The sequence below is a fragment of the Nonomuraea sp. SBT364 genome (assembly GCF_001083785.1).
Taxonomy (GTDB): Bacteria; Actinomycetota; Actinomycetes; order Streptosporangiales; family Streptosporangiaceae; genus Nonomuraea.
Genome location: NZ_LAVL01000010.1, coordinates 56,118 through 111,539 on the forward strand (window position 1 = coordinate 56,118; position 55,422 = coordinate 111,539).

Consider the following 55,422-nt stretch of genomic DNA (forward strand, 5'->3'; position numbering starts at 1 on the left):
AGCAGGAGATTCCACCAGTCACCTCTTAGTACTTCAGCAGGTTGGCGTCGTCGACCGACGCGGACCTGCGGGTTCGGAAGATCGTCACGATGATGGCCAGGCCGACCACGACCTCGGCCGCGGCCACCACCATCACGAAGAACGCGATGATCTGGCCTTCGAGGTTGCCCACCTGCCTGGCGAACGTGACGAACGCCAGGTTGCAGGCGTTGAGCATGAGCTCCACGCACATGAACACGACGATCGCGTTGCGCCTGATCAGCACGCCCATGGCGCCGATCGCGAACAGCAGGCCCGACAGGATGAGGTAATGCGTGGTCACTTGGACTCCTCCTCGGCCCGGTGCTTGATGGCCTCGGCGAGCTTGGGATCCTCGGGCAGGTGCCCATGCTCCACGTCGTAGCGGGCGATGTAGCGGTTGACCGAGGACTCGGCCACCGACCCGTCGGGCAGCAGCGCCGGCATGTCGATGGCGTTGCCGGTCGCGTACGTGCCCGGGCCGGGCAGCGGCGACGGGCGGTCGCCGAGGAAGCGGGCCTTGGACAGGTCCTTCTGCGTGGCCTTCTTGGTCGTCCGCTCGCGGTGCGCCAGCACCATCGCGGCGAGCGCGGCGGTGATGAGCAGCGCCGAGGTGATCTCGAAGGCGAAGACGTACTTGGTGAACAACAGCAGCGCGATCGAGCGGATGTATCCGCCCTGACCGGTCGCCATCGCCAGGCCCGTCTGCGGAGCGAAGATCGCGTTGCCCACGGCCAGGATGACCAGCGCGGCGAAGCCGACGCCCGCGATGATCGCCCAGAACCGCTGGCCCCGGAGTGTCTCGACCAGAGAGTCGGAGGAGTCGACGCCGACCAGCATGAGCACGAACAGGAACAGCATCATGACGGCGCCGGTGTAGACGATGATCTGCACCGCGGCCAGGAAGGGAGCGTCCTGCACGGCGTAGAGCACCGCGAGGCAGAGCATCACGGTGCCGAGCATCAGCGCCGAGTAGACGGCCTTCCGGTTGAAGACCATGCTGAGCGCCGCGCCGACGGATACGACGGCGAGCACCCAGAAAGTGATGGTCTCACCCATTGGTCCGTCCCAGCCGGTAGTAGTCCTCTTCGGTCTCGCCGAGCCGCATGGGGTGCGGCGGCTGCTCCATGCCCTGGGTGAGCGGCGCGAGGAGCATCTCCTTGGTGAAGATGAGGCTCTCGCGGCTGCTGTCGGCGAGCTCGTACTCGTTGGTCATGGTCAGCGCCCGGGTCGGGCACGCCTCGATGCACAGGCCGCACAGGATGCACCGCAGATAGTTGATCTGGTAGGTGCGCCCGTAGCGCTCGCCCGGCGAGAAGCGCTCCTCGTCGGTGTTGTCGGCGCCTTCCACGTAGATGGCGTCGGCGGGACACGCCCACGCGCACAGCTCGCAGCCGACGCACTTCTCCAGCCCGTCAGGCCAGCGGTTGAGCTGGTGCCGCCCGTGGAAGCGAGGGGCCGTCGGCCGCTTCTCCTCCGGGTAGTTGGTCGTGACGGGCTTTTTGAACATCGTGTGGAAGGTGACCCCGAAGCCCTTGACGGGGTTCAGCCAATCAGTTAGTCCCACTGGGAATCTCCTTGTGCTGCACCCCGTGGTAGTGCGGCAGATCGAGCGGCGGCACAGGGAAGCCGCCTGCCGTCGGCTCGTTGGACAGCTCCTCGAACTCGGCTTCGACCTCCGCCTTCCTGGCTTCCTTGCGCCGCTGGTTCACGGTGTCGAACCGCATCCAGATGGCCAGCGCCCCGACGACGATGATCACACCGAGCCCGGCGGAGACGTACACGTCGCCTTCGAAGGTGCCGTTGTTCACGAAGATGACGTTGCGAACGGCGGCGACGAGAAGGATCCACGCCAGGTTGACCGGGATCAGGACCTTCCAGCCGAGCGACATGAGCTGGTCGTACCGTACACGCGGCAGCGAAGCGCGCACCCAGACGATGAAGCAGAACGTCAGCACGAACTTGATGAAGAACCAGAGCACCGGCACCCAGCCCGTGTGCGCCCACTCCCACGACATCGGGAGCGGTGCCCGCCAGCCGCCCATGAACAGCGTCACGGCGATGCCCGAGGCGGTGAAGGTGTGCAGGTACTCGCCCATCATGATCAGGGCGAACTTCAGCGACGAGGAGTATTCCGTCTGGAACCCGCCGACCAGCTCGCCCTCACCCTCGGGCAGGTCGAACGGGATGCGGGCCGCCTCGCCGAACATGCAGACCACGTAGACCAGGAACGAGGGCAGCAGCAGCACCGCGTACCAGGTCTGCTGCTGCGCCGCGACGATCTCCGAGGTGGACAGCGTCCCGGCGAACAGGAAGATCGCCACGAACGACAGGCCCATGGCGATCTCGTACGAGACCACCTGCGCCGCCGACCGCAGACCGCCGAGCAGCGCGTACGGCGAGCGCGACGACCAGCCGGCGAGCACCACCCCGTAGACCGAGATGGCGCCCATGGCCAGCATGAACAGCACGGCCACGGGCAGGTCGACGAGCTGCAGCGGCGTCTGCACGCCGAACAGGTTGACCATCGGCCCGAACGGCACGATGGAGAAGGCCAGGAAGGCCGGGATCACCATGATGACCGGGGCCAGCAGGTAGAGCACCTTGTCCACGGTCCGCGGGAAGATGTCTTCCTTCAGGCCCATCTTGAGGCCGTCGGCCACCGACTGGAGCAGGCCGAACTTGCCCGCCCGGTTGGGGCCGTAGCGGTGCTGCATCCGGGAGATGAGCTTGCGCTCGAACCAGACGCCGAACAGGATGCCCAGCATCAGGAAGACGAACAGCATCACCGCCTTGATGATGATGATCCAGAGCGGGTCCTTGCCGAAGTTTTCCAGGGTCGGACTGGCCGCGAGAACGAAGGTCATGAGGCGCTCCCGATGGTGACGATGTCGCCGGCCACCGCGCCGAGGTCGCGCGTGACCGAGCAGCCGCCCGAGTTCGACGGCACCCAGACCACCCGGTCGGGCAGGTCGGCGATGCGGACGGGCAGCGTGACCGCGTTGGGCCCGGGACCTCCGACGACGACCTTGTCACCGTCGGCGACGCCGATCTCCGCGGCCGTGCTCGCCGAGAGCAGCGCCTCGGCGTCACGTGCGGTGCCCGCCAGGTACGGCTCGCCGTCCTGGAGGCGGCCGTCGTCGAGCAGCAGGTGCCAGGTCGCCAGCACGGCCCCGGCGGCGGCGGGGGTCGCGGGCGAGCCGGTGGCGACGGCCGGGGCCGCGACGCGGGTGCCGCGGTAGGAGCCGATGCCCGACAGCTCGCGGCGGGCCGCCTTGGCGTCCGGCAGGCCCAGGTGCACGTCCATCCGGTCGGCCAGGTCGCCGATCACGGCCAGGTCGCTGCGCAGGCCGGGCACCTTCAGCGGGGCCTCGAACGAGCGGCCCCTGCCCTCCCAGTTGACGAACGTGCCGCTCTTCTCCTGGACGGTGGCCACCGGCAGCACGACGTCGGCCCGGTCGGTGACGGCGCTGGCGCGCGTCTCCAGGCTGACGATGAACGGCGTGTTCTCCAGCGCCTCCAGCGCGAGCGCGGGGGCGGCCAGGTCGTAGGGGTCGACGCCGGCCACGACCAGCGCGTCGAGCTCCCCGTCGCGGGCGGCGGCGAGCATCGCGTCGGTGTCGCGGCCCGGCGTGGCGGGCAGCGAGGAGACGTTCCAGGCCCGGGCGATCTCCGCCCTGGCGCTCTCGTCGTCGACCGGGCGGCCGATCGGCAGCAGGTTGGGCAGCGCGCCCGCCTCGACGGCGCCGCGCTCACCGGCCCTGCGCGGGACCCAGGCGAGGCGGGCGCCGGAGGCGGCGCCGAGCCGGTCCAGCTCCGGCAGCGCGCCGGGCACCGTGGCCAGGCGCTCGCCGGCGAGCACGATCGTGCCCTCGGCCAGCGTCCCGACGAGCTCGCCGATCGCGTCGGCCTCCCCGCCCGGCGCGGTGCGGATGAGCGTGCCGCCCATCTTGGCCAGGCCGTTGGTGGCGAACGGGGCTATCGCGGTGACCTTGAGCCCGCGCTTCTGCCACGCCTTGCGCAGGCGCAGGAAGACGATCGGCGACTCCTCCTCGGGCTCGAACCCGACGAGCAGCACCGCGGGCGCGCTCTCCAGGTCGGCGTAGGAGACCTCGATCCCCTTGCCGGCGACCGCGTGCGCGAGGAAGCGGGCCTCCTCGGCGGAGTGCGGCCGGGCGCGGAAGTCGATGTCGTTGGAGCCGAGCGCGAGCCTGGCGAACTTGGCGTAGGCGTAGGCGTCCTCGACGGTGACCCGGCCGCCGACCAGCACACCGGCCTTGCCGCGGGCGGCGGCCAGGCCCTGGGCGGCGACGCTCAGCGCCTCCGGCCACGAGGCGGGCACGAGCACGCCCTCCTCGTCGCGGACCAGCGGCGTCCTGAGGCGGTCGGGCTGCGTGGCGTAGGAGAACGCCCAGCGGCCCTTGTCGCAGTTCCACTCCTCGTTGACCTGCGGGTCGTTGCCGGCCAGGCGGCGGGTGACACGGCCGCGCCGGTGGTCGGTGCGCAGGCTGCACCCGGAGGCGCAGTGCTCGCACGCGCTCGGCGTGGACACCAGGTCGAACGGGCGGGCCCGGAACCGGTAGGCGGCGCCGGTCAGCGCGCCCACCGGGCAGATCTGCACCGTGTTGCCCGAGAAGTAGGACTGGAACGGCTCGCCGTCGGCGACGCCCACCTGCTCCTTGGCCCCGCGCTCGAAGAACTCGATGAACGGGTCGCCGGCGATCTGGTCGGAGAAGCGGATGCAGCGCGCGCACTGCACGCAGCGCTCACGGTCGAGCAGCACCTGGGTGGACAGCGGCAGCGGCTTGGCGAACGTCCGCTTCTGCTCCTGGAACCGCGACTCGCCCTGGCCGTTGGACATGGCCTGGTTCTGCAGCGGGCACTCGCCGCCCTTGTCGCAGACCGGGCAGTCGAGCGGGTGGTTGAGGAGCAGGAACTCCATCGCCGCGCGCTGCGCCTTCTCGGCGACCGGCGAGGTGAGCTGGGTCTGCACGACCATGCCCTCGGCGACCTCGATCGCGCAGGACGGCTGCGGCTTGGGGAAGCCGCGGCCGTTGCCCGCGTCGGGGATGTCGACCAGGCACTGGCGGCAGTTGGCCGCCGGGTCGAGCAGCGGGTGGTCGCAGAACCTGGGGATCTGGATGCCCAGCAGCTCGGCCGCCCTGATGATCAGCGTGCCCTTGGGGACGCTGACCTGGAACCCGTCGATCGTGAGGGTCACCAGGGTGGTCTCAGTTTCTGTCACGGTCACTGGTCACCCCACAGAGTGGACTTCTTCGCGTCGAACGGGCAGCCGCCGACCTCGAAGTGCTTGAGGTACTCCTCGCGGAAGTACTTCACCGAGGAGTGGATCGGGCTGGTCGCGCCGTCGCCGAGAGCGCAGAACGAGCGGCCCAGGATGTTGTCGGCGATGTCGGTGATCGTCGACAGGTCCTCCTCGGTGCCCTGGCCCTTCTCCAGGCGCTTGAGCACCTGCTTGAGCCAGTAGGTGCCCTCACGGCACGGCGTGCACTTGCCGCACGACTCGTGGGCGTAGAACTCCGTCCAGCGCAGCACCGTGCGGACCACGCAGGTGGTCTCGTCGAAGATCTGCAGCGCTCGGGTGCCGAGCATGGAGCCCTTGGCGCCGACCGCCTCGAAGTCGAGCGGCACGTCGAGGTGCTCGTCGGTGAAGATCGGCGTGGACGAGCCGCCCGGGGTCCAGAACTTGATCCGGTGCCCGGCGCGGATGCCGCCCGCCATGTCGAGCAGCTCGTTCAGCGTGATGCCGAGCGGAGCCTCGTACTGGCCCGGCCTGGTGACGTGGCCGCTGAGCGAGAAGATGCCGAAGCCCTTGGACTTCTCGGTGCCCATCCCGGCGAACCAGTCGGCCCCGTTGGCGATGATCGAGGGAACACTGGCCACGGACTCGACGTTGTTCACGACAGTCGGCGAGGCGTACAGGCCCGCCACGGCCGGGAACGGAGGCTTGAGCCGCGGTTGACCCCTGAAGCCTTCCAGCGAGTCCAGCAGCGCCGTCTCCTCGCCACAGATGTAGGCCCCGGCGCCGCTGTGCACGACGAGCTCCAGGTCGTATCCGGTGCCGAAGATGTCCGTGCCGAGATAGCCCTTCTCGTACGCCTCACGCACGGCCGCCTGCAGCCGCCGGATGACGTGCAGCACCTCGCCGCGCACGTAGATGAAGGCGTGGTTGGCGCGGATCGCGAACGCCGTGATGATGACGCCCTCGACCAGCGAGTGCGGGTTGGCCATCATCAGCGGGATGTCCTTGCAGGTGCCCGGCTCCGACTCGTCGGCGTTGACGACGAGATAGTGCGGCTTGCCGTCGCCCTGCGGGATGAACCCCCACTTCATGCCGGTGGGGAAGCCGGCGCCGCCTCGGCCGCGCAGGCCCGAGTCCTTGACGGCCTGGATGACGGCGTCCGGGTCCATGCCCAGCGCCTTCTTGGCCGCCTCGTACGGCCCGTAGCCGTCGAGGGTGAAGGAGTCGGGGCGGTCCCAGTTGGCGGTCAGGACCGGTGTCAGGGTCGTGCTCATGCCTCGGGGGCCTTCCATCCGTTGGCCTTGGCCAGCTTGAGACCCTCCAGCGAGGGGCCGGCGGCCGAGGGGCCGTCTCCCGCCAGGTCGTCGGGCAGGCCGGAGAGCACCCGCGACGCCTCCTTGAACGTGCACAGCTTCTTCGGACCGCGGGTGGGCCGCACGTCCTTGCCGTCACGCAGGTCGTCGACGAGCTGCTTGGCCGATTCCGGCGTCTGGTTGTCGAAGAACTCCCAGTTGACCATCATGACCGGGGCGAAGTCGCAGGCCGCGTTGCACTCCAGGCGCTCCAGCGAGATCTTGCCGTCGCCGGTGGTCTCCTCGTGGCCGACGCCGACGTGCTCGGACAGCTCGTCCCAGATCTCGTCGCCGCCCATGACGGCGCAGAGCGCGTTGATGCAGACGCCGACGTGGTAGTCGCCGGCGGGCTTGCGCTTGTACATGGTGTAGAACGTCGAGACGCCGACGACCTCCGCCTTGCTCAGCCCCAGCATCTCCGCGCAGAACTCGTGACCGTCGTCCGAGACGTAGCCGTCCTCCGACTGCACCAGGTGCAGCAGCGGCAGCAGCGCCGACCGCGTCTTCGGGTAACGGCCGATGATCTCCTTGGCGTCGCGTTCGAGACGCTCGCGGACTTCCGGTGAGTAAGTCACCGGTCCACACCTCCCATGACGGGGTCGATAGAAGCCACCGCGGCGATCACGTCGGCGACCTGGCCGCCCTCCGCCATGGCGGGGAAGCCTTGCAGGTTGCAGAACGACGGCTCGCGGAAGTGGACGCGGTAGGGCCGGGTGCCGCCGTCGCTGACGACGTGCGCACCGAGCTCGCCCTTGGGCGACTCGATCGGCGCGTACGCCTGGCCGGCCGGCACCCGGAAGCCCTCGGTCACCAGCTTGAAGTGGTGGATCAAGGCTTCCATGGAGCTGCCCATGATGTGCGCGATGTGGTCGGGGGAGTTGCCGAAGCCGTCGGGGCCGAGCGCGAGCTGCGCGGGCCAGCCGATCTTCTTGTCCTCGATCATCACCGGGTCGCCCTTGAGCGGACCGGCGATCCGGTCCAGGGCCTGCTCGATGATCTTGAGGGACTCCTCCATCTCCTTCATGCGCACGAGATAGCGCGAGTAGACGTCGCAGCCGCGTTCGGTCGCCACGTCGAACTCGTAGGTCTCGTAGCCGCAGTAGGGCTGCGACTTGCGCAGGTCCCACGGCAGCCCGGAGGCCCGCAGGATGGGCCCGGTGATGCCGAGCGCCATGCAGCCGGTGAGGTCGAGGTAGGCGACGTCCCTGGTGCGGCGGACGTACACCGGGTTCTCGTCGAGAAGCTTGCGGATGTCCTTGATCCGCTTGGGCATCTCCTTGAGGAACTCGCCGACCTTGTCCACCGCGCCGGCGGGCAGGTCGACGCTGACGCCGCCCGGCCGCACGTAGGCGTGGTTCATCCGCAGACCCGTGATGTACTCGAACAGGTCCATGATCATTTCGCGGTCACGGTAGCCGAACAGGAACGGCGTGGTGGCGCCGAGCTCCATGCCGAACGTGCCCATCGCGACCAGGTGCGAGGCGATCCGGTTGAGCTCCATCATCATGACGCGGATGGCCTGCGCCCGGTCCGGGATCCGGTCCTCGACGCCGAGCAGCTTCTCCACGCTCAGGCAGTAGGCCGTCTCGTTGAAGATCGGCGACAGGTAGTCCATGCGAGTGACGAACGTGGTGCCCTGCGTCCACGTCCGGTACTCCATGTTCTTCTCGATGCCGGTGTGCAGGTAGCCGATGACGCCGCGCGCCTCGGTGACCGTCTCACCGTCGAGGGTCAGGACCAGGCGGAGCACGCCGTGCGTGGACGGGTGCTGCGGGCCCATGTTGACGACCAGGCGCTCGTCGGAGGAGTCGCGGACCCCCGTGACGACCTCGTCCCAGTCGGCGCCGGTGACCGAGTAGACCTTGCCCTCGGTCGCCTCGTCGTATGCGGTGCTCACGAGTAGGACCTCCTGTGGTCGGGCGAGGGGATGGTCGCCCCGCGGTACTCGACCGGGATGCCGCCCAGCGGGTAGTCCTTGCGCTGGGGGTGACCGTCCCAGTCGTCCGGCATCATGATCCGGGTCAGGCCCGGGTGGCCGTCGTAGACGATCCCGAAGAAGTCGTACGCCTCCCGCTCGTGCCAGTCGTGGCCCGGGAAGACGCCGACGGTCGAGGGGATGTGCGGGTCGCCGTCGGGGCAGCTCGTCTCGACGCGGACGCGCCGGTTGTGGGTGATCGAGCACAGGTGGATGACCGAGTGCAGCTCCTCGCCCGTCAGGTGCGGGTAGTGCACGCCGGAGACGCCCAGCGACAGTTCGAAGCGCAGCGCCGGGTCGTCGCGCAGCTTCTGGCAGACCTCGACCAGGCGCTCCCGCTTGACGTGCAGGGTCAGCTCGCCCCGGTCGACGACCACGCGCTCGATGGCGTCGTCGAGGTCGAGGGCGTCGACGAGCTCGTCGAAGTAGCCCCCGTACGGACGCGGCGTGGAGATCTGCGGCGCGCGGCGGACGACGAGCCCGCCGTAGCCGGAGGTGTCGCCGGTGTCGGCGGCGCCGAACATGCCGCGCCGGGCCACGGGCGCCTCGGGGGTCTTGGCGACCTCGGGCACCTCGGCGCCGGGGACCTCGGGCAGGTTGTCGGGGGAGGTCACTTGGCGGCCCCTTGGTCGATCAGCGGCAGCGTGCGCAGCGCCCTGAGCTCGAGCGCGTCGATCTGCTTGGCACGATGCGCGCCGAACTTCATGTTCTGGATCTTGTCGTGCAGCTTGACGATCGCGTCGATGAGCATCTCGGGCCGCGGCGGGCAGCCGGGCAGGTAGATGTCGACCGGCACGACGTGGTCCACGCCCTGCACGATGGCGTAGTTGTTGAACATGCCGCCGCTGGAGGCGCACACGCCCATGGCGATGACCCACTTGGGCTCGGCCATCTGGTCGTAGATCTGGCGCAGCACCGGGGCCATCTTCTGCGACACGCGCCCGGCGACGATCATCAGGTCGGCCTGCCGGGGAGACGCCGAAGCGCGCTCCATGCCGAAGCGCGCCAGGTCGTAGTGGGGGCCACCGGTGGCCATCAGCTCGATGGCGCAACAGGCGAGGCCGAAGGTGGCCGGCCATACGGAGTTCTTGCGCGCCCACCCCGCGGCCTGCTCGACCGTGCTGAGGATGAACCCGCTGGGGAGTTTCTCTTCAAGTCCCATTTTCAGTCCCAGTCCAGACCCTTGCGGCGCCACACGTACGCGTAGGCCACGAGCACGGTGACGATGAACAGCAGCATCTCGACGAGCGCGAACACCCCGAGACCGGAGGAGATCACGCTGCCCGCGTCGTTGTGGAGCGGAGCGAACGAGACCGCCCACGGGTACAGGAAGATGATCTCGATGTCGAAGACGATGAAGAGCATCGCCGTGATCATGTATTTGAGCGGGAACCGTCCGCCACCGACCGGCTGGGGCGTCGGCTCGATGCCGCATTCGTAGGCGTCAAGCTTGGCGCGGTTCCAGCGCTTGGGACCGGTGAAGGGGGCGATGGCGACCGACATGATCGCGAAGCCCCCCGCGAGAACGGCGAGCACCAGGATGGGCACGTAAAGGTCCATCGCTACGCCTCCTCCGGAGTCGCCGCGCGCGCGGGCGCGCAGCCTGATCTATGGGTGGGTGTGGGAATCATGCTCGTGGCGCGACCTTCGAGAGTGCGTTGATGATCTTGTCCGACGCATCGCCTCGCCGGTCGGTGAGATTACCAAGGAGTTTGAGCGCGAAGCGCATCAGCCTCGGGTGGGGAAGCCCGTGCCTGGTGCCGAAGCTCATCACACCCGGCTTCCCGATTGCCTCCACGAACAACCTGCCCAGCGTGAAATATCCGCCATAGGCGTCTTTCAACGTCTGAGGATACGTGCGCAGGACACGTTCTCGCTGCGCCGGCGTGGTGCCCTTGAGGGCCTTGGCGACGACCTCGGCGGCGATCTCACCGGTTTCCATGGCGTAGGCGATGCCCTCGCCGTTGAACGGGTTGATCGATCCGCCGGAGTCGCCGGCGAGCAGGAGGCCGCGCGTGTAGTGCGGCTGCCGGTTGAAGGCCATCGGGAGCGCGGCGCCGCGGATGGGCGCCGTCATGTTCTCCTCGGTGAAGCCCCACTCGGCGGGCATGGACCGGCACCACCGCTTGAGCAGGTCGCGGTAGTCGATGTTCTTGAAGTGGGCGCTGGTGTTGAGCAGCCCGAGCCCCACGTTGGCGGTGCCGTCGCCGACGCCGAACACCCAGCCGTAGCCGGGCAGCAGCGTCTGGTCGTCCCACAGCTCCAGCCACGTCTCCAGGTAGTCGTCGTCGTGGCGCGGGCTGGTGAAGTAGGTGCGCACGGCCACGCCCATCGGGCGGTCCTCGCGTTTGTGCAGCCCCATGCCGAGGGCCAGCCGGGTGCTGTTGCCGTCGGCCGCCACGACCAGCCGGCCGCGGTGGATCGCGCCGTCCTTGGTGGTGACGCCGACGATGTGACCGCTGCGGTCGTCGAGGACCGGCCCGGTGACGGTGACGCCCTCCATCAGGCGCGCGCCGGCCTTGACCGCGTGCGCGGCCAGGATCTGGTCGAAGTCCTGGCGGGTCCGTACGAGACCGAAGTCGGGGAAGCGCTCCAGCTTGGGCCAGTCGAGCTCGAAGCGCAGGCCGCCGCCGACGACGCGCAGGCCCTTGTTGCGCACCCAGCCGGGGGCGTCGACGTCGATGCCCATGTTGAGGAGCTGCTTGACGGCGCGCGGGGTCAGGCCGTCGCCGCAGACCTTCTCCCGGGGGAAGCGGGTCTTCTCCAGCACCAGCACGTCGAGGCCGGCCCGGGCCAGGTAGAAGGCGGTCGCGGATCCGGCGGGACCGGCGCCGACGACGATGACGTCAGCGTCAACTGCTGGCACGGTCACTGGACTGTCCTGTCCTACACACGCGAAGGCCTGGCCTCGGGGTGTCTCGCCTTCGTTCCTTTGTGAACCCCTTCACAAACTTGTCGGCCCGCAGTCTAACCCTTTTCCTGGACAAAGTGGCAGCCGGGGGGCCGTCAGAGCCTAGTAGATCACGTGGCCTTGAAGGCGCGGTGCATGGCCACGATCCCCAAGTCGAGGTTGCGCCAGGCCACCCGCCGCCAGCCCGCCTCCTGGATGGTGCGCGCCAGCGTCGGCTGGTCCGGCCAGTCGCGGATCGACTCGGCCAGATATTCATAGGAATCGTCGTTGGAGCCGAAAATCTTGGCCACCTTGGGCAGCAGCCGCATCAGATATTCGCGATAGATCATGTCGAAGGGCGCGAACGTCACATGCGAGAACTCAAGGATCACCAGCCGCCCTCCCGGTTTGGTCACCCGCAGCATCTCGCGCAGTGCCTCGCCGGTGTCGTGCACGTTGCGCAACGCCACCGAGATCGTCACCGCGTCGAACACGTCGTCGGCGAACGGCAGCCGCATCGCGTCGCCCGCGATGAACGGCACCCCCTCCCCCGTGAGCGCGTTACGGCCGCGCCGGCGCACCCCGGTCTGCAGCATGCCGAGCGAGAAGTCGGAGGCGATCGCCCGCGCGCCCAGCGTCGTGAAGGTGTCGGTGGAGGTGCCGGTGCCCGCGCCCAGGTCGAGCACGACCTCGCCGGGACCTGCGTCGACCGCCGCCGCGACGGCCTTGCGCCACACCCTGACCTGGCCCATCGAGATCACGTCGTTGACGAGGTCGTAGCGCCGGGCGGTGCGATCGAACATCGCGGCGACCTCGCCAGGCTGCTTGTCCAACTGAGCTCGCGTCATGGCGACCAGCCTAGGGCCATTCCCGACAATCAACGGAAAGTAGCGGCACGACTACATTCAGTCTGCTAAGAATTGGCAAATGCTTGCCCGAGTCGCCCTTGCGGCGATCATCGCAGCGGCCCCCACCGCGCACCCTCGCGTGGTCTCGGCCAACCCTGTCGACAACACCCCGCACGTCCTGGACGGCATCGTCAACGCCATCACGCTCGTGGGCGGCACCGTGGTGGTCGGCGGCTCGTTCTCGGCGGTCGCCGACGCGACCAGGACCACCACCTACCGGCGGGACAACCTGTTCGCCTACGACCTGCGGACCGGGCGCGTGCTGCCCCGCTTCTCCCCCGAGGTGGGCGGGACCGTGCACAGCCTGGCCGCCGGCGACGAGGGGACCGTCTACGTCGGCGGCGACTTCCACGAGGTCGACGGCCACCGCGCCAGGTCGCTGGCCCGGCTGCACCTCACCACCGGGCAGCCGGTGCGCTCGTTCCGCCCCGCCGTCTCCGGCGGCGCCGTCGCCACACTGGCCAGGCAGGGCGGGCACCTCTACGCCGGCGGCGACTTCACCCGGCCGCGCACCGCGCTGGCCCGGCTCGACCCCACGACCGGCCGGGCCGACCCCGCCTTCGACATCACGCCGGGAGATCCGCTCACCAGGAAGGTCAAGGTGCACGCCATCGCCGCCACGGCCGACCGGCTGGCCGTCGACGGCAACTTCACCACGCTCGGCGGGCAGTCCCGGCCGCAGATCGGGCTGATCGACATCGGCGGCCCCGAGGCCGGGGTCGCCCCGTGGCGGACCGACGCGTACACCGGCAAGTGCATGGACGCCTTTCCCTGGTACGTGCGCGGCCTGGACTTCGCGCCCGACGGGAGCTACTTCGTGGTCGTCACCACCGGCGGGCCCCGGCGCGGGCTGTGCGACAGCGCGGCCAGGTTCGAGACCTACCGCACCACCCAGGGCGCCAAGCCCACCTGGATCAACAGGACGGGCGGCGACTCGCTCTACGCGGTGTCGGTGACGGGCAGCGCGGTCTACGTGGGAGGGCATCTGCGCTGGCTGGACAATCCGCTGGGCCACGACTCGGCCGGGCGGGGGGCGGTGCCGCGCGAGGGCATCGGGGCCATTCATCCACGGACGGGAAAGGCGCTCAGTTGGAATCCGGGCCGCGAGCGCGGGATCGGCGTCAAGGCTTTTCAGGCGAACGACAGAGGACTACTAGTCGGTAGCGACACAACCCGACTCGGGCGGGAGTACCATGCCCGGATTGGCATGTTCCCTCTGCCCTAGTCGCCCTGCGGCTTGGCGCGGTCGATCCTGCCGCTGATGCGCGCGCTCATGGCGTCGCGCTGCTTGGACAGCAGGACGTAGCTGGCGAGGCCGCTCAGCGCGAACGCGGCGACGAGCAGGACCAGCATGTTTGACAGGCCTAGCAGCCAGAGCACACCGAAGGCGACGGCGAACAGGCCGATCCGGGACAACGTGTAAACGAGAACGGGATGCACGCGTTCGAGATTACTCGCCCCATGCTTCCGGTCGCTCTTCGCATCGGGCACGAGCGCTGCTACTGTGCCCAGTAAGGGTGTTTCGTAAAGAAACACCCACGAGAGCCCCAAAGAGGCTCTATCATATAACAATCGGGCAGTCAGCTGATAACAACCCGTGATCTTTGTAGAAAACCACGGATAAATCAGGCTTCGCTCGACACACTGGTTACCTGTCCGCCCGCTGGCAGGAAGCGGGATGCGAGGGGGAGAGATTGGTGGAGAGTAGCAGCGAGCGTCTGCTGACCCCAGGAGAGGTTGCCGCCCTCTTCCGGGTAGACCCAAAGACGGTTACGCGCTGGGCTGCGGCAGGCCGCATCAGCAGTATCCGCACCCCCGGAGGGCACCGGCGCTTCCGTGAATCGGAAGTGCACGCCCTTCTTCGAGGCGAGGACGTTCTGACGGCCGACAGGCCGGCCGGGGAGTCCCCGCGTGTTTGACGTACCGTCCAGTCGGTGATCCTGCCAGCCAGGATCACCGAGACGGCGTGCTCGCCGGCTCATCCGTACGGCGAGCGCGGGAAGGCGCCATCCGCCGACCGTGGCTGGCGCCTTGGCCGGCACCTGCTCCTCAGTCGCCGTCCTGGTCGGCCTTGAACGCCAGGAACTCCCGCTCCAGGTCGTCGTTCTCCTCCGCCCAGCGGCGCTGCCGCTCGGCCGCCTCCTCCTCGGTCAACGACTCCTGCAACCACTCGTCGTAACCGGGTTCGCCGGGCTCCACCTCGACATACGCGTTCCCGATCAGGCGCCCGTCTTCGCTGGCCAGGCTCTGCGGCACGCGCAGGGTCCCGTCAGCGAGCCGGATGACGTACATGGCCGATCACCTAGATTCCGTAGCGCCGGTTGAAGAACAGCATGACGTCGAGCGCCATCCGCGTGTTGCCGCCGAGCATGTCGACCAGCGCGGGACGCTGCCGCGAGGCGATGGCCGCGAACGCGTCGGCGAAGAACTCCTTGCGGCCCAGCCCTCCCCCCTGACGGTGGAACGACGACGCCAGCAGCGGCGTGACCCTCTCGAACAGTGCCACGAACTCCGGCGTGTCCGACACCCAGACGCCGAACACCGAATCGATGTCGTCGATCGCGTGCCCGACCTCGTGCATCATCACGTCCGGCGTGGGCGACGGCCGATCGCCCACCACGACCTTCCGATCCCCGTACGCCCCGGCGCACACGTCCCAGGTCGCCCGGCCCGACGGCAGCGGCGCGCCGCGCAGATACGCCATGTCGTCCAGGTCCGGCACGCCGCCCGGTCCGACGTAGATGCCCTCCAGCCCTTCGGCCAGCCGCTCCTTCAGCCGGTCGGGCAGCCTGGCGAGGCTCTCCACGGCCCGTACGAGATCCGCCGGCGGCGGCCCCTGCCGGGCGTCCCACTGGCGGTGCAGGATCGCCTCCAGCTTCCCGCAGTGGCGCAGCCCGTCGCCCATCGACGGCATGTCCGGCGGATTCGGCTGCGCCCTGACCCCGCCGCCGTCCAGCTCGAAGTCCTGCCACGTGTACCGCGGCCGCTCCACGACCGCGGCCTGCCCCCGCTCCCGCTGCCCCCGCCGCGTCTCCCGGACGGCACCCGTCACCTCGCTACGGTCGCCTTCCCAGGACCGTCGCCCGGCCTCGCCACGGCCGCCTTCCCAGAGGCGGCGGCCCGCGTCACCGCGGTCGCCCTCCCAAGGGCGGCGAGGGGTGCCGGGACGCCCGCTCTCCTGGCGGCTCTCCCGGGGGCGGTCGCGGCCGGGGCTCTCCGCCTCCCAGGGGGACCGGCCCACCTCACTGTGGCCCCGCCGAGAGGAACCCCGGTCGTTCGACCAGAAGGACCGATCCGCGTCCTTCGGAGCCTCGGTGCGCCGCGAAAAGAGGTACGACCCGCGCCGCCACCAGCGCCCTCGCCGATGGCGCCCCTTGTCGTTGGAAATGGCCATCGCACCCCTCACCGCCCCATGGCGCCGAATCGTGTTCCACCGTACGACGCTGATCTTCGCCAGTCATCCGAAATGCGACATCAGGTGGCACGAACACGCTGAGGATGGCTTACAGTTCGGGGCATGGCAGGTGTCATTGTCGGCCTGGCTCTGCTGGCCTTCTGGCTGTTCTCGTTGTTCGACGTCATCACCACCCCCGAGGAAGAGGTCAGGCACTCCCCCAAAGCCGTGTGGCTCATCGTCGTCGCCGTGCTCCCCCTCATCGGCGGCCTGTTCTGGATGATCCGCGGTCGCCCCCGTCCCATCCAGGAATCGTGGCCCGTGCCGCCCCGCTCCGGCGCCGGCATGCCCAAGGGCCCCGACGACGACCCCGATTTCCTCCGCGAACTCGACCGTCGCATGCGCGGCGAAGAGAAGTAACACCCCCACCGAAACGCCCGTAACCAACTTTCCGGGTAGATCTTTCCGGCGTACGGCTCCCGCCCAGGATGACGGTCCTCACCCCTTGGGCGGGCAACCTCTGGGCTCGTAACGGCGCCCCGCCACCACCCGGTCAGCGGCCGTCCCCCTGGAGGCCCCCGAAGCCGCGAGGCGCCCGAGACGGGCCTTCGCCCCGGCGACGCCCCGGAACGGGCGCGCCTCCTGTGCGTACGGCCCCATCGACCCGGACACGCCCTCCCAGAGCCCCCTCGCGGATGACGGCCGGGCATCCCTGGGAGGGGTTACACGTCGGCGTAGCTGTGGAGGCCGTCGATGAAGATGTTGACGCCGATCAGGTTGAACAGCAGGCACAGGAACGCCACCAGCTGCACGATGGTCGCCGCCCGGCCACGCCAGCCGGCCGTGACGCGGGCGTGCAGGTAGGCCGCGTAGCCGACCCAGGTGATGAACGACCAGACCTCCTTGGGGTCCCACCCCCAGTAGCGCCCCCAGGCCCGGTCGGCCCAGAGCGCGCCGGCGATGACGGCGAACGTCCACAGCGGGAACGCCAGGACGATGGCCCGGTGCGCCGCCTTCTCCAGGTCGGCCTTGCTGGGCAGCCGAGACAGCCCATCCCCCCGCACCAGGTAGAGCACCCCGGACGTCCCGGCGAGCACGAACAGCCCGGTGGCGAGGATGGCGGCGCTGACGTGGATGGCGATCCAGTAGGAGTTCAGTGCGGGCACGACGGGCCCGGCGGAGGTGTAGAACACCTTGACCGCGAGCCCGAGCCCGAGTGCGGCCGCCACCATGACGAAGCCGCCGAGGAAGCGGATGTTGTTGCGCAGCTGGGTGCCCAGGAAGGCGGTGACGGCGGCGAAGCAGATGGCGACGACGAACTCGTACATGTTGCCCCACGGCCACCGGTCCACCGCCAGCCCGCGGGTCACGATGGCGCCGAGGTTGGCCGCCCACCCGATCCAGGCGAGGACCAGCCCGGCGAGCCCGCCCAGGACGGCGAACCGGGGCGTCTCCGCGACCGGCGTGTCGGCGGGGGGCGCGTCCGGCGCCGAGGCGGGACCGCCGCCCACCGTCACGGGCGTCCGCGCGCGCCCCTTGGCGGACGCGTCGACGCGGGCGCGGCCGAAGGCCAGCTCAAGCGCGAACCCGACCATCGCGAACAGATACAGCAGTACGGCCGCGACCACGAACAGGTCGCTCAGCTCCGCGAGTGGTTCAGCGCTCATCCTTGTCTCCTGCTGCTAGAACCTTGACGATGTCGTCGAACTCCTCCGCGAACCCGGCCGCGGACCCCTCGGTGCGGGTCAGCCCGCCCACCTCGACGGATCCGTCCTTGACCCGCACCCACACCCGCCGGCGCCGGATGACCAGCGAGAACACGATCGAGATGGTGGCCATGGAGGCCGCCAGCAGCGCGGGCAGCCGGCCGGGGTCGTAGGCGATCTGGAGCGTCATCCACTCCTTGACCTCGACGAACTCCAGTTTGCCCGCCCCGCCGGGCAGGTCGATCGACTCCCCGGGGGCCAGCGGCTTGGGCACGTCCTTGCCCATGACCAGCGGCTTGAGCTTCTTCATCAGCTCGGGCGGCGCGAGCTCGTACACCGACCGCGGCTCCCCCGACCCCATGCCCAGGTCGCCGGAGAACGCCCCCAGGACCTCCACCCCGGGCTGGATGGCCCCGGGGAAGGCCGAGGCGTAGCTGCCGTCGGTCAGCGGCACGCTGGTCGGCAGGAACCGCATGAGGAAGCCGAGCGGCGACGGCTGCGCGTCGGGCACCTTGACCACGCATTCGGAGGTGAGCGTGGGCTTGTCGGCGATGAGGCACGGCACCGCCCCCTCGAAGGCGACCTGTCCCTTGCCGTCGGTGACGCGGAAGACGGGGGCGTAGCCGTGGCCGATGAGGTAGGTCTGGGTGCCGTCGACCTCAAGGGGCTCGTTGACCTTGAGCTCGTAGTCGCGCGGCGCCGCGCCGGGCGTGTCGGTGACCTTGAGGTAGGCGGAGTAGTCGAGCTCCTGCCCGCGCTTCTCACCTTCGACCTGGTAGGTGGCCCGGAAGTCGGTCAGGTCGAAGCTGAACGGCTCCAGCGACTCGGCCGACACCTGCGGGCCGGGGATGAACCGGTCGTAGGTGGCGACGGTGTTGGCGAACCCGTCGCCCTCGGCGATCAGCACGTTGCCCCGGTAGCCGTACAGGGAGCCGAAGCCGACGGCGACCAGCACGCCGAGCAGCGAGATGTGGAAGAGCAGGTTGCCGGTCTCGCGCAGGTAGCCCTTCTCGGCGGCGACCCAGCCGTCGCCGGTCTCGACGCGGAAGCGCAGCTTGCGCAGCCGCCTGGCGGCCTCGTCGGCCGTGAGGGCGCCGTCGAAGGCGGCCGAGTGGGGCAGCCTGGTCAGGTTGCGCGGCGCGGCCGGCGGCTTGCGGCGCAGCTCGCGCAGGTAGGTGGTGGTGCGCGGGATGATGCAGCCGATCAGCGAGGTGAACAGCAGCAGGTAGATGGCCGCGAACCAGACCGAGGTGAACACGTCGAAGAGCTGGAAGCGGTCGTACCACTCGGCCAGCCCGGGATCGTCCTGGTAGAAGCGCGCCACCTGGTCGGGCTCGACGCTGCGCTGCGGCACCAGCGAGCCGGGCACGCTGGCCAGCGCGAACAGGAAGAGCAGGATGAGCGCGGTCTTCATCGAGGTGAGGGTGCGCCAGGACCAGCGCAGCCAGCCGACCGGGCCCATGCCCGCGGGCTTGGACTCCCGCTCCTTCTCCAGCTCGCCGACGCTCATCAGATCACCGGCCGGAAGCTGCCGATCAGGCCCTGCATGGTCGCGATCATCTCTCCCCAGAGGCCGGTGACCAGCGCGAGGCCGACGGCCACCATCATGCCGCCACCGATCCTGGTGATGAGGCGGGAATGCTTGCGGATCGCCCGGAACGTGCGCAGCGCCTTGCTGTAGGCCAGGGCGGCGGCCACGAACGGCAGCCCGAGCCCCAGCGCGTAGGCCACGGCGAGCAGCGCGCCCCGCGAGGCGCTGCCCTCGTTGAGCCCGAGGGTGAGGACGACCGCCAGGGTGGGGCCGATGCACGGCGTCCAGCCCAGCCCGAAAACCACGCCGAGCAGCGGCGCCCCGGCCAGCCCCGCCGAGGGCATCCGGTGGATGCGCACGTCGCGCATCAGCCCGGGAATCACGCCGAGGAACGCCAGCCCGAGCAGGATCGTGAGCACGCCGAGCACCCGGGTGATGGTCTCCGCGTTGCCCAGCACGGCCTGGCCGAGCTGCCCGAACAGCGCCCCGCTGACCACGAACACGGCGGCGAAGCCCGCCACGAACAGCGTCGTGCCGAGCACCAGCCGCCCCCGCTTGGGGTCGGCGCTCATGCCGGTGACGTACGACAGGTAGCCCGGGACGAGCGGCAGCACGCACGGCGACAGGAACGACACCACTCCGGCCAGCACCGCGATCGGCACGGCCAGCAGCAGCGAGCCGGAGGCGACGACGTCATTCATCGCGCACCTTGGTCACGGTGTCCATCAAGTCGGTGTAGCGGACCGCGCCGAGCGCCCGGGCGGCGATCCGGCCCTGCTTGTCGATGATCAACGTGGACGGGATGGCCGCGGGCGGCACCGTGCCCTGGAAGGCCAGCGCGACCTTGCCCGGCTGGTCGAAGATGCTCGGGTAGCCGGTGTTCTCGGTGCGTTCGAAGGCGAGCGCGTCGGCCTTGCGGTCCTTGAAGTCGATGCCGAGGAACTCCACCCCGGTGCCCTTGGTCTTGGCCGCGACCTCTTTGAGCACGGGCGCCTCGGCCCGGCAGGGGCCGCACCAGGAGGCCCAGAAGTTCAGCACGACGACCTTGCCCTTGTGCGCGGCCAGGGAGGCGGTGCCGTCCTCCAGGGTCGGGCCCTGGACGGCGGGGGCCGGTTCGCGGTCGGCAGCGGCGAACACCTGCATCTTGCCGTCGCCCGCGACGAAGCGCGTGTCACCCGCCTGGGGCTGCCCGCCCTGGTTGCCCGCGCAGCCCGCGGCCAGGACGGCGATGAGGGCCAGTGAGATTGACGTCGCGCGCACGGGAGGATGATCTCCTTGTACTACAACCGGTAGAGCTTGCAACTCTACCGGCGCCGTCATGCGCCCGGGACGCTGGGTCCCTGGTACACCGACCCCGCGGGCTCGCTGTAGCCGACGCTGACGAGCCGGTTGCCGTCGAAGGTGAACGTGGTGAGGCTGGCCAGCGCGCACTGCCTGCGCCGCGGGTCGTGCCAGAGCCTGCGCCGGCCCTCGGCGGCCATCCGGATCGCCCAGATGGGCAACTGGTGGCTGACGAGCACCGCCTCGTGCCCGCGCGCCGCCTCCCGGGCGTCCTCGACCATCGACTTCATCCGCGCGACGATCACCGGGTAGGGCTCGCCCCAGGAAGGGCGCATCGGGTTCCAGAAGTAGCGGTAGTTGCGCGGGCTTCGCAGCAACTGCAGGCCGGGCCCGGAGATGCGGCCCTCCAGCAGGTTGCCCGCCTCCAGCAGCCGGTCGTCGCTGACGATGTCGAGGCCGAGCGTGGCGGCGACCGGTGCGGCGGTCTCCTGGGCGCGCTCCAGCGGCGAGCTGTAGAGGGCGACGATGTCGCGCCCGGCCACGGACTTGGCGACGGTCTTGGCCATCAGCTGGCCGGTCTCGGACAGGTGGTAACCAGGGAGCCTGCCGTAGAGGATGCCGCCCGGGTTGTGCACCTCACCGTGGCGCAAAAGGTGAACGACGGTGGTTTCAGCCATGGTGGGGCTCAGCTTAGCCGCTCGCGGAGCTTCCATCGCGGCCGGATAGAGTCTGGCCGGTCGGAAGGAGATCGCGTGGATCCCCGGGCGCTCGTCCTGGTCCTCGTCGCCGCGGTCGCCCACGCCTCGTGGAACCTGCTGAGCAAGCAGGCCGCCCGGACCGACAGCCTGGTCTTCGTCTGGCTGGTCGCCGCCGCGGCCGCGGTGATCTGGAGCCCGCTGTTCGCCGGCTACCTGCTGCTGGCCGCGCCCCGGCTGACGTGGGCGGACCTGGCCGTGATCGGCGTCAGCGCCTCGCTGCACCTGGGGTATTTCGTGCTGCTGCAGCGCGGGTACGGCTCGGGCGACCTGTCGGTGGTCTACCCGGTGGCGCGCGGCACCGGGCCGATGCTGGCCGGGCTGGTGGCGATCCTGTTCCTGGGCGAGCGGCCCACGGCCGCCGGGATCACCGGGATGGTGCTGGTCGGGGTGGGCGTGTTCCTGATGAGCGGCGGCAGCGGCAGGGGCGACTGGAAAGGGCTGGCGTTCGGGCTGGCCACCGGGCTGTTCATCGCGGCCTACACGGTGTGGGACTCACGGGTGGTGGGCGCGTTCGCGGTGGCGCCGATCATGCTCAACTACCTGGGCGAGGTGGGGCGCGCGCTGGCGCTCGCCCCGGCGGTGCTCGGCCGGAGGCGGCGCGCGCTCGTGCTGCCGGCCTGGCGTGCGCATCGGGGCGGCATCCTCGGCGCGGCGGCGCTGGCGTTCGTGTCGTACCAGCTGGTGCTGATCGCGTTCACCATGGCTCCGGTCAGCCTGGTGGCCCCGGCTCGGGAGATCAGCGTGCTCATCGCCGTCGTGCTGGGCGGCCGGCTGCTCGCCGAGGACGGCCTGCGTCACCGGCTGCTGGCCGCCGGAGTCATCGTCAGCGGCGTGGTCGCCATCGCGCTGTCGTGAGGGCTCAGGCGACCGCCCAGGCGTTCTCGTGCCGGCTGCTGGCTCGTACGAGGGCGTCGACGGTGGCGCGGATGGCGGGGCGGCGGGCGGCGTCGGTGCGCCAGAGGGCGTAGATACGGCGGCTCTGACCCGGGCGCAACGGAACGAACCGCACGTTGTCCGGCACCGGGTCGCGGCCCAGCCGGGGCACGATCGCGCAGCCCAGCCCGGCGGCCACCAGGGCCAGGTGGGTCGGGTACTCGTCGGCCATGCAGGCGATCTCCGGCTCGACCTCGGCGCTGCGCAACGTGAACACCAGCCAGTCGTGGCAGATGGTGCCGGGCGTGGAGCTGATCCAGCGCTCGCCCTGCAGCGCCGACAGCGGGATCTCCTTGCTGCCGGCCAGCGGGTGGTCGGCCGGGACCGCCACGTCGGCCACGTCGTCGAGCAGCGTCTTCCTGGACAGGCCCTCGGGGATGGCCATCGGCCGGTTGAGCCAGTCCTGGACGATGACCAGGTCGAGCTCGCCCCTGGCGACCTCGCGGACCACCCGCTCCGGCTCGCGCTCGTACAGGTGGAGCAACAGGTCGGGGTGGCGCTCGCGCAGCTCGGCGAGCGCGGCGGGCATCAGCCCGCGCGCGGCGGTCGGGAAGGCGCCCACGTTGAGCCGGCCCACGACCTGGCCGCGCAGCGCCTCGAAGTCGGCCTCGGCGGTCTCGACCAGGGCCAGGATGCGCTCGGCGTGCTCGGCGAGCAGCCCCGCGGCGTCGGTCAGCCGCACGCCCCGGCCGTTGCGCTCGACCAGCCGCGCCCCGGTCTCGCGCTCCAGCTTGGCGATCTGCTGCGACACGGCCGACGGGGTGACCATCAGGGCGTCGGCGGCGGCGCCGACCGAGCCGTAGACGTGCACGGCATGTAGAGCCTTGAGCCGGTTCAGGTCCAACATGTAAGCCAGTCTAAAGGGTTAAGCATAGAAAGTCTCGCTTGTCGTTGAACGTGTAGCGAAGGAAAATATATGCATGCGAATCCTTAAGTCGAAGAAGCAGACCCCCCAGTCCACCTCCTACCTCAAGGCCCTCGCCGAGCAGGCGCGCGAGCAGCGCATCCGCTACCGCAAGACCACGACCACGTGAAACCGGGCCACCTGGCCCTCGCCGTCGGCCTCGCGGCCGTCTGGGGAGTGAACTTCGTCGTCATGCAGACAGGGCTGGAGCACTTCCCGCCCCTGCTGTACGCGGGCCTCCGGTTCGCGCTCGCGGCGTTCCCCGCGCTCCTCCTGGTGGGGCGGCCGGGAGTCCCCTGGCGATGGGTCGGCGCGGTGGCTGTCACCATCGGAGTCGGCCAGTTCGGCCTGCTGCTCATCGGCATGCGCGCCGGGATGCCGGCCGGCCTGACCTCCCTGGTCCTGCAGGCGCAGGTCCTGTTCACCATCCTGTTCGCGGTGACGCTCCTCGGCGAGCGGCTCACCGCTCGGCGCGTCACCGGCCTGGCCGTCGCCTTCGGCGGCCTCGCCCTGGTCGCCGTCGACTTCGGCCTGTCCGGACCGGTGGGCGCGTTCGCCCTCTGCGTGGCCGCGGCCGCCGCCTGGGGCCTCGGCAACGTCGCCCAGCGCAGGGCCGCCCCGCCGGACTCGCTGCGCTTCATGGTCTGGGTGAGCGCCCTGTCGGCGCCCCCGCTCCTGCTTCTCTCCCTCCTGGTGGAGGGTGTGCCGTCACTCGCCGCCCCGGCCGAGGGCTGGCTGTCGCTGGCGTACGTGGCGTTCGTCTCGACACTGGGCGGCTTCGGCGTGTGGGGCTTCCTGCTGCGCCGCTACGACGCCTCGGTCGTGGCCCCGTACACGCTGCTCGTGCCGGTCTTCGGCATGTCGTCGGCCGCCCTCTTCACCGGCGAGCCGCTCTCCTGGCTCAAGGCGGTGGCGGCCGTCCTCATCGTGGCCGGTGTCCTCTACGCCAATCAGAGAACGGCGGCGGCGGCCTTCGCGGCGCCGGGCAGCGCCCCGGCGACCCGCTCCAGCGCCTCGTCGTCGTGCGCCGACGACAGGAACCAGGCCTCGTACGCCGACGGCGGCAGGTAGACGCCCTGGTCGAGCATGGCGTGGAAGAACGCCTTGTAGGCGGCCGTGCTCTGGGTCTGCGCGTCGGCGAAGTCGGTCACCTGGCGGTCGGTGAAGAAGATCGAGAACAGGTTGCCCGCCGTCTGCAGCCGGTGTGGCACCCCCGCCGCCGACAGCGCCTCCGTGGCCGCGTCCGCGACCACGGCCGCCGCCACGTCGACCTTCGCGTACGCCTGCGCGTCGAGCGTGCGCAGCGTGGTCAGACCGGCCGCGCAGGCCAGCGGATTGCCCGACAGCGTGCCCGCCTGGTAGACGGGCCCCTCCGGCGCCAGATGCGCCATGACCTCGGCCCGGCCGCCGAACGCCGCCGCCGGCAGCCCGCCGCCCATGACCTTGCCGAACGTCATCAGGTCGGCCTCCACCGGGTCCAGGCCGTACCAGCCGGAGGGCGAGACGCGGAAGCCGGTGAGCACCTCGTCGACGATCAGCAGCGCCCCGTTGGCCGTGCACAGCTCGCGCAGCCGGGTGTTGAAGCCGTCGAGCGGCGGCACGATGCCCATGTTGGCCGGGCACGCCTCGGTGATGACACAGGCGATCTCCGCGGCGGCGAACGCCTCCTCGACGGCCTTGACGTCGTTGTAGGGCAGCACGATCGTGTCGGCCGCCGACGCCCCGGTCACCCCGGGCGTGTCGGGCAGCCCGAACGTCACCACGCCGGACCCCGCCGAGGCCAGCAGCGCGTCGACGTGCCCGTGATAGCACCCGGCGAACTTGATCACCTTGGACCGCCCGGTGAACCCGCGGGCCAGCCGCACCGCGCTCATCGTCGCCTCGGTGCCCGAGCTGACCAGCCGCACCTTCTCCACCGGCGCGACCCTGCCGACGATCTCCTCGGCCAGCTCGACCTCGCCCGGCGTGGCCGTCCCGTACGAGAACCCGTGGGCGACCGCCTGCGACACGGCCTCCACCACGGCCGGATGCCGGTGCCCGAGGATCATCGGGCCCCACGAGCACACCAGGTCGACGTAGCGGTTGCCGTCGACGTCCGTGATGTACGGGCCCTGCCCCGAGGCCATGAAACGCGGCGTCCCCCCGACGGCTCCGAACGCGCGGACCGGCGAGTTGACACCCCCCGGCACGACGGCGCTGGCGCGGGCGAACAGGTCCTCGGAGTTGTGTGTACGGCTCACCCGACCAGGTTAGTCCCCTAGTCCGCCAGCCACTCCAGCAGGCGCAGCGGGTCGGGCAGCGGCCGGCCGTCCGGCGGGCGCAGCCACGAGACCGGCTGACCGGTGGGCAGGGTGGAGGGCGGAGCCAGCACGTAGCTGTCGCGGCAGTGCCAGCGCAGCCCCGGTGTGTCCTCGATGGTGGCCGGGTCGCAGTCGAGCTGGCACGACCACCACTCGTCCTCGTCGTCAGGGTTGCCGCGGGTGGCCACATAGAACAGGACCCGGTCGCCGTTGGCGGCGACCGGGCCCGAGTCCGCTCCGGCGTTGTCGATCCGGGTGAGGGCCGACAGGCCGGTGGCGAGGGGTACGTCGAAGACGTCGAACACCCGCCCCGTGGGCAGGATGACGTTGGCCTCGGGCTCACGCTGCCACCAGCGGGTCAGCTGGGTGGCGTCGGTGGTGGCCTGCAGGCTCCAGGCGGGGGAGATGGGGTGCGCGCCCGGGTCGGGACAGCCGACGCGGTCACAGGAGCACGCACGGGCGCCCCGGCGCAGCGGGAAGGCCCCCGGCACGCTCGGCCAGCCCAGTGCGGCGTAGCCCAGCACGGTGTCGATCCGCGTCGGCCTGGACCGTTTCCTGGTACGCCGAGCCAGAGGTACCCCCACCATGGTGTCTCCCGTCGTCGGTGCCTGAGGAGGCCCCGGCTCTCCGGGCTCAATAGCCACGCGGGACACACCAGCACTTGTTATGGCACTCTAACGCACAGGTCTCAGGACTCGGCGGGAAACCCCCTGTTAGAGGCGGCGCGCCACCTCGGTCGCCCAGTAGGTGAGGATCAGGTCGGCGCCCGCGCGCTTGATGGAGACCAGCGACTCCATGATCATGCGCTCCCGGTCGACCCACCCGTTGGCGGCGGCGGCCTCGATCATCGCGTACTCGCCGCTCACCTGGTAGGCGGCCACGGGCACGTCCACCTCGTCGCGGACGCGCCTGATGACGTCGAGGTAGGCCAGCGCGGGCTTGACCATGACGGCGTCGGCGCCTTCGGCCAGGTCGAGCCGGACCTCGCGCAGCGCCTCCTCCAGCGGCCCGGCCGGGTCCTGCTGGTGGGTGCTGCGGTCGCCGAACTGCGGCGCGCACTCGGCGGCGTCGCGGAAGGGCCCGTAGAAGGCGGAGGCGTACTTGACGGAGTAGGCGAGGATCGGCACGGCGGAGAACCCCTCGGCGTCGAGCGCCGCCCGGATCACGCCCACCTGGCCGTCCATCATCCCGCTCGGCGCCACGACCTGGGAGCCGGCCCTGGCCTGCGCGACCGCGATCGAGGCGTAACGCTCCAGCGTGAGGTCGTTGTCCACGTCACCGGAGGCGGTGAGGATGCCGCAGTGCCCGTTGTCGGTGAACTCGTCCAGGCAGGTGTCGGCCATCACCACGATGGCGTCGCCCACCTCGGAGCTCACCTCGCGCAGCGCCACCTGCAGGATGCCGTCGGGGTCGTCGGCGGCCGAGCCGCGCGCGTCCTTGACGGCCGGGATGCCGAACAGGATGAGGCCGCCGACCCCGGCCTCGGCGGCCTCGTGGGCGGCCTTGCGCAGCGAGTCGCGGGTGTGCTGGAGGACACCGGGCATCGAGGCGACCGGGTTCGGCTCGGTGATGCCCTCCTTGACGAACAGCGGCAGGATCAGGTCGGCCGGGTGCAGCCGGGTGCCGGACACCATCCGGCGCAGCGCGGCCGAGCGGCGCAGGCGCCGCGGCCGGGCGACGGGGAACTCGGCACTCACTTGGCTCTCCTCCTGGCTCCTCGGCGGTTCTGCGACGGCCTGCGCGGCGTGTCACCGGCGGCCAGCGCGGCCTGGCGCTGCTTGGCGCCGTACTCGGCGAGCGCGGACGCCAGCGCCGACGCGGACGCCCTGTCGGCCATCACGTCGACGCGCAGCCCGAACTCCTCGGCCGTCTTGGCGGTCTGCGGCCCGATGACGGCGATCACGGTGACGTTGTGCGGCTTGCCCGCGATGCCCACCAGGTTGCGCACCGTCGAGGACGAGGTGAACAGCACCGCGTCGAACCCGCCGCCCTTGATGGCCTCGCGGATCGGCGCGGGCGGCGGAGCGGCCCGCACGGTGCGGTAGGCGGTGACGTCGTCGCACTCCCAGCCCAGCTCGGTCAGCCCGGCCACGAGCGTGTCGGTGGAGATGTCGGCGCGCGGCAGCAGCACCCGGTTGATCGGGTCGAGCATCGAGTCGTAGGGCGGCCACTCGGCCACCAGGCCCTCCGACGACTGCTCGTCCGAGGGCAGGAGGTCCGGCTTGACGCCGAACTCGACCAGCGCCCGCGCGGTGGCGTCGCCCACGGCGGCCACCTTGAGCCCGGCGAACGCACGCGCGTCGAGGCCGTACTCCTCGAACTTCTCGCGCACCGCCTTGACCGCGTTGGCGCTGGTGAAGGCCACCCACTCGTAGCGGCCGGTGACCAGGCCCTTGATGGCGCGGTCCATCTGCTGCGGGGTGCGCGGCGGCTCGACCGAGATGGTCGGCACCTCCTCCGGCACCGCGCCGTAGGAGGTGAGCTGCTCCGACAGGCTCTTGGACTGCTCCTTGGTGCGCGGCACCAGCACCCGCCAGCCGAACAGCGGCTTGGTCTCGAACCACGACAGCTTGTCGCGCAGCCCCACGGCCTCGCCGACGACGATCAGCGCGGGCTCGGTGAAGCCGGCGTGCTTGAGGTCTGCGTGCAGCCTGCCGAGCGTGGAGACCACCGTGTACTGCTCGGTGGTGGTGCCGCCGCTGCTGACCGCCACCGGGGTGCCGTCGGGCTTGCCGCCGGCGATCAGCGCCTTGCCGATCGCGACGGCCTCGGTGATGCCGTTGTAGATCACCAGCGTGCCGGGACAGGCCGCGTGGGAGGACCAGTCCTGGTCCTGGGCGGCGTCGACGACCCGGAACTCGGGCACCGACGACGCCGGCGGGATGCCCGCGTAGCCGAGGACGGCGGTCGCGGGCGGCACACCGGGCACGATCTCGAAGTCCACCTCCGCCGCGGCGCACGCCGCGGCCTCCTCGGTGATCGAGGAGAACAGCATCGGGTCGCCCTCGCAGAGCCGCACCACGAGCCGGCCGGACTGGGCGTGCTTGACGAGGTCGTTCGCGGCGACTTCCACACCGGGACGGCAGTGCTTCAGCAGCGGGCCGTGCAGGTCCTCGTCGAGGATCACGACGTCGGCCTTGCCCAGCAGCTCGGCGCCGCGGAGCGTGAGAAGGTTCGGGTCGCCGGGCCCGGCGCCCACGAACGCGACGAAACCGGAGGTCGGGCTATCGGAGCTCAATGGGAATGCTCCCCCATCAATCTGTCGGCCCCTTCGTGAAGCATCTCGGCCGCTAGCCGGCGGCCCAGATCTTCCGCCTCCGAAGGAGAGCCGGCGGTGGACTTGCGTACCGCGAGGGCGCCGTCGATGGCGACGACCGCGGCGGTCAGGTTCAGAGTGTGCCCGTCATCGAGCGCGAACGCACCCACGGGCGCCGAGCAGCCGGCCTCCAGCGCGGCCAGCACGGACCGCTCGGCGGCCACGGCGGAGCGGGTCCGCGGGTCGTCGAGCTGCCCCAGGAAGGCGACCAGGTCGTCGCGGTCGGCCAGGCACTCCACGGCCAGCGAGCCCTGACCGGGGGCCGGGAGCAGCTCCTCGACCTCGAAGATCTGGGCGATCTCGGCGGTCCGGCCGATCCTGGTGAGGCCGGCCGAGGCCAGCACGACGGCGTCGAGCTCGCCCGAGGTGACCTTGCCGATCCGGGTGTCGGCGTTGCCGCGGATGGCCACGTACTCCAGATCGGGGCGCATGGCCCGGAGCATGGCGACGCGGCGCGGCGAGCCGGTGCCGACCTTGGCGCCGGCCGGGAGTTCGGCGAAGGCCCGCCGGCCGACCAGCGCGTCGCGGTGGTCGTGACGGGTGGGTAGCGCGGCCAGCGCGATGCGCGGGTCGGGCTTGGTGGGCAGGTCCTTCAGCGAGTGGACGGCGAAGTCGACCTCGCCCTCGATCAGCTTGTCGCGCAGCGCGCTGACGAACACGCCGGTGCCGCCGAGCGTGGCCAGGTGTGCCTTGCTCACGTCGCCGAACGTGGTGACGCCGACCAGCTCGATCGCCCGGCCGGTGCGCTCGGTGTAGGAGTCGGCGACCATCTGGGACTGGGTGGTCGCCATCAGGCTGCGTCTCGTGCCGAGCCGCAGCGGCTCCGTGCGCGGAGTCACAGCTCCACCTCCCTCACGGCCTCGGGCATCTTCGGATCCAGGTCGAACAGCTCGCGCAGCGCCTCGGCATAATGATCGCCTCCGGGCGAGGTGGCGAGCCGCTTGACACGCACGGTGGGCTCGTGAAGCAGTTTGTCAACGACCCGTTGCACGGTGAGCGTCACCTCGTCCTTGATTCTGCCGTCCAGCTCCGGCACCCGCATCATCAGGCGCCCCAGCTCGGACTCGACCACGCCGGCGGCCTTGCTGCGCAGCGCCACCACGGTGGGGGTCACCCTGGCGGCCCGTTCGGCGTCCAGGTAGGCCGTCAGCTCCTCGGCGACGAGCGCGCGCACGGACCTGACCGCGTCGCCCTCCTGCGAGCCGATGCCGGACTCGCGGATCGCCTCCAGGTCGACCAGCGTCACGCCGGGGACGGCGCGCACGGCCGGGTCGATGTCGTGCGGCAGCGCCAGGTCCAGCAGGAACGCGCCGCGCGTCACCATGTCCGCGGTGATCACGTGCTTGCCGGCGCCGGTGCAGGTGATCACCAGGTCGGCCTCGGCCAGTTCGCGGGAGACCGCCGCGAACTCCACCGCCCGGCCGCCGACGGTCTCGGCCAGCCGCGCGCCGCGCGAGAACGTACGGTTGGCGATCACGATGTCGGTGACTCCGGCGCGCGCCAGCGTGGCGGCGGCCAGCGAGCTCATCGAGCCCGCGCCGACCACCAGGGCGCGCAGGCCGGTCAGCTCGCCCGCCAGCGCCAGACCGGCCGTCACCAGGGAGGCGCCCGCCTGGTCGATGCCGGTGTCGGTGTGGGCGCGCTTGCCCACGCGCAGCGCCTGCTGGGCCAGCTCGTTGAGGGTCGCGCCGACCGTGCCCTGCTTCTGCGCCAGCTTGAGCGCCCGCCGGACCTGGCCGAGGATCTGGCCCTCGCCCACGACCATCGAGTCGAGGCCGCACACCAGCGAGAACAGATGCTCGACGGCCCGCTCCTCGTAGTGCACGTAGAGGTGCGGGGTCAGCTCGTCGACGGGCACGCCCGAGTGGAGGCTGAGCAGCCCGGTGACGGCGTTGACGGCGGCGTGGAAGCGGTCGACGGCGACGTAGACCTCGACCCGGTTGCAGGTCGAGACCACGAAGGCCTCGGCGACGCAGGCGTCCTGCTGGACGTCGTGCAGGAGCTTCACGAGCGCGTCGCCCGTCACCGAGACGCGCTCCAGCAGGGCCACCGGAGCCGTCCGGTGGCTGAGTCCGATCGCCAGAACACTCATTGACTGTCCACTGCCATGAGTGGCCCCCCAGCTTTGCGTTGCTCATGGAACGCAAGGATCTGCAGTTCGATGGATAGGTCGACTTTACGGACATCGACGCCGTCCGGAACGGTGAGCACGACCGGGGCGAAGTTGAGGATGCTGGTCACCCCGGCGGCCACCACACGATCGCATACTTCCTGTGCCGCCGCCGCCGGTGTCGCCAGAACCACGATCGAGACTCCACGCCGTTCGATCACGGCTTCCAGTTCGTCGATGTGCTCCACATTCAACCCCGCTATGTCGTCGCCCACGACTTCGGGGTCGGCGTCGAAGACGGCCGCGATGCGGAATCCCCGGGACACGAAACCGCCGTAACCGGCGAGCGCGCGGCCCAGGTTACCGACTCCGACGATGGCCACGGCCCAGTCCTGGGTGAGACCGAGCTCACGGGAGATCTGGTAGACGAGGTACTCGACGTCGTAGCCGACGCCGCGGGTGCCGTAGGAGCCCAGGTGTGACAGGTCCTTGCGAAGTTTGGCCGAGTTGACGCCGGCGGCCACGGCGAGATCCTCGGAGCTCACGGTCGCCACCCCGCGCTCGGCCATCCCGTGCAACGCCCGCAGGTAGAGCGGCAGCCGGGCGACGGTTGCCTCGGGGATGCCGCGATCACGGGGGTGGGACGGGCTCTTCACGTGCCGGAGCTCCAGGGGAAAGGCGGCCGTGGGCCGCGTGAGTGGAATGGAACCGTCTTTCAGGTTAATCCTTTTGTGAACCGATGCACAAAGTCACCTTCCAGGGAGCGCTACCTTGGAGGCCATGCACCGCATCACGCTGCTCGGGAAGCCCGGCTGCCACCTGTGTGACGACGCGCGCGAGATCATCGCCCGCGTGGCGGGCGAGCTGGGCGTGCCGTGGGAGGAAGTGAGCATCGACTCCTCCGACGAGCTGCGCGAACGCTACTGGGAGATGATCCCGGTCACGTTGATCGACGGGGAGCAGCACGACTTCTGGCGCGTGTCCGAGGACCGCCTGCGTGCGGCCCTGGCGGGTTAGAACATCGCGGTCGGCAGCGGCACGACCTTGGCCGCCTGGACGTTGAGCTCGATGATGTTGGTGGCCAGCACCATGGACTGCCGGTCGCTGATGAACCTCTCGACGTGCGGCTGCCGCTGGTGGTCGCGGTAGGCCACCTCGTCGCGGTAGAGCTCGTAGACGATGCGCTGCAGCGGCGCCGACTTCACCGCGTGGCAGGCGTAGACGAGCGTGTCGGGCTCGCCCCGGCGCACCGCCTCGACGGTCTGCTCGGCGAGCCGGTCGAAGGCCGCGCCCGAGCCGTCCATGAGCGTGAAGACGGTGAGCATGCCGTAGATGTTCGGCGACAGCTTGGCCGATCCGACGGCGGCCTGCGGGGCCGAGTGCGGGGTCGGCTGCGGGCCGGGCTGGGCGGCCTGGCGGCGGCCGCGCGGCGAGAACAGCTCGGCGCCCGGGTAGACGGCGCCGGTGGCCGGCATCGAGCCGGTGGACGGCATCGAGAGGTCGGGCCGCTCGCCGGTGACGGGCATGCCGTAGTCGGGCCGCTCGCCGTTCATGATGTAACCGGTCGACGGGCCCGCGTCGGGCGGCGGTGACATGCGGGCGGCGTAGTCGACCTCGTCGTTGGCCCGGTATTCGGCGACCAGGTCGCCCAGCCCGGACTTGCGCGGCCGGGCCGGCTCGGCGATCGGCTCCGGCGCCTCCCGATGGCCCACCGGCTCCTGCCGGTGCCCGGCCACCGGCCGGTCGTCGCGGCGTCCCGCCGCCCGCTCCTCGCGCCTGCTCGCCGCCGGCACGGGCTCGTCCTCGTCGTCGTCCTCGTACGGGGCGAGCGGGCGGAGCACGGCGTACCAGATGGCCGCCGCGGCGACGATGAGCAGCACGACGGTGAAGACGGCGGGCACCTTGAACTGCATCGCGCCCATGAGCGCCAGCCCCGACGGCGCGATGACGAGCGTGGCGTGCAGGTTGTCGGTGTCGTACTCGTCGCCGTTGCGCCAGCGCAGCGCGGCCACCACCACGGCCACCAGCATGATCAGCCCGGCGATGGCGTGCACGCCGGTCAGCAGCGACGACGGGATGAGCGCCCAGTGCGCGGACGCGGGGGGCAGCGACTTGCCCATCTCCTCGCTGACGAGCGGGTCGACGAGCATGATGACCGTGGCGACGATCGTGTAGGCGATGCCGAACAGCCAGCCGAGGAACTTCGGCGGCACCTTCTCCGACAGGAGCTGGATCAGCCCGATCGCCAGCCAGAGCGGCGCCAGCAGTGATCCGGCGATCTGGACGAGCTTGAACGTGAGGGCGCCGAACCCCATGAGGTGGCCGAACCCGGCCACGCCCAGCGCGAGGCAGAGCGCCGGGGCTGCAACGGTCCAGGCGATCAGCCAGCCCTCGGGCTCCTCACGCAATCGGGTGACCAGGGCGCCGGTGGCGATCCCTGCCAGAAGCGCTCCGGCGAAGGCGATGACAGCAACGAGGATCTCCATGGTGACTCCAATGCTGCCGGACTACGCCTCTCAACCGGTAGCCGAAGAGGGAACGGGTCGGTCCACACCGTATCTGCCGATTGCGGGGATTCTTACCAGCGGGAAGCGGATTGTGGAATTTCCGGTTGATTTCTAGAGTGTTCGAGCACGCCGCACCCCTTCGCCCTAGGGATACCGGATGCCTGACTCGTGGCCGTTCGCCGGGCTGCTCGCGCCAGCAGTCGCTGGCCCCGCCCCGGCGACCGAGCCTGCCGTGCGCGAAGAGCTCTCCGACGACCTGCGCACCCTCGTCCTGCACGCCAAGACCGGCGACTCGGACGCCTTTGGCACGCTCTACGACCGCTACGTGGATCTGGTCTATCGCTACATCTACTTCCGGGTCGGCTCCCATCCGCTGGCCGAGGATCTGACCAGCGAGACCTTCCTGCGGGCGCTGCGGCGCATCGCGGACTTCACCTGGCAGGGCCGCGACTTCGGCGCCTGGCTGGTGACCATCGCCAGAAACCTGGTGACCGACCACTTCAAGTCCGGACGCTACCGACTGGAGGTCCCGACCGGCGAGATACTCGACGTCCCGCTCGACGGGTCGCACATCCCCGAGAACGCCGTGGTCACGGCCATCATCAACGACCGGGTGCTACACGCCGTCCGGGACCTCAACCCCGAACAGCAGGAGTGCGTCGTCCTGCGATTCCTGCACGGCCTGTCGCTCGCGGAAACCGCGCTGATCATGGGGAAGAAGAGTGGAGCGATCAAAGCGCTGCAGTTCCGTGCCATCCGGGCGCTGGCCAGGGCGCTCAAACACGACCTTGCGTAACCTCCCGCCACGGAACGTCGTTAGGCAGGTATCACCACAGGACCGAGCCGCGGGGGCGTCAGGGGGCCGCCATGAGTAGGGCGCGCAGATCGCAGGAGCGTGTGCTGGAGCACCTCACCGAGCTGTCCGGACGCCCGCTGGGCGGCGGCCCGGACCCGGCCTTCCGTGAGCGCCTGCGCGACGAGCTCGCCGCCGCCCGCGCCGCCGTCGCCGCGCCGGCCCGCTCCCCGCACCGCGCCGGGAGCCGTTCCGGCAACCGGGCCCGCGGCGGCAACCGGGCCGCCAACCGCCCCTCGCACCGCAGAACGCGCGCCCGGCGGCGCTCGCCCGCCTCCGCGCTGGTCTCGTTCGGGCTCGTGACCGCGATGATGCTGTCCGCCGTCGTGACGTACCAGTCGGTGCCCGGCGACGCCCTCTACCCGCTCAAGCGGGCCGCGGAGAGCACGCTGGTCCGTCTCAGCACCGACGACGTCGTACGGGGCGAGCGCGAGCTGGTGTCGGCCAAGACACGCGCCGAGGAGGTCGCCCAGCTCCTCGGCTCGTCCGAGGGCGGCCCCCTGGTCGGCAAGACGCTGAAGGACATGGAGCGGTCGACCCGGGCGGGCATCAGCAGGCTCCGCCGCGCCGAGCCGCGCTCTCCGAAGATCGACAAGTTCGCCGAGGACCAGCGGAACATGGTCGGGCCGATGCTGGAGCGGCTCGACGGCCCGCAGCAGGACCAGGCGGTCGGCTACCTGGACTACATCGAGGGGCTCGTCGCGCCTAGGTAAGCTGAGGCCCATGTGGCGCCTAATCCGACGACGACACGAGGTCGAGGCGGAGATCGCCGGTGAGGCCGCGGCGGCGGCCGCCGTCGTGGTGCCTCCGGCCGAGCCCGACCTCCAGGCGGCGGCCTTCTTCGACGTCGACAACACGATGATGCGCGGCGCGTCCATCTACCACTTCGCCAGAGGGCTGGCGACGCGGGGCATGTTCAACACCTCCGACCTGTTCAAGTTCGCCGTCGGGCAGGCCGTCTTCCGGATGCGCGGCAACGAGAACCCCGAGCACATCGCGGTCGCCCGCGAGACCGCGCTGGCTTTCGTGGCCGGGGCCAAGGTCGACGACGTCGTCCGGCTCGGCGAGGAGATCTACGACGAGGTCATGGCCGACCGCATCTGGGGCGGCACCAGGGCGCTCGCGCAGAGCCACCTCGACCAGGGGCAGCGCGTGTGGCTGGTGACCGCCACGCCGATCGAGCTGGCCCGGGTGATCGCCCAGCGGCTGGGCCTGACCGGCGCGCTCGGCACCGTGGCGGAGACCAGCGAGGGCGTCTACACCGGCCGCCTGGTCGGCGACCTGCTGCACGGCCCGGCCAAGGCCGAGGCGGTGCGCGCGCTGGCCCGCCGCGAAGGGCTCGACCTGACCCGGTGCACCGCCTACAGCGACTCCGCCAACGACCTGCCGATGCTGTCGCTGGTCGGCCAGGCGGTGGCCATCAACCCCGACAGCGAGCTGCGCGAGCACGCCAGGAAGCACGACTGGCCGATCAAGGACTTCCGCACCGGCCGCAAGGCCACCATGACGGCCCTGCCGATCGCCGCCGGCGTCGGCGCCGTCGCGGGAGGCGTGGCCGCCGGGCTCGCCCTGCGCCGGCACTACCGCGCCTCCCGCTGATCCGCCTACCGGAGCTGGGCGAACAGCCGGTCGGCCGTCGGCTGGACCCATTGCACCCGGGTCGGGTCGTCCGGGTGGGGGCGCCACGGGACCGTGACGATGGACACCTCGGTGTCCCGCACCACGACGGCCAGCTCGATCATCGTCTCCACGTCCAGCTCCGCGTCCGTCCTGATCGTCCGGGCCGCCGTGGTCAGGAACTCCCGAAGCTTGACGGGGTCGGTCAGCTCGCTCTTCGCCTTCCTCAGCATCGCCATCACGACTCCGTGCTGGCGCTTGATGCGCGCGATGTCGGAGCCGTCGCCGACGCGGCGCAGCCGCATGTAGCCCATCGCCTGCTCACCCGTGAGCACCTGCCGCCCCGCCGGCAGCCGCAGCTTGGCGGCCTGGTCGTCCACCGCCGCCGGCAGCTTGACCTCGACGCCGCCGAGCGCGTCCACCAGGGCGGCGAACCCGGCGAAGTCCACCTCGACGGTGTGGTCGACGCGCACCTCGGTCAGGCTCTCGACGGTCTTGACCGCGCAGGCCATCCCGCCGGTGTCGTAGGCCGAGTTGATCAGCGCCCGCCGCGCCGGCTCGCCGCCGCACCGCGGGATCTTGACCATCGAGTCGCGGGGGATGCTGACGGCCTTGACGTTCTTGTGGTCGGCGGACAGGTGCACGAGCATCATCGTGTCGGTGCGCGCCCCGTTGCGGAAGCGCTCGCTGCCCGCCTGGCTGTCGGTGCCGACCAGCAGCACGTTGAGCGCGCCGGTCACCTTCGCCGGGCGCGGCTCCGCCGGGACGCCGACGCCCGCCGTGTCGACCCCGCCGACCAGCAGCGCCGGCACGGCCACCGCGAGCGCGGTGGTCACGGCCACCAGCCCCGCCATCATCCAGCCGAGCCTGCGGCGCCCCGGCCCGCTCGCCCCGGCCCGCAGCAGCCGCTCGCGCTGCCGGACCAGCGTGGGGGGCGGCTCGTGCTCCAGTTGCCTGCCGAAGTCGCGCAGCGTCTTCAGGTCGTCCATCGTCACTCCTCCCCCAGCAGCGGATTGGTGTCGCCGAGCGCCGCGCGGACCTTCCGCCTGCCCCTGTTGAGGCGGGAGCGCACGGTGCCGATCGGGATGCCGAGCGCCCGCGCGGCCTCCTCGTACGTCAGGTCGCCCCAGGCGATGAGCAGCAGCACGTCGCGGTCCTTGGCGGGCAGCGCGGCCAGCGCGCTGGCGAGGCCGGGACCGGCCGCCTGCGCGCTCACGCCGGCGGCCACCCGGTCGGCGGGCGACTCCACGTCCCGGTCGGCGGCGACGCGCTGCAGGGCCCGGTAGCGGGCGGCCTCGGTGCGGTGGTGGCGGGAGATGAGCTTGGTGAGAATGCCGAAGAGCCACGGCCTGGCGTCGGGAAAGCTCAGGTCGTAGCTCTTGCGGCGGGAGAAGGCCACCAGGAACGTCTCACCGACGATGTCCTCGGCGGGCTCGGGGCCGAGACGCCGGGAGACGTACCGGTAGAGCATGGCGGAGTAGCGGTCGAACAGATCGGCGAACGCCTCGGGTTCCGTCCAGGAAGCGTTGATCAGCTCGGCGTCCGCACCCCTGACGGCGGCGGGTTGTGTGATCATCTCCGCCCTTCTGCGCGGGAATCGGTCGAAGATATCTCGCCACAACCCGCCGCCAGGGTTCACGCGGCCGGGATCACAGCTCCTTGAGGAAGCCGCCGTCGACGGCGAAGTCGGCGCCCGTGGTGCTGGCGGAGCGCGGCGAGGCCAGCAGCGCCACCGCGTCGGCGACCTCCTGCGGGTGCACCAGGCGGCCGGTGACCAGGCGCATCATCTCGGGCGCCGCCTTGGTGATCACGCTGCCCTTGTCGGCGCCGACGAACCCGGCGATGACGTCGGCGGCGCCGCCGTCCTTGGTCCACCAGTCGGTCAGCACCGGGCCGGGCGAGACGGTGTTCACCCGGACGCCCTGCGGCCCGTACTCCTCCGAGAGCGCCTTGCTCACGTGGTTCATGGCCGACTTGGCGGCGCCGTAGTCGACGTTCATCGCGCCGGGCTGCCGGGCGGAGCCGGAGGAGACGTTGACGATGGCGCCGCCGCCGCGCTCCAGCATGACCGGCAGCGCGGCGCGGATCATGCGGACGGCCGCGAACAGGTTGAACTCGAACATCGCCAGCCAGTCGCCGTCGTCCGGCGTCAGGAAGCCGACGCGCGGCAGCGACACGCCGGGCGGCGGCCCGCCGGCGTTGTTGACCAGGATGTCCACGCCGCCGAACTGCTCGACGGCCCGCGCCACGACCTCGGCGGGAGCGGCCGGGTCCATCAGGTCGACGGGAACGTGCACGGCGTTGCCGGGCAGCGCGTCGCCGCGGGTGCGGGAGACGGCCACGACGTGCGCCCCCTCCTCGGCCAGGGTGTGGGCCACGGCCAGGCCGATGCCCTTGGTGGCGCCCGTGACGACGGCGACGCGGCCGGAAAGCTGCAGATCCATGAGAGGTCCCTTCGGTGTTCTCTATCGGGGGTAAGAACACCGGCCGGGCCGGAACGGTTGCGCTCTCTACGGCGACTTCTACAGCAACGGCGGGAACGCGTGTCCGCGGCGCAGCCTGAGCTGGTCGAGCAGCTGCTGGATGACCTCGCGGACGTGGTCGGTCAGGTTGAAGACGAGCATCGGATCGTCGGCCGCGCCCGGCTCGTACTCGTCGGTGCGGATCGGCTCGCCGAACTCGATCATCCACTTGGACGGCAGCGGCACCAGCCCGAGCGGCCCGAGCAGCGGGAAGAACGGCGTGATCGGCAGGTAGGGCAGCCCGAGCAGCCGGGCCAGGGAGGGCAGATCGCCGATCTTCGGGTAGATCTCCTCGGAGCCCACGATCGCGGTCGGCACGATCGGCACCCCGGCGCGGATCGCCGAGGCGACGAAGCCGCCGCGGCCGAAGCGCTGCAGCTTGTAGCGCTCGGAGAACGGCTTGCCGACGCCCTTGAAGCCCTCGGGGAACACCCCGACCAGCTCGCCCTTGCGCAGCAGCCGGTCGGCGTCCTCGCGGCAGGCCAGCGTGTGCCCGGTCTTGCGCGACAAGTGGCCGAGCAGCGGGAGCTGGTAGACCAGGTCGGCGCCGAGCAGCCGCAGCGCCCGGCCCGCCTCGTCGTGCAGCGCCACCTGCATCATCAGCGCGTCGACCGGCAGCGTGCCGGCATGGTTGGCGACGACGAGGGCGCCGCCTTCGTCGGGGATGTGCTTCAGCTCGGCGGTCTCGACGCGGAACCAGTGGTGGTAGACCGGCCGGAGCAGCTCCAGCAGCACCTTGTCGGTGAGCTCGGCGTCGTAGCCGAACTCGTCCACCTCGTAGTCGCCGGTGAGCCGTCTGCGCAGGAAGGCCAGCAGCTCGGCGGCGGGGTCACCGCTCACGTGCGCCCACCTCCGAGCGGCCGCAGCCCGCGCGAGCGCAGGAAGTCGTCGAACGCCGCCCCGGTGCTGAACTTGGGCTTCCAGCCCAGCTCGGCCTCCAGGTCGCCGATGTCGACGGCCCGCCCGTGGCTCATCAGCCGCAGTTGCTCGGGCGAGTAGTCGACCAGCCCGGCCCGGCGCACCGCGGTGCCCAGGAGCCGGAAGGCGGGCGACGGCAGGGGCAGCGAGAGCCGCCCGGCCCGGCGCACGCACTGCGACAGCAGCAACACGCCCGCCCCGGCCACGTTGTACGTGCCGGGGTGATCTTCGGTCGCCATCCGGCGCAGCACCTCGACCGCGTCGTCCTCGTGGACGAACTGCAGCCGCGGGTCGAAGCCGAACACGGTCGGCAGCACCGGCTGGGTGAAGTAGCGGGTGAGCGGCGAGTCGACGCCCGACCCCATGAAGTTGGCGAAGCGCAGCAGCGAAACGGTGACGTCGGGACGGCGGCGCGCGAAACCCCGCACGTAACCCTCGACCTCGACCGCGTCCTTCGCATAACCGTGGCTGGGGCCGTCGGGCGGCTCCAGGTCCTCGGTGAAGACCGCCGGGTCCCTGGGAGAGGAACCGTAGACGGCCGTGGTGGAGCGGACGACCACGCGGCGCACCGTCGCCGACCGCTGGCAGGCGCCGAGCAACTGCATGGTGCCTATGACGTTGTGCTCTTTCATGGCCGCCCGGCCGGTGCTCCGCGAGGGAGCGCTCACCAGGCTCATGTGCACAACGGTGTCGATGTCGGCGGCCGCGATCACCTGAGCGATGTCGGGGCTGCGCAGATCGACCCGGACGAACTCGGTCCGGCCGAGTGTGACGCCGCCGCCTCGGGTCAGCGAGGGGGGCGGCACGGTGTCCACTCCGATGACGCGGCTGATGTCCGGGTCCGCCGCGAGAACACTCGCCACCCGGGCGCCGATGTGGCGCGAGACCCCGGTGACGAGCACGGTGTGGGTCATCAGCGCCTCGCAGCTGCGTCGTCTACTTCTTGTTACGCCGCTGGATGCGCGTCTTTTTGAGCAGCTTGCGGTGCTTCTTCTTGGCCATCCGCTTGCGGCGCTTCTTGATCACAGAGCCCACGGGACCCCCAGGTACTGATAGCAAGTCTGAATCGATGTGCGAGCGCACACCGGGTGACAGACTACCGGCGATCGGCGGTGGATCGCCCCTCGGGGGTGAGGGCCCGGCCCCGCAACCGGCGACCGGGCCTCTCCCGCGACCGTATTCACGGCACGCCCGGCGCGCCGCTACGCCTGTCTCACCCTGCTTCGATGTAGGCTTCGCGAAGATAATCGTGCACCGCCTGCTCGGGCACTCTGAACGAGCGGCCGACCCGGATGGCCGGCAACTCCCCTGAGTGCACCAGCCGGTAGACGGTCATCTTCGACACTCGCATGACCGTGGCCACCTCGGCCACCGTCAGGAACTTCACCTCGCTGAGAGGTCTTTCGCCTGCAGCCATCGGACGCCTCTTCCGCACGTGTTTCCGGGTTATCCCCACTGGTGCCATTGCTCACGCACGTGTACTGCCGTCAGCGTAAGTCGGGACTCCGAGCACGCAAACCCCCTAGTTTCTCAGTTCCCGAAGCCGTCTGTCAGCCGAACCCGTAAAGTCGCTGGCCAGCCATCGCACCGAGCACCTCAATCGGACTTGGAACTGTCCAATTTGTCACCTATAAGAGTCGCCCAGGCCTCATCAAAAGTTGGCAAAGGGACGGCGAGCCTCTGGGAATGCAGGCGCGAAAAGACGGTATGGGGATGACCGTTTTCGACTCATAGGGCTCGTGAGACTCGAGTGACGAGACGTTCGGTCAACGGCGCGTAGTAGCGCGGTAGCACATTGTCGTCAAGCGGCACCACCACATCGATCTTGCCCTCGGCCTCTCCGGCGAAGAGCCCGGGATCGTTGCTGTCGGCGAAAGCCACAGTAGGCACTCCCGCCTCTCCCGCTGCCCCTGCCCACCCGTGGTCGGCGATAACCAGGTCGGGCCGATCCTCGCCGAGCTCGGCCAGCATGTGCTCCATCGGCGCGGCGTCGTGGGTGTGCACGAAGGCGCCCTTGTCGTCGAGCATCGCCACGTCGCCCAGATAGCGGATGCGGCGCGGCCGCCCGAACCCGGACCCGGAGTACGTCCAGCCCTCGGCGGGCGCCAGCAGCACGGCGCCGCGCTCGGCGGCGAGCCTGGCCAGCGGCAGGTGCACGGCGAGCAGCCCGGTCGGATGCCCGGTGGCGAACAGCACCCGGGGGCTCTCCTGCGAGAGCGTCGCGGCGATGCGGTCGGCCATGGCGTCGAGGGCGTCGATGGTCCGCTCGGGGTCGATCGTGTCCTGGCCCCAGCGGTGCCCGGGGTCCGCGACCACGCCCGCGGCCTTGGCCATCAGGGCGAGCACGTCGCGGTACGTCCACGGCTGTTCGAGGGTCAGCCCCAGCATGTAATAGGGGTCGCGGTTGGCGAGCGAGCTGTAGTGATCGAGGTTGTTCTCGCGCGGGGTCGCGACGTCGCCGGCGATGCGGCTCTTGATCAGGTGCTCGCGGAGTTCGTCGCGGGTCAGCACTGCGTGTCCTTAAGGCATCGGGTCGAGGCCGTGCAGGGGGAAAACCGCGTGCCGGGTCGCCATGACCGCACGGTCGATGGGGTCCGCTGGGTCATAACCATGGGCGATATCCTGAAATTCCGGGTTTCGGCCGTCTGTCATGGTGAGCGGGGCCGTCTCCCCCGTACGTTCCCGCACGAACCGTTGCCAGGCCTCACCGGTCGGGGTGGAGGGGGCGAGCGGGTGGCCGGACAGCTCCGCGATCAGGTGCGTCCAGGCCCGGGGCACCACCTGGACCAGCTCGTAGCCGCCGCCGCCGGTGGCGATCCAGCGGCCGCCGGCCGTCTCGTGCGCCAGCCGGTGCAGCGCCTCGTAGGCGGTCCGCTGGCCGTCGAGGCTGAGCATCAGGTGGGCGAGCGGGTCGAGGGCGTGGCTGTCGCAGCCGTGCTGGGTCACCAGGATCTCCGGCCGGAACTCGCGCAGCAGCGGCGGCACCACCGCGTGGAAGGCCCGCAGCCAGCCGGAGTCGCCGCACCCGGCGGGCAGCGCCACGTTGACCGAGGTGCCCCCGGCACCGGTCTCGCCCGGCCCGCCGGTGCCGGGGAACAGCGTGAGCGGGCTCTCGTGCAGGCTGATCGTCAGCACCCGGGGATCGTCGTAGAAGGCCGCCTGCACCCCGTCGCCGTGGTGCACGTCGACGTCCACGTACGCGACCCGCCGCGCGCCCTGCCGCAGCAGCCAGGCGATCGCCAGCGCCGGGTCGTTGTAGACGCAGAAGCCGCTGGCCGCCCCCGGCATCGCGTGGTGCAGCCCGCCGGCGACGTTGACCGCGTGCTCCGCGGCGCCCTCCCAGACGGCGCGGGCGGCGGCCAGCGAGGCGCCCGCGATCAGCGCCGAGGCCTCGTGCACGCCCGCGAACGCCGGGTTGTCGGTGGTGCCGAGCCCGATGGACAGATCGGGCGCCCCGGCCACGGAGACCCGCCTGACCGCCTCGACGTAACCCGGATCGTGCACCAGCGCCAGCTCGTCGTCCGTGGCAGGCTCGCAGCCGGCCACCTCCACCTTGTCGAGCACCCCGAGCGACCTGGCCAGCTCCATGGTGAGCGCCACCCGGACGGGAGCCAGTGGATGACCCGGGCCGAAGTCGTAGGAGGTGAGGGCGTCGTCCCAGATGACCCGTGCCGACTGGCTCATGCATGCTCCCGTTTCCCGCGCCTTGAGGTGACGTTACCGCAGCGTCAACGGCAGCCGTCCAGCCGGATCGCCCAGCCGTGCGGAGGTTTCGTGACGTAATCTCCATCACATGCGCTTGATGCGACCCGTTCAGGCCGCATGGCGATTCTCCCGGCGCCCGCGGGTCTTCGACATCACCCTCGTGCTCCTGCTCGTCGTGGTCGCGCTGATCGGCGCGACGGCCAACCTGACCCAGGGCCGGGCTGTCTTCTTCTCCGTCATCCTGCTGGCGAGCGCGCTGCCGCTGCTGATGCGGCGCAGCCGCCCGCTGCTCGTGGCCGCGCTGGTGCTGACCGTGGATCTCACCGGGGCGATCAGCCGCCTGGGGCCGTCCGGCAGCGTGGTCACGATGATCGCCTTCTACGGCGTGGGACGCTACGCCGGCGGGCGGACGGCCGCCGGCGCGACCGCCGTGGGCGCGATCCTGTACGGGACCGCGCTGGAGGTCTCGGCCCGGATGGATCCCGGCCCCGACGCCCTGGGGCTCTGGCTGGCGGGCGCGTACGTCGTGGCCATCCCGGCGGCGCTGGGGCAGCTCGTACGCGTCCGGGCGGAGCTGAGGGAGCGCGCGCAGCAGGAGGCGGCCGACAGCGCGGTGCGGGCCGAGCGGCGGCGGATCGCCCGCGAGCTGCACGACGTCGTCTCCCACCACCTGAGCGTCATCAACGCCCTGGTGGGCGGCGCCCGGGCCACGCTGCCGCCGGGCCAGGAGGTGACCCGCGAGGCGCTGTCCGGCGCCGAGCAGAGCGCCCGCCAGGCGCTGTCGGAGATGCGCCAGCTCCTCGACGTGCTGCGGGCCGACGACGGCGGCGGCGCCGACGCCGCGACCGGGGTGGGCGCCGCCCGGCTGCCCGCGCTGGTCGAGGAGGTCAGGACCGCCGGGCTGCCCGCCAGCCTGATCGTGACCGGCGAGCCCGTCCCGCTGCCCACGACCGTCGACCACGCCGTCTACCGGATCGTCCAGGAGGCGCTGACCAACACCCGCAAGCACGCGGAGGGCGCGCGGGCCAGCATCCGGCTGGTCTACGATCCAACGGCGATCGAGGTCGAGGTGCTCGACGACGGCACACCCAAGCACCCGGTGGCGGCGGGGTTCGGGCTCGGCGGCATGGCCGAGCGGGTAGCCCTGTGCGGAGGGCAGTTATGGACGGGTCCCCGACTGGGCGGCGGTTTCCGCGTGCACGCGCGCATCCCCCTGGAGAAAAAGTGATCTCGGTGTTGCTGGTGGACGACCACGCGCTGGTGCGCAAGGGCTTCCGGCTGATGCTCGACGCGCAGCCCGACCTGACGGTGGTGGGCGAGGCCGCCGACGGGGACGAGGCGGTGGACCTCGCCGCCCGGCTCAGGCCCGACGTGGTGCTGATGGACCTGCACATGCCGGGCCTCGACGGCGTACGCGCCACCGAGCGGATCACCGGCCGTCTGCCGGGCGTGCGGGTGCTCGCGCTGAGCACGTTCGACCTGGACGAGAACGTGGTGGCCGCGTTGCGGGCGGGCGCCGACGGGTTCCTGCCGAAGGACGTCTCCCCCGAGGAGCTGGTCGAGGGCGTACGGGTCGTGTACCGGGGGGAGGCGGCCGTGGCCCCCCGGCTGCTCACCCGCCTGATCGGCACCTACGTGCGGGCGCCACGGCGGCAGCGGCACGCGCCGCCCCTGCACCGGGCCGGGCTGGCCGGGCTGACCGACCGGGAGCGGGAGATCCTGGTGCTGATCGCGCGCGGGCACTCCAACGCGGAGATCGCCGCCGAGCTGGGCGTCTCGCCCTCGACCGTGAAGAACCACGTGACGAGCGTGTTCGCCAAGATCGGCGCCAGGGACCGGGCGCAGGCCGTGATCGCCGCCTACGAGGCGGGCCTGATCAACCCAGGAGAGTAGGACCACGGTACTACCGGGCCGCCGGCGAACGGTCCCGCAGCAGGAAGAGAATCGGCGCTCCGCCGATCATCCTGAACATATGACCGCGATTCGGGCAACAAACCTGAGCAAACAGTACGGGAAGACCGCGGCCGTGACCGACCTGTCGTTCGACGTCGAGCCCGGCCAGGTGACCGGGTTCCTCGGCCCGAACGGCGCCGGCAAGTCGACCACCATGCGCATGATCCTCGGCCTGGACCACCCCACCGGGGGCCGCGTCGTCGTGGACGGCAAGCCGTACGCGGAGCTGAAGCACCCGCTGCGCAAGGTGGGCGCGCTGCTGGACGCCAAGGCGGTGCACGGCGGGCGCAGCGCCCGCAACCACCTGCTGGCGATCGCGCAGAGCAACGCGATCCCGGCGAGCCGGGCCGAGGAGGTGCTGGAGCTCGTCGGTCTGAGCCAGGTGGCCAAGCGGCGTGTCGGCGGCTTCTCGCTCGGCATGTCGCAGCGCCTCGGCATCGCCGCCGCGCTGCTCGGCGATCCGGAGATCCTGCTGTTCGACGAGCCGGTCAACGGGCTCGACCCGGACGGCATCCTGTGGATCCGCACGCTGATGCGCAAGCTGGCCGCCGACGGGCGCGCGGTGTTCGTCTCCAGCCATCTGATGAGCGAGATGGCCCAGACCGCCGACCACCTGGTCGTGATCGGCAAGGGGCGGCTGATCGCCGACACGAGCGTGCAGGAGTTCATCGGCCGCAGCTCCCAGGGGTACGTGCGCGTACGATCGCCGCGCCTGGCCGAGGTCGCCGAGCTGATCAAGGGCGGCGAGCTGCACCCCGACCACCTGCGGGTGACCGGGATGGAGCCGCTGGAGATCGGCACCGCGACCGCGCGGGCCGGACTGCCGCTGGAGGAGCTGACGTTCGTGCGGCCTTCGCTGGAGGCCGCGTACATGGAGCTGACCAAGGACAGCCTGGAGTTCACGTCATGATGGACATCGTCCGGTCCGAATGGACCAAGATCCGCTCGGTTCGCTCCACGGTGTGGACCCTGGCCTGCACCGGGCTGCTGATGATCGGGTTCAGCGTGCTGCTCGGCGTGTCGATCGTGAACTCGCAGGGCAACCCGCCCATGGGGCTGGAGGCCGCGAGGGTCAGCCTGTCGGGCACGCTGTTCGCGCAGCTCGCGGTCGCCACGTTCGGGGTGCTGGTGATTTCCGGCGAGTATCGGACGGGCTCCATCAGGGGCTCGTTCATGGCCGTGCCGCAGCGGCTGCGGCTGCTGACGGCCAAGGTCCTGGTGTTCACCGTGGTGACGGCGATCGTCTCGACGGTCTCCAGCGTGGCGGCGTTCCTGGTCGGCGGGCAGTTCATCATCGGGACGACGACGCTGGGCGATCCGGGCGTCTCGCAGGCGGTGTTCGGCACCGCGCTCTATCTGACGGCGAGCGGGCTGTTCGGGCTGGCCCTGGGCGCGCTGGTCCGGCACACGCCGGGCGCGGTCGTGTCGGTGATGGCGCTGATCCTGGTGCTGCCGCAGCTCACGTCCATGCTGCCGGGCGCCTGGGGCAGCGCCGTGCACCACCACTTCACCTCGAACGCGGGGCTGCAGGTGGTCGCGGCGAACCCGAGCAACCCGCTGGGCCCGTGGTCCGGCTACGGCGTCTATCTCGCCTGGGTGGCCGTCACGCTGGTCGCGGCGGCCGTGCTGATGCGGCGCCGGGACGCGTAGCGGGCGTCGCGGCCTGCGCCATCAGCCGGCGGCGAGCTCGCGGCCCCGGTCGCGGGCGGCCTCGATGGCGGCCAGGAAGGCGGCGCGCACGCTGTGCCGCTCCAGCTCCGCGATGGCGGAGATGGTGGTGCCGCCCGGCGAGGTGACGGCCTCGCGCAGGATCACCGGGTGCTCGCCCGAGTCGCGCAGCATGACCGCCGCCCCGACGATCGACTGGGTGACCATGTCGAGCGCGGCGGCGCGCGGCATGCCGAGCAGGATGCCCGCGTCGACCATGGCCTCGACCAGGTAGAAGAAGTAGGCGGGCCCGCTGCCCGACAGCGCGGTGGCGGCGTCCTGCTGCGACTCGGGGATGCGCAGCACCTTGCCGACCGGCCTCAGCAGGTCTTCGGTCAGCTTGAGGTGCTCCTCGCCGGCGTGCGAGCCCGCCGAGATCACGCTCATCGCCTCGTCGAAGCGGATCGGCGTGTTGGACATGACCCTGACCACCGGCACCTCGACGCCGAGCCGCTGCTCGACGAAGGCGGTGGTGATGCCGGCCGCCGCGGTGATCACCAGCCGGTCGGCGGGCACGTAGGGGGCGATCTCGGCCAGCAGCGCCGCCATGTCCTGCGGCTTGACCGCGAGGATCAGCGTGTCGGCGGACTTGGCGGCCTCGGTGTTGGAGACCGTGCGGACCCCGTAGGTCTCGCGCAGCGCCTGGGCGCGCTCGGCGCGGCGCACGGTGGCCAGCACGTCGGCGGGCTTGAACCCCGCCCGCAGCAGCCCGGACAGCAGCGCCTCGCCCATCTTGCCGGTGCCGAGAATCGCAATCATGCCCGCAGCCTACCGGCGGCTATCGGCGTGACAGCAGCGTGCGCGCGAAGAACGCGGGGCGCTCGGCCAGGCGGCGCATCAGGTAGGGATACCAGCCGGCGCCGTAGGGCACGTGGACGCGCACCCGCGCGCCCTGCCCGGCCAGGCGTCGCTGCTCGTCGGGGCGGACCCCGTACAGCATCTGGTATTCGAAGCCGGTGGGTTCGAGCCCTTCGAGCACGGCCAGCGCGGCGGTGACGCGCAGCAGCCGGGGGTCGTGGGTGGCGATCATCGGGTAGCCGGAGCCGGACATCAGCACCCGCAGGCAGCGCGCGAACGCGCGGTCGACCTCGGCGGGCCCGTTGGCGGCCGTGCGGGGGCCCTTGCACAGCCGTACGCGGGCGCCGTCGAGCCGGGCGCAGCGCTCGGCCGCGTCGGGCAGGCCGGCGCGCACCACGACGCCCACGGACGGGTGTTCCTTGCGGAGGGTGGCGTGGATGGAGTGCAGGGCGGTGGCCGTGTCGCGCCCGTCGGCGTCGAGGGTGAGCGTGAGGCCCCGGGCGGCGGCGGACTCGCAGAGGGTCGCGGCGTTGTCGAGCGCGAGCTGCTCCGACAGGCGCAGCCCGAGCTCGGTCAGCTCCACGGACACGTCGGCGTCGGCGGGCAGGCGCTCGACGAGCTCCTGGTAGGCCAGGACGGCGCCCTCGGCCTCGGCCCGGTCGCGGACCTCCGGGACGAGCCTGCCGACGGTGACGAGCAGCCCCCTGCGGGTCAGCTCCTCGACGGCGTCGCCGACGTCGTCGGCGACGTAGCGCCTGACCATGGTGCCGGTAAGCGGCGAGGCGGACACGACGCGCTCGGCGCGGTCGCTCCGGGAAGCGGCGAGTAGGGCCTGACGAAGCACGCCATCACCCTAACTTCGCGCGCGCTGAACCGGTGGCCGATCCCATCCGTCGTAGAGGTATGCGCACTGTGACGACGACTCTGGTGGCCGGATGCCTGTTGCTCGCGACCGGCTGCGGCACGGCCGCCGCCCCGCGGGAGCGGCCGCTGTCCAAGGCGCCCGACGCGCCGGTCTCGAGCACCGCGGTGACCACGACCACGCCGCCCGCCACCAAGCCCAAGCCGGTCAAGCCCACGGGCGACGCGATCAACACGCGCAAGGTCCGCTGGACGAAGGCCAAGCCCGTCTCCAAAGGCCGCAAGGTGCAGCTCACCTGGTGGTCGGGCGTGGAGCCGTGCACGGTCCTGGACCGGGTCAAGGTCAAGGAGACGAAGAAGCGGGTCACGATCACGCTGTACGAGGGCGCCTCGCCCAAGGCGAAGAACGTCTCCTGCATCATGATCGCCGTGGAGAAGACGACCACGGTGAAGCTCAAGTCCCCCATGGGCCAGCGAAAGATCATCGACGGTTCTAAATCCTGACATGTCCACATCCGGACAACCCCAGTGACATCTGATCGATTTGTTGCGATACATCGATCAAGGCACCTAAGGCGTGGGGGCGCCGCGGTGATGGTGTGCGTTACTGGGGGGACCCGTGAGCCGGCTCGTTCGTGCCCTGCTGCCCGTCATACTGATGATCACCGGTTTGATCGGGCTGGCCGCCCCGCCCGCGCAGGCCCTCCCCGAGCGCTTCGAGAAGCAGACGATCTTCAGCGGCCTGGTCAGCCCCACCAACGTCGAGTTCGCCTCCGACGGGCGGGTGTTCGTGGCCGAGAAGGGCGGCTACATCAAGGTCTTCGACTCGCTCGCCGACACCACCGCCACGATCTACGCCGACCTGCGCACCAAGGTGCACGACTTCTGGGACCGCGGCCTGCTCGGCATGGCCTTGCACCCGGACTTCCCGCAGGACCCCCGCGTGTACGTGCTCTACTCCTACGACGCCGAGCCCGGCGGCGCCGCGCCGCGCTGGGGCCAGGTGAACGACGACTACGACGAGTGCCCGTCGCCGCCCGGCCCGACCGAGGACGGCTGCCGCATCACCGGCCGCCTGTCGGTCGTCTCGCCCACCGGCGCCGAGACGCCCCTGATCACCGACTGGTGCCAGCAGTATCCCAGCCACTCCGTCGGCGACCTGCAGTTCGGCCCCGACGGCATGCTCTACGCCTCGGCCGGCGACGGGGCCAGCTTCCAGTTCGCCGACTACGGGCAGGACAACCTGACGAGTTCGGACGTCGTACCGGACAACCCGTGCGGCGACCCGCCGACGCCGGTGGGCACCTCGCCCACCCCGCCCGCCGCCGAGGGCGGCGCGCTGCGCGCCCAGGACGTGCGCACCAACGGGGATCCGGCGACGCTGGCCGGCAGCATCATCCGCATCGACCCGGACACCGGCGCCGCGGCCCCCGGCAACCCGAACGCCGGCGCCGCCGACCCGAACGTGGCCAGGATCGTCGCCCACGGCCTGCGCAACCCGTTCCGCATCACCGACCGGCCCGGCACCGGCGAGATCTGGGCGGGCGAGGTCGGCTGGGGCTCCTTCGAGGAGATCAACCGCGTCGCGGACCCCACGGGCGGCGTGGCCAACTTCGGCTGGCCCTGCTACGAGGGCGCGCCCCGGGAGGACGGCTACGACGCGCTCAACCTGACCCTGTGCGAGAACCTGTACGCCGCGGGCGCCGCCGCGCACACCAAGCCGCACATCGCCTGGAACCACGGCCAGCGCCTCTACCCGGGCGACCCGTGCGCGCCCGGCGGCCAGTCGTCCTCCAGCGGCGTCGCCTTCTACCCGGGCGGGCCGTACCCGCAGGCGTACGACGGCGCGCTGTTCTTCTCCGACTACAGCCGCAGGTGCGTCTGGGTGATGACCGAGGGCGCGAACGGCCTGCCCGACCCGGCGACGGTGACCGCGTTCGACACCGGCATCGGCACGGTAGAGCTGGAGAGCGGGCCGAACGGCGACCTGTTCGCCGTCGACCACGACGGCGGCGCGATCGTCCGCTACATCTACGACAACGCCCCGCCCACCGCCGTCATCGACGCGACCCCGGCCTCCGGCGCGGCCCCGCTGGCCGTGTCGTTCTCCGGCACCGGCTCCACCGACGCCGACGGCGACCCGCTCACCTACGCCTGGGACCTCGACGGCGACGGCGAGCTGGACGACTCGGCCTCCGCCACCCCGGCCCGCACCTATCCGCAGACCGGCTCCTACCAGGTCAAGTTACGCGTGAGCGACGGCAAGGGCGGGCAGGGCGACGCCACCGTCACCATCAACGTGGGCAACAGCGCGCCGACGGCCGCCATCGACACCCCGGCGGCCACCACCACCTGGGCGGTCGGCGACACGGTCGGCTTCTCGGGCACCGGCGCCGACGCCGAGGACGGCACGATCCCGGGCTCCCGCATGACCTGGACGCTGATCATGCACCACTGCCCCGGCGCCTGCCACGAGCACGAGATCACCCGCTACACCGGCGCGTCCGGATCCTTCCAGGCGCCGGACCACGAGTACCCGTCGCACCTGGAGCTGCGGCTCACCGTCGAGGACGGGCACGGCCTCACCGACACCGCGAGCGTCATGCTCCAGCCCAGGACGGTCGAGCTGACCTTCCGGACGAACCCGCCCGGCCTGCTGCTCGGGTTCAACCAGGAACAGACGATCGCGCCGTTCACCCGGACGGTGATCGCCGGCTCCAGCAACTCCATCACCGCGCCGTCACCGCAGGGCGACCAGGTGTTCGACGCCTGGTCCGACGGCGGCACGGCCACGCACAACATCACCGCCCCGGCGTCGGCCGCCACCTACACGGCCGCGTTCGAGACCTCGCAGTCGCCGGCGGGCCTGGTGGCCGCGTACGCCATGAACGAGGGCGCGGGCACGGCCGTCGGCGACGCCTCACCGGCCGCCAACACCGGCACGGCGGCCAACACCACGTGGACGAACGGCAAGTACGGCAAGGCGCTGGCGTTCAACGGCTCGTCCAGCTGGGTCACGGTCGCCGACTCGGCCGGTCTGCGGCTCACCACCGGGATGACGCTGGAAGCCTGGGTCAGACCGGAGACGGTGACGAGCTGGCGCACGGTGATCATGAAGCAGTACGGCACCGACCTGGCCTACACGCTGTCCGCCGGCAGCTACACCGACCGGCCGCACGCCGTCATCCACACCACCGGCGAGGTCGGCGCCGGCGGTGCGGCCTCGCTCCCGCTCGACGCCTGGAGCCACCTGGCGGCCACCTACGACGGCACCACGCTGCGCCTGTACGTCAACGGGACGCAGGTGAGCGAGCGGGCCGCCGGCGGTCCGATCCGCACCGACGGCGGCGTGCTGCGCATCGGCGGCAACGCGCTGTGGGGCGAGTTCTTCGACGGCCTGATCGACGAGGTGCGGATCTACGGCCGGGCGCTCACCCCGGCCCAGATCCAGCTCGACATGAACACCCCGATCGGCGCGCCGCCCGAGCCGGACACCACGCCGCCGAGCACCCCGGGCTCGCTCGCCGCCACCGGCGGCCCCGGGCACGCCCAGCTCACCTGGACCGCCTCGACGGACAACACGGGCGTCGAGGGCTACACCGTCCACCGCTCGGCGACCTCCGGCTTCACGCCGTCCGGCGCCAACCAGGTCGGCTCCTCGCAGACCACGTCGTTCACCGACCCGGGCCTGGCCGAGGGCACGTACTACTACCGCGTGGTGGCCTTCGACGCGGCCGGCAACACCAGCACGCCGTCCGCCGAGGACCCGGCCGCCGTCACCGCGCCGCCCTCCGGCCAGGGCCTGGTGGCCGCGCTCGGCATGAACGAGGGCACCGGGACCACGACGGCCGACTCCTCGGGCCTGGGCAACGCCGGCACCCTGAAGGACGCCACCTGGACGGCCTCCGGCAGGTACGGCCACGCGCTCTCGTTCAACGGCTCGTCCAGCTGGGTCACGGTCGCCGACTCTGCGGGGCTCCGGCTCACCGACGGCATGACGCTGGAGGCCTGGGTCAAGCCGTCGAACGTGACGAGCTGGCGTACCGTGATCATGAAGGAGTACGCGGGCGACCTGGCGTACGTGCTGTCTGCGGGCAGCTACACCGACCGGCCGCACGTCGTCGTCCACGCCGGCGGCGAGGTCGGCGCGGGCGGCACCGCCTCGCTCCCCCTCGGCGCGTGGAGCCACCTGGCGGCCACCTACGACGGCACCACGCTGCGCCTGTACGTCAACGGGACGCAGGTGGGCCAGCAGACCGCGGGCGGCCCGATCCGCACCGACGGCGGCGCCCTGCGCATCGGCGGCAACAGCCTGTGGGGCGAGCACTTCGACGGCCTCATCGACGAGGTGCGCGTCTACGGCGAGGCCCTGACGCCCGCCCAGATCCAGACGGACATGAACACGCCCGTCTGAGCCTCCGAGCCGTCTCCCGGGAGACCCCTCCTCGCCCCCTCTCCCGGGAGACTCGGGGGCTTTTCGCGCACCGGGGGTTGAGCCGGGTAGGCTCAAGTCGTTTGACAAAGACCCCAGACATTCGTAGGTTGAGTCCAACCAACTCAACTTTGACTACAAGGACGTACTCATGGCACGTGCGGTAGGTATCGACCTTGGGACGACCAACTCCGTCGTCTCGATCCTCGAGGGCGGTGAGCCCACCGTCATCGCCAACGCGCAGGGCTCGCGGACCACGCCGTCCGTGGTCGCCTTCGCGAAGAACGGCGAGGTCCTGGTCGGCGAGGTCGCCAAGCGGCAGGCCGTCACCAACGTGGACCGGACGATCCGCTCGGTCAAGCGCGAGATGGGCACCAACTGGTCCCAGGAGATCGACGGCAAGAAGTTCTCCCCGCAGCAGATCAGCGCCTTCGTGCTGCAGAAGCTCAAGCAGGACGCCGAGGCCTACCTGGGCGAGAAGATCACCGACGCGGTGGTCACCGTCCCGGCCTACTTCAACGACGCCCAGCGCCAGGCCACCAAGGAGGCCGGCACCGTCGCGGGCCTCAACGTGCTGCGCATCATCAACGAGCCGACCGCGGCCGCCCTGGCCTACGGGCTCGACAAGGAGGAGGACCAGACGATCCTGGTCTTCGACCTCGGCGGCGGCACCTTCGACGTGTCCCTGCTCGACGTCGGCCAGGAGGACGGTCACGGCTTCGTCGAGGTCAAGGCCACCTCGGGCGACAACCACCTCGGTGGTGACGACTGGGACCAGCGCGTCGTCGACGAGCTCGTCAAGCGCTTCCAGAACGCCCACGGCGTCGACCTGGCCAAGGACAAGATGGCGCTCCAGCGTCTGCGCGAGGCGGCCGAGAAGGCCAAGATCGAGCTGTCCAGCCAGTCCGAGACCAACATCAACCTGCCCTACATCACGGCGTCCTCCGAGGGCCCGCTGCACCTGGACGAGAAGCTCACCCGCAGCGAGTTCCAGCGCCTGACCGCCGACCTGCTCGAGCGCACCAAGGGCCCGTTCAACCAGGTCATCAAGGACGCCGGCATCAAGGTCTCCGACATCGCGCACGTGGTGCTCGTCGGCGGCTCGACCCGCATGCCCGCCGTCTCCGAGCTCGTCAAGGAGCTGACCGGCGGCAAGGAGCCCAACAAGGGCGTCAACCCGGACGAGGTCGTCGCCATCGGCGCCGCCCTCCAGGCCGGCGTGCTCAAGGGCGAGGTCAAGGACGTCCTGCTGCTGGACGTGACCCCGCTGTCGCTGGGCATCGAGACCAAGGGCGGGATCTTCACCAAGATCATCGAGCGCAACACCACGATCCCGACCAAGCGCTCCGAGGTCTTCACCACGGCCGAGGACAACCAGCCGTCGGTGCAGATCCAGGTCTACCAGGGCGAGCGCGAGATCGCTTCCTACAACAAGAAGCTCGCCACGTTCGAGCTGACCGGCATCGCCCCGGCGCCGCGCGGCATCCCGCAGATCGAGGTCACCTTCGACATCGACGCCAACGGCATCGTCAACGTCTCCGCCAAGGACCTGGGCACGGGCAAGGAGCAGACGATGACGATCACCGGCGGCTCCGCGCTGGCCAAGGACGACATCGAGCGCATGATGCGCGAGGCCGAGTCCTACGCCGAGGAGGACAAGAAGCGCCGCGAGGAGGCCGAGGTCCGCAACAACGCCGACGGCCTGGCCTACCAGACGGAGAAGTTCCTCCGCGAGAACGACGACAAGGTCCCCGGCGACATCAAGACCGAGGTCAACGAGGCGCTCGGCGAGCTGAAGAAGGCTCTTGAGGGCACCGACACCGACGTCATCCGCACCTCGGCCGAGAAGCTCGCCACGGTCAGCCAGAAGATGGGCTCGGCGATCTACGCCCAGGGCCAGCAGGCCTCCGGCGGCGAGGGCGCCCCGCAGGACGCCACGCCGGGCCAGGAGCAGAAGGCCGACGACGACGTCGTCGAGGCCGAGATCGTCGACGAAGACCAGCCGAAGAAGGACCAGTGATGCCGCCGCGTGACAACGGGCACGAAGAGCCGGTGATCCGCGACAACCGCAAGATCGACCCGGAGACCGGTGACGTCCGGACGCAGGCCGAGGAGGCGGAGCAGCCTCCGACGCCGGCCGCCGCCGACGCCACCGCCGCCGCCGCCGACGGCGAGCTGCAGGCGCAGCTCGCCGAGCGGACCGCCGACCTTCAGCGCCTCCAGGCCGAATACACCAACTACCGCAGGCGGGTGGAGCGTGACCGGGTCGCGGTCCGCGAGCAGGCGGTCGCGGGGGCGCTGACCGACCTGCTGCCCGTGCTCGACGACATCGGCAGGGCCCGCGACCACGGCGAGCTCACCGGCGGCTTCGCGAAGGTGGCAGAGTCTCTGGAGGCGGCGCTCACCAAGCTCGGCCTCAGCCCCTACGGCCAGAAGGGCGACCCCTTCGACCCGATGGTGCACGAGGCCCTGATGCACAGCTACTCGCCCGACGTGACCGAGCCGACCGCCATCGAGGTGCTCCAGCTCGGTTACCGCATGGGAGACCGGGTGCTGCGCCCGGCGCGGGTGGCCGTCGCCGAGCCCGGGGACGCCCCCTCGGCGTCCGATGACGAAGACAACTGACGAGGACGAAGGGCCGTAGATGAGCACCAAGGACTACCTGGAGAAGGACTACTACGCCGTCCTTGGTGTGCCCAAGTCCGCCACCGCCGAAGAGATCAAGAAGGCCTACCGCAAGCTGGCCCGCCAGTACCACCCCGACACCAACCAGGGCGACCCGTCCAAGGAGTCCAAGTTCAAAGAGGTCTCCGAGGCCTACGACGTCCTGTCCGACGGCAAGCGCCGCAAGGAGTACGACGAGGCGCGCACGCTGTTCGGGTCCGGGGTGGGCGGCCAGCGCGCGGGCGG

58 protein-coding genes and 1 pseudogene (1 of these 59 cut by a window edge) are annotated in these 55,422 nt (G+C 70.8%); 18 read left to right on the forward strand and 41 right to left on the reverse strand.

What is annotated here, in order from left to right; genetic code table 11:
* Positions 1-25: 25 nt before the first annotated feature.
* From nuoK to ADY59_RS07560, 13 genes are all read right to left on the reverse strand, one after another.
* Positions 26-322, reverse strand: coding sequence for an NADH-quinone oxidoreductase subunit NuoK (nuoK, locus tag ADY59_RS07500; RefSeq protein ID WP_082309927.1), 297 nt, complete (start codon positions 320-322; stop codon positions 26-28).
* On the reverse strand, positions 319-1,077 hold the full coding sequence (locus tag ADY59_RS07505) for an NADH-quinone oxidoreductase subunit J (protein WP_049559370.1): 759 nt from the start codon (positions 1,075-1,077) through the stop codon (positions 319-321). Before ADY59_RS07505 ends, nuoK begins: the two co-directional genes overlap by 4 nt.
* The gene (gene nuoI, locus ADY59_RS07510) at positions 1,070-1,585 is read right to left on the reverse strand and encodes an NADH-quinone oxidoreductase subunit NuoI (RefSeq protein ID WP_082309928.1); all 516 of its coding nucleotides are present in this window, start codon (positions 1,583-1,585) and stop codon (positions 1,070-1,072) included. The genes ADY59_RS07505 and nuoI overlap by 8 nt, the downstream gene beginning before the upstream one ends.
* The gene (nuoH, locus tag ADY59_RS07515; protein ID WP_049559379.1) at positions 1,572-2,885 is read right to left on the reverse strand and encodes an NADH-quinone oxidoreductase subunit NuoH; all 1,314 of its coding nucleotides are present in this window, start codon (positions 2,883-2,885) and stop codon (positions 1,572-1,574) included. The genes nuoI and nuoH overlap by 14 nt, the downstream gene beginning before the upstream one ends.
* Positions 2,882-5,269 carry an NADH-quinone oxidoreductase subunit G gene (locus tag ADY59_RS07520; protein ID WP_049559381.1) on the reverse strand — a complete coding sequence of 796 codons (2,388 nt, stop codon included), beginning with the start codon at positions 5,267-5,269 and terminating at the stop codon, positions 2,882-2,884. The genes nuoH and ADY59_RS07520 overlap by 4 nt, the downstream gene beginning before the upstream one ends.
* Entirely contained in the window at positions 5,266-6,555 is a 1,290-nt protein-coding gene (gene nuoF / locus ADY59_RS07525) for an NADH-quinone oxidoreductase subunit NuoF (RefSeq protein ID WP_049559383.1), read from the reverse strand. The genes ADY59_RS07520 and nuoF overlap by 4 nt, the downstream gene beginning before the upstream one ends.
* Entirely contained in the window at positions 6,552-7,208 is a 657-nt protein-coding gene (gene nuoE / locus ADY59_RS07530; protein ID WP_049559384.1) for an NADH-quinone oxidoreductase subunit NuoE, read from the reverse strand. Before nuoE ends, nuoF begins: the two co-directional genes overlap by 4 nt.
* A complete protein-coding gene (locus ADY59_RS07535; RefSeq protein WP_049559385.1) occupies positions 7,205-8,530 on the reverse strand; it encodes an NADH-quinone oxidoreductase subunit D in 1,326 nt (441 codons plus the stop codon). Before ADY59_RS07535 ends, nuoE begins: the two co-directional genes overlap by 4 nt.
* Complete coding sequence (locus ADY59_RS07540) at positions 8,527-9,222, reverse strand: NADH-quinone oxidoreductase subunit C (RefSeq protein WP_049559386.1); 696 nt, start codon at positions 9,220-9,222, stop codon at positions 8,527-8,529. Before ADY59_RS07540 ends, ADY59_RS07535 begins: the two co-directional genes overlap by 4 nt.
* Entirely contained in the window at positions 9,219-9,770 is a 552-nt protein-coding gene (locus ADY59_RS07545; protein ID WP_049559398.1) for a NuoB/complex I 20 kDa subunit family protein, read from the reverse strand. Before ADY59_RS07545 ends, ADY59_RS07540 begins: the two co-directional genes overlap by 4 nt.
* 2 nt (positions 9,771-9,772) lie before the next feature.
* The gene (locus tag ADY59_RS07550; RefSeq protein ID WP_049559401.1) at positions 9,773-10,168 is read right to left on the reverse strand and encodes an NADH-quinone oxidoreductase subunit A; all 396 of its coding nucleotides are present in this window, start codon (positions 10,166-10,168) and stop codon (positions 9,773-9,775) included.
* A 67-nt stretch (positions 10,169-10,235) separates the two neighbouring features.
* A complete protein-coding gene (locus ADY59_RS07555) occupies positions 10,236-11,480 on the reverse strand; it encodes a geranylgeranyl reductase family protein (RefSeq protein ID WP_049559405.1) in 1,245 nt (414 codons plus the stop codon).
* A gap of 149 nt (positions 11,481-11,629) precedes the next feature.
* Positions 11,630-12,346, reverse strand: a complete 717-nt coding sequence (locus ADY59_RS07560; protein WP_049559408.1) for a demethylmenaquinone methyltransferase — start codon at positions 12,344-12,346, stop codon at positions 11,630-11,632.
* A gap of 79 nt (positions 12,347-12,425) precedes the next feature.
* On the opposite strand from ADY59_RS07560, the gene ADY59_RS07565 reads away from it, so the two are divergent.
* Entirely contained in the window at positions 12,426-13,631 is a 1,206-nt protein-coding gene (locus ADY59_RS07565; protein WP_049559410.1) for a hypothetical protein, read from the forward strand.
* Here ADY59_RS07565 and ADY59_RS07570 read toward each other — a convergent pair.
* Positions 13,628-13,846 carry a DUF4229 domain-containing protein gene (locus ADY59_RS07570; RefSeq protein WP_049559411.1) on the reverse strand — a complete coding sequence of 73 codons (219 nt, stop codon included), beginning with the start codon at positions 13,844-13,846 and terminating at the stop codon, positions 13,628-13,630. The two genes, ADY59_RS07565 and ADY59_RS07570, sit on opposite strands and share 4 nt — an antisense overlap.
* A 257-nt stretch (positions 13,847-14,103) precedes the next feature.
* Between ADY59_RS07570 and ADY59_RS48485 the strand changes: the two genes are divergently transcribed.
* Complete coding sequence (locus ADY59_RS48485) at positions 14,104-14,325, forward strand: BldC family transcriptional regulator (protein WP_026214226.1); 222 nt, start codon at positions 14,104-14,106, stop codon at positions 14,323-14,325.
* Positions 14,326-14,455: 130 nt separating this feature from the next.
* Here the strand turns inward: ADY59_RS48485 and ADY59_RS07575 are convergent, their stop codons facing one another.
* On the reverse strand, positions 14,456-14,698 hold the full coding sequence (locus tag ADY59_RS07575) for a hypothetical protein (protein ID WP_049559414.1): 243 nt from the start codon (positions 14,696-14,698) through the stop codon (positions 14,456-14,458).
* Between the two features lie 10 nt (positions 14,699-14,708).
* Positions 14,709-15,458, reverse strand: coding sequence for a hypothetical protein (locus tag ADY59_RS07580; protein WP_231618588.1), 750 nt, complete (start codon positions 15,456-15,458; stop codon positions 14,709-14,711).
* A 465-nt stretch (positions 15,459-15,923) separates the two neighbouring features.
* Between ADY59_RS07580 and ADY59_RS07585 the strand changes: the two genes are divergently transcribed.
* Positions 15,924-16,220 carry a PLD nuclease N-terminal domain-containing protein gene (locus tag ADY59_RS07585; RefSeq protein WP_049559418.1) on the forward strand — a complete coding sequence of 99 codons (297 nt, stop codon included), beginning with the start codon at positions 15,924-15,926 and terminating at the stop codon, positions 16,218-16,220.
* Positions 16,221-16,522: 302 nt separating this feature from the next.
* Here the strand turns inward: ADY59_RS07585 and ccsA are convergent, their stop codons facing one another.
* From ccsA to ADY59_RS07610, 5 genes are read right to left on the reverse strand one after another with little or no spacing between them, the layout of a single operon-like run.
* Positions 16,523-17,467 (reverse strand): cytochrome c biogenesis protein CcsA, encoded by a 945-nt coding sequence (gene ccsA, locus ADY59_RS51120; protein ID WP_049559421.1) that lies wholly within the window; start codon positions 17,465-17,467, stop codon positions 16,523-16,525.
* Complete coding sequence (gene resB, locus ADY59_RS51125) at positions 17,457-19,016, reverse strand: cytochrome c biogenesis protein ResB (protein ID WP_049559424.1); 1,560 nt, start codon at positions 19,014-19,016, stop codon at positions 17,457-17,459. The genes ccsA and resB overlap by 11 nt, the downstream gene beginning before the upstream one ends.
* Positions 19,016-19,738: a cytochrome c biogenesis CcdA family protein gene (locus tag ADY59_RS07600; protein WP_049559427.1), complete on the reverse strand. Its 723-nt coding sequence runs from the start codon at positions 19,736-19,738 to the stop codon at positions 19,016-19,018. Before ADY59_RS07600 ends, resB begins: the two co-directional genes overlap by 1 nt.
* On the reverse strand, positions 19,731-20,297 hold the full coding sequence (locus tag ADY59_RS07605) for a TlpA family protein disulfide reductase (RefSeq protein ID WP_049559430.1): 567 nt from the start codon (positions 20,295-20,297) through the stop codon (positions 19,731-19,733). Before ADY59_RS07605 ends, ADY59_RS07600 begins: the two co-directional genes overlap by 8 nt.
* Positions 20,298-20,353: 56 nt before the next feature.
* Positions 20,354-20,995, reverse strand: a complete 642-nt coding sequence (locus ADY59_RS07610; RefSeq protein WP_049559524.1) for a histidine phosphatase family protein — start codon at positions 20,993-20,995, stop codon at positions 20,354-20,356.
* Positions 20,996-21,070: 75 nt separating this feature from the next.
* Here ADY59_RS07610 and ADY59_RS07615 point away from each other — a divergent pair, with 75 nt between their 5' ends.
* Positions 21,071-21,931: a DMT family transporter gene (locus tag ADY59_RS07615; RefSeq protein ID WP_049559433.1), complete on the forward strand. Its 861-nt coding sequence runs from the start codon at positions 21,071-21,073 to the stop codon at positions 21,929-21,931.
* A 4-nt stretch (positions 21,932-21,935) separates the two neighbouring features.
* On the opposite strand, the gene ADY59_RS07620 is transcribed toward ADY59_RS07615, so the two are convergent.
* Positions 21,936-22,856, reverse strand: coding sequence for a LysR family transcriptional regulator (locus tag ADY59_RS07620; protein WP_049559434.1), 921 nt, complete (start codon positions 22,854-22,856; stop codon positions 21,936-21,938).
* A gap of 249 nt (positions 22,857-23,105) precedes the next feature.
* Here ADY59_RS07620 and ADY59_RS52350 point away from each other — a divergent pair.
* Positions 23,106-23,798, forward strand: a pseudogene (locus ADY59_RS52350) (EamA family transporter); the annotation flags it as partial.
* Between the two features lie 65 nt (positions 23,799-23,863).
* Here the strand turns inward: ADY59_RS52350 and hemL are convergent.
* The 7 genes from hemL to ADY59_RS07660 all read right to left on the reverse strand — a co-directional run bounded on the left by hemL (position 23,864) and on the right by ADY59_RS07660 (position 31,295).
* Positions 23,864-25,153 carry a glutamate-1-semialdehyde 2,1-aminomutase gene (gene hemL, locus ADY59_RS07630; protein WP_049559437.1) on the reverse strand — a complete coding sequence of 430 codons (1,290 nt, stop codon included), beginning with the start codon at positions 25,151-25,153 and terminating at the stop codon, positions 23,864-23,866.
* Positions 25,154-25,170: 17 nt separating this feature from the next.
* Entirely contained in the window at positions 25,171-25,800 is a 630-nt protein-coding gene (locus ADY59_RS07635) for a bifunctional DNA primase/polymerase (RefSeq protein ID WP_053174521.1), read from the reverse strand.
* A 126-nt stretch (positions 25,801-25,926) separates the two neighbouring features.
* Entirely contained in the window at positions 25,927-26,910 is a 984-nt protein-coding gene (gene hemB, locus ADY59_RS07640) for a porphobilinogen synthase (RefSeq protein ID WP_049559439.1), read from the reverse strand.
* Positions 26,907-28,451, reverse strand: coding sequence for a uroporphyrinogen-III synthase (locus ADY59_RS07645; RefSeq protein ID WP_049559442.1), 1,545 nt, complete (start codon positions 28,449-28,451; stop codon positions 26,907-26,909). The genes hemB and ADY59_RS07645 overlap by 4 nt, the downstream gene beginning before the upstream one ends.
* On the reverse strand, positions 28,448-29,368 hold the full coding sequence (gene hemC / locus ADY59_RS07650) for a hydroxymethylbilane synthase (protein ID WP_049559443.1): 921 nt from the start codon (positions 29,366-29,368) through the stop codon (positions 28,448-28,450). Before hemC ends, ADY59_RS07645 begins: the two co-directional genes overlap by 4 nt.
* On the reverse strand, positions 29,365-30,621 hold the full coding sequence (locus ADY59_RS07655) for a glutamyl-tRNA reductase (protein WP_049559446.1): 1,257 nt from the start codon (positions 30,619-30,621) through the stop codon (positions 29,365-29,367). Before ADY59_RS07655 ends, hemC begins: the two co-directional genes overlap by 4 nt.
* The gene (locus tag ADY59_RS07660) at positions 30,618-31,295 is read right to left on the reverse strand and encodes a redox-sensing transcriptional repressor Rex (protein WP_197093485.1); all 678 of its coding nucleotides are present in this window, start codon (positions 31,293-31,295) and stop codon (positions 30,618-30,620) included. Before ADY59_RS07660 ends, ADY59_RS07655 begins: the two co-directional genes overlap by 4 nt.
* Before the next feature lie 124 nt (positions 31,296-31,419).
* On the opposite strand from ADY59_RS07660, the gene ADY59_RS07665 reads away from it, so the two are divergent.
* Entirely contained in the window at positions 31,420-31,656 is a 237-nt protein-coding gene (locus ADY59_RS07665) for a glutaredoxin family protein (protein ID WP_049559531.1), read from the forward strand.
* On the opposite strand, the gene ADY59_RS07670 is transcribed toward ADY59_RS07665, so the two are convergent.
* Positions 31,653-33,125 (reverse strand): putative quinol monooxygenase, encoded by a 1,473-nt coding sequence (locus tag ADY59_RS07670; protein WP_049559451.1) that lies wholly within the window; start codon positions 33,123-33,125, stop codon positions 31,653-31,655. The genes ADY59_RS07665 and ADY59_RS07670 overlap by 4 nt on opposite strands.
* 178 nt (positions 33,126-33,303) lie before the next feature.
* On the opposite strand from ADY59_RS07670, the gene ADY59_RS07675 reads away from it, so the two are divergent.
* The 3 genes from ADY59_RS07675 to ADY59_RS07685 all read left to right on the forward strand — a co-directional run bounded on the left by ADY59_RS07675 (position 33,304) and on the right by ADY59_RS07685 (position 35,598).
* The gene (locus ADY59_RS07675) at positions 33,304-33,942 is read left to right on the forward strand and encodes a sigma-70 family RNA polymerase sigma factor (RefSeq protein ID WP_049559455.1); all 639 of its coding nucleotides are present in this window, start codon (positions 33,304-33,306) and stop codon (positions 33,940-33,942) included.
* Positions 33,943-34,013: 71 nt separating this feature from the next.
* Positions 34,014-34,712 carry a DUF5667 domain-containing protein gene (locus ADY59_RS07680; protein ID WP_156325359.1) on the forward strand — a complete coding sequence of 233 codons (699 nt, stop codon included), beginning with the start codon at positions 34,014-34,016 and terminating at the stop codon, positions 34,710-34,712.
* Between the two features lie 10 nt (positions 34,713-34,722).
* The gene (locus ADY59_RS07685) at positions 34,723-35,598 is read left to right on the forward strand and encodes an HAD family hydrolase (RefSeq protein ID WP_049559460.1); all 876 of its coding nucleotides are present in this window, start codon (positions 34,723-34,725) and stop codon (positions 35,596-35,598) included.
* Positions 35,599-35,603: 5 nt separating this feature from the next.
* Here ADY59_RS07685 and ADY59_RS07690 read toward each other — a convergent pair whose 3' ends face one another.
* The 9 genes from ADY59_RS07690 to ADY59_RS07725 form a co-directional block, all read right to left on the reverse strand.
* The gene (locus tag ADY59_RS07690) at positions 35,604-36,605 is read right to left on the reverse strand and encodes an LCP family protein (protein WP_049559462.1); all 1,002 of its coding nucleotides are present in this window, start codon (positions 36,603-36,605) and stop codon (positions 35,604-35,606) included.
* A 2-nt stretch (positions 36,606-36,607) separates the two neighbouring features.
* On the reverse strand, positions 36,608-37,192 hold the full coding sequence (locus ADY59_RS07695) for an RNA polymerase sigma factor (RefSeq protein WP_049559464.1): 585 nt from the start codon (positions 37,190-37,192) through the stop codon (positions 36,608-36,610).
* Between the two features lie 73 nt (positions 37,193-37,265).
* Positions 37,266-38,060, reverse strand: coding sequence for an SDR family NAD(P)-dependent oxidoreductase (locus ADY59_RS07700; protein ID WP_049559467.1), 795 nt, complete (start codon positions 38,058-38,060; stop codon positions 37,266-37,268).
* A 78-nt stretch (positions 38,061-38,138) separates the two neighbouring features.
* Complete coding sequence (locus tag ADY59_RS07705) at positions 38,139-38,978, reverse strand: lysophospholipid acyltransferase family protein (protein WP_049559468.1); 840 nt, start codon at positions 38,976-38,978, stop codon at positions 38,139-38,141.
* The gene (locus tag ADY59_RS07710; RefSeq protein ID WP_049559471.1) at positions 38,975-39,970 is read right to left on the reverse strand and encodes an NAD-dependent epimerase/dehydratase family protein; all 996 of its coding nucleotides are present in this window, start codon (positions 39,968-39,970) and stop codon (positions 38,975-38,977) included. Before ADY59_RS07710 ends, ADY59_RS07705 begins: the two co-directional genes overlap by 4 nt.
* Positions 39,971-39,992: 22 nt before the next feature.
* On the reverse strand, positions 39,993-40,091 hold the full coding sequence (locus ADY59_RS48500) for a 30S ribosomal protein bS22 (RefSeq protein ID WP_018654693.1): 99 nt from the start codon (positions 40,089-40,091) through the stop codon (positions 39,993-39,995).
* Between the two features lie 178 nt (positions 40,092-40,269).
* Positions 40,270-40,473, reverse strand: a complete 204-nt coding sequence (locus tag ADY59_RS07715; RefSeq protein ID WP_043629748.1) for a helix-turn-helix domain-containing protein — start codon at positions 40,471-40,473, stop codon at positions 40,270-40,272.
* A gap of 311 nt (positions 40,474-40,784) precedes the next feature.
* A complete protein-coding gene (locus tag ADY59_RS07720; RefSeq protein ID WP_049559474.1) occupies positions 40,785-41,567 on the reverse strand; it encodes a phosphatase in 783 nt (260 codons plus the stop codon).
* A 9-nt stretch (positions 41,568-41,576) separates the two neighbouring features.
* Positions 41,577-42,740, reverse strand: coding sequence for an acetoin utilization protein AcuC (locus tag ADY59_RS07725; RefSeq protein WP_049559477.1), 1,164 nt, complete (start codon positions 42,738-42,740; stop codon positions 41,577-41,579).
* A 109-nt stretch (positions 42,741-42,849) separates the two neighbouring features.
* On the opposite strand from ADY59_RS07725, the gene ADY59_RS47430 reads away from it, so the two are divergent.
* The 4 genes from ADY59_RS47430 (at position 42,850) to ADY59_RS07745 (ending at position 46,364) form a co-directional block, all read left to right on the forward strand.
* The gene (locus ADY59_RS47430; RefSeq protein ID WP_053174523.1) at positions 42,850-43,989 is read left to right on the forward strand and encodes a sensor histidine kinase; all 1,140 of its coding nucleotides are present in this window, start codon (positions 42,850-42,852) and stop codon (positions 43,987-43,989) included.
* Positions 43,986-44,654, forward strand: coding sequence for a response regulator (locus ADY59_RS07735; protein WP_049559479.1), 669 nt, complete (start codon positions 43,986-43,988; stop codon positions 44,652-44,654). Before ADY59_RS47430 ends, ADY59_RS07735 begins: the two co-directional genes overlap by 4 nt.
* A gap of 79 nt (positions 44,655-44,733) precedes the next feature.
* Positions 44,734-45,624 (forward strand): ABC transporter ATP-binding protein, encoded by an 891-nt coding sequence (locus ADY59_RS07740; RefSeq protein ID WP_049559483.1) that lies wholly within the window; start codon positions 44,734-44,736, stop codon positions 45,622-45,624.
* Positions 45,621-46,364 carry an ABC transporter permease gene (locus ADY59_RS07745; RefSeq protein WP_063780593.1) on the forward strand — a complete coding sequence of 248 codons (744 nt, stop codon included), beginning with the start codon at positions 45,621-45,623 and terminating at the stop codon, positions 46,362-46,364. The genes ADY59_RS07740 and ADY59_RS07745 overlap by 4 nt, the downstream gene beginning before the upstream one ends.
* A 21-nt stretch (positions 46,365-46,385) precedes the next feature.
* Here the strand turns inward: ADY59_RS07745 and proC are convergent, their stop codons facing one another.
* Together proC and ADY59_RS07755 are read right to left on the reverse strand one after the other, a co-directional pair.
* Positions 46,386-47,180, reverse strand: coding sequence for a pyrroline-5-carboxylate reductase (proC, locus tag ADY59_RS07750; RefSeq protein WP_049559488.1), 795 nt, complete (start codon positions 47,178-47,180; stop codon positions 46,386-46,388).
* Positions 47,181-47,199: 19 nt separating this feature from the next.
* Positions 47,200-48,063, reverse strand: a complete 864-nt coding sequence (locus tag ADY59_RS07755; RefSeq protein ID WP_049559491.1) for a proline dehydrogenase family protein — start codon at positions 48,061-48,063, stop codon at positions 47,200-47,202.
* Positions 48,064-48,131: 68 nt separating this feature from the next.
* On the opposite strand from ADY59_RS07755, the gene ADY59_RS07760 reads away from it, so the two are divergent.
* The 5 genes from ADY59_RS07760 to dnaJ form a co-directional block, all read left to right on the forward strand.
* Positions 48,132-48,584 (forward strand): hypothetical protein, encoded by a 453-nt coding sequence (locus ADY59_RS07760; RefSeq protein WP_231618589.1) that lies wholly within the window; start codon positions 48,132-48,134, stop codon positions 48,582-48,584.
* Positions 48,585-48,699: 115 nt separating this feature from the next.
* Positions 48,700-52,494, forward strand: a complete 3,795-nt coding sequence (locus ADY59_RS47970) for a LamG-like jellyroll fold domain-containing protein (RefSeq protein WP_063780594.1) — start codon at positions 48,700-48,702, stop codon at positions 52,492-52,494.
* A 169-nt stretch (positions 52,495-52,663) separates the two neighbouring features.
* A complete protein-coding gene (dnaK, locus tag ADY59_RS07770) occupies positions 52,664-54,532 on the forward strand; it encodes a molecular chaperone DnaK (protein ID WP_049559494.1) in 1,869 nt (622 codons plus the stop codon).
* Complete coding sequence (gene grpE, locus ADY59_RS07775; protein WP_049559496.1) at positions 54,532-55,137, forward strand: nucleotide exchange factor GrpE; 606 nt, start codon at positions 54,532-54,534, stop codon at positions 55,135-55,137. The genes dnaK and grpE overlap by 1 nt, the downstream gene beginning before the upstream one ends.
* 19 nt (positions 55,138-55,156) lie before the next feature.
* Positions 55,157-55,422 carry the 5' portion of a molecular chaperone DnaJ gene (dnaJ, locus tag ADY59_RS07780; RefSeq protein ID WP_049559499.1) on the forward strand. It continues 922 nt past the right edge of the window, so the window shows 266 of its 1,188 coding nt (coding positions 1-266); its start codon is at positions 55,157-55,159; the stop codon falls past the right edge of the window.

Bases quoted from the DNA above. Each gene is read 5' to 3' on its own strand.
- ADY59_RS07545 (WP_049559398.1), bottom strand. From the start codon at position 9,770: ATGGGACTTGAAGAGAAACTCCCCAGCGGGTTCATCCTCAGCACGGTC.
- grpE (WP_049559496.1), top strand. From the start codon at position 54,532: ATGCCGCCGCGTGACAACGGGCACGAAGAGCCGGTGATCCGCGACAAC.
- ADY59_RS07620 (WP_049559434.1), bottom strand. From the start codon at position 22,856: ATGTTGGACCTGAACCGGCTCAAGGCTCTACATGCCGTGCACGTCTAC.
- ADY59_RS07610 (WP_049559524.1), bottom strand. From the start codon at position 20,995: ATGGCTGAAACCACCGTCGTTCACCTTTTGCGCCACGGTGAGGTGCAC.
- ADY59_RS07700 (WP_049559467.1), bottom strand. From the start codon at position 38,060: ATGGATCTGCAGCTTTCCGGCCGCGTCGCCGTCGTCACGGGCGCCACC.
- ADY59_RS07560 (WP_049559408.1), bottom strand. From the start codon at position 12,346: ATGACGCGAGCTCAGTTGGACAAGCAGCCTGGCGAGGTCGCCGCGATG.
- ADY59_RS07675 (WP_049559455.1), top strand. From the start codon at position 33,304: ATGCCTGACTCGTGGCCGTTCGCCGGGCTGCTCGCGCCAGCAGTCGCT.
- ADY59_RS07550 (WP_049559401.1), bottom strand. From the start codon at position 10,168: ATGGACCTTTACGTGCCCATCCTGGTGCTCGCCGTTCTCGCGGGGGGC.
- ADY59_RS07695 (WP_049559464.1), bottom strand. From the start codon at position 37,192: ATGATCACACAACCCGCCGCCGTCAGGGGTGCGGACGCCGAGCTGATC.
- ADY59_RS07690 (WP_049559462.1), bottom strand. From the start codon at position 36,605: ATGGACGACCTGAAGACGCTGCGCGACTTCGGCAGGCAACTGGAGCAC.
- ADY59_RS07655 (WP_049559446.1), bottom strand. From the start codon at position 30,621: ATGAGTGTTCTGGCGATCGGACTCAGCCACCGGACGGCTCCGGTGGCC.
- ADY59_RS07670 (WP_049559451.1), bottom strand. From the start codon at position 33,125: ATGGAGATCCTCGTTGCTGTCATCGCCTTCGCCGGAGCGCTTCTGGCA.
- ADY59_RS07740 (WP_049559483.1), top strand. From the start codon at position 44,734: ATGACCGCGATTCGGGCAACAAACCTGAGCAAACAGTACGGGAAGACC.
- ADY59_RS07635 (WP_053174521.1), bottom strand. From the start codon at position 25,800: ATGGTGGGGGTACCTCTGGCTCGGCGTACCAGGAAACGGTCCAGGCCG.
- ADY59_RS07665 (WP_049559531.1), top strand. From the start codon at position 31,420: ATGCACCGCATCACGCTGCTCGGGAAGCCCGGCTGCCACCTGTGTGAC.
- ccsA (WP_049559421.1), bottom strand. From the start codon at position 17,467: ATGAGCGCTGAACCACTCGCGGAGCTGAGCGACCTGTTCGTGGTCGCG.
- ADY59_RS07715 (WP_043629748.1), bottom strand. From the start codon at position 40,473: ATGGCTGCAGGCGAAAGACCTCTCAGCGAGGTGAAGTTCCTGACGGTG.
- ADY59_RS47430 (WP_053174523.1), top strand. From the start codon at position 42,850: ATGCGCTTGATGCGACCCGTTCAGGCCGCATGGCGATTCTCCCGGCGC.
- nuoH (WP_049559379.1), bottom strand. From the start codon at position 2,885: ATGACCTTCGTTCTCGCGGCCAGTCCGACCCTGGAAAACTTCGGCAAG.
- ADY59_RS07585 (WP_049559418.1), top strand. From the start codon at position 15,924: ATGGCAGGTGTCATTGTCGGCCTGGCTCTGCTGGCCTTCTGGCTGTTC.
- ADY59_RS07710 (WP_049559471.1), bottom strand. From the start codon at position 39,970: ATGACCCACACCGTGCTCGTCACCGGGGTCTCGCGCCACATCGGCGCC.
- ADY59_RS07575 (WP_049559414.1), bottom strand. From the start codon at position 14,698: ATGTACGTCATCCGGCTCGCTGACGGGACCCTGCGCGTGCCGCAGAGC.
- proC (WP_049559488.1), bottom strand. From the start codon at position 47,180: ATGATTGCGATTCTCGGCACCGGCAAGATGGGCGAGGCGCTGCTGTCC.
- ADY59_RS07685 (WP_049559460.1), top strand. From the start codon at position 34,723: ATGTGGCGCCTAATCCGACGACGACACGAGGTCGAGGCGGAGATCGCC.
- ADY59_RS07505 (WP_049559370.1), bottom strand. From the start codon at position 1,077: ATGGGTGAGACCATCACTTTCTGGGTGCTCGCCGTCGTATCCGTCGGC.
- nuoF (WP_049559383.1), bottom strand. From the start codon at position 6,555: ATGAGCACGACCCTGACACCGGTCCTGACCGCCAACTGGGACCGCCCC.
- ADY59_RS07725 (WP_049559477.1), bottom strand. From the start codon at position 42,740: ATGAGCCAGTCGGCACGGGTCATCTGGGACGACGCCCTCACCTCCTAC.
- ADY59_RS07565 (WP_049559410.1), top strand. From the start codon at position 12,426: ATGCTTGCCCGAGTCGCCCTTGCGGCGATCATCGCAGCGGCCCCCACC.
- ADY59_RS07600 (WP_049559427.1), bottom strand. From the start codon at position 19,738: ATGAATGACGTCGTCGCCTCCGGCTCGCTGCTGCTGGCCGTGCCGATC.
- dnaK (WP_049559494.1), top strand. From the start codon at position 52,664: ATGGCACGTGCGGTAGGTATCGACCTTGGGACGACCAACTCCGTCGTC.
- ADY59_RS07745 (WP_063780593.1), top strand. From the start codon at position 45,621: ATGATGGACATCGTCCGGTCCGAATGGACCAAGATCCGCTCGGTTCGC.
- resB (WP_049559424.1), bottom strand. From the start codon at position 19,016: ATGAGCGTCGGCGAGCTGGAGAAGGAGCGGGAGTCCAAGCCCGCGGGC.
- ADY59_RS07680 (WP_156325359.1), top strand. From the start codon at position 34,014: ATGAGTAGGGCGCGCAGATCGCAGGAGCGTGTGCTGGAGCACCTCACC.